The 57,671-nt window shown below is 72.0% G+C and carries 48 protein-coding genes (2 of these 48 cut by a window edge); 31 read left to right on the forward strand and 17 right to left on the reverse strand.

The window, feature by feature from the left end:
* On the reverse strand, positions 1–423 hold the 5' portion of the coding sequence (locus ACIBEJ_RS28350) for an ABC transporter ATP-binding protein (RefSeq protein WP_397185867.1). The gene continues 378 nt to the left of window position 1, outside the view; only the first 423 of its 801 coding nucleotides appear in the window; its start codon is at positions 421–423; its stop codon lies off the left edge, out of view.
* Between the two features lie 24 nt (positions 424–447).
* Here ACIBEJ_RS28350 and ACIBEJ_RS28355 point away from each other — a divergent pair, with 24 nt between their 5' ends.
* Positions 448–1,710 carry a phosphotransferase gene (locus ACIBEJ_RS28355; protein WP_397185868.1) on the forward strand — a complete coding sequence of 421 codons (1,263 nt, stop codon included), beginning with the start codon at positions 448–450 and terminating at the stop codon, positions 1,708–1,710.
* Positions 1,711–1,712: 2 nt separating this feature from the next.
* Positions 1,713–2,573: an adenosylcobinamide-GDP ribazoletransferase gene (locus ACIBEJ_RS28360; protein WP_397185869.1), complete on the forward strand. Its 861-nt coding sequence runs from the start codon at positions 1,713–1,715 to the stop codon at positions 2,571–2,573.
* Here ACIBEJ_RS28360 and ACIBEJ_RS28365 read toward each other — a convergent pair.
* The 3 genes from ACIBEJ_RS28365 to ACIBEJ_RS28375 are packed head-to-tail and all read right to left on the reverse strand — an operon-like array spanning position 2,570 to position 4,757.
* A complete protein-coding gene (locus ACIBEJ_RS28365) occupies positions 2,570–3,451 on the reverse strand; it encodes a CPBP family intramembrane glutamic endopeptidase (RefSeq protein ID WP_397186104.1) in 882 nt (293 codons plus the stop codon). The two genes, ACIBEJ_RS28360 and ACIBEJ_RS28365, sit on opposite strands and share 4 nt — an antisense overlap.
* On the reverse strand, positions 3,451–4,413 hold the full coding sequence (locus ACIBEJ_RS28370; protein ID WP_397185870.1) for a hypothetical protein: 963 nt from the start codon (positions 4,411–4,413) through the stop codon (positions 3,451–3,453). Before ACIBEJ_RS28370 ends, ACIBEJ_RS28365 begins: the two co-directional genes overlap by 1 nt.
* Positions 4,410–4,757, reverse strand: a complete 348-nt coding sequence (locus ACIBEJ_RS28375) for a GntR family transcriptional regulator (RefSeq protein WP_397185871.1) — start codon at positions 4,755–4,757, stop codon at positions 4,410–4,412. Before ACIBEJ_RS28375 ends, ACIBEJ_RS28370 begins: the two co-directional genes overlap by 4 nt.
* Positions 4,758–4,862: 105 nt before the next feature.
* Between ACIBEJ_RS28375 and ACIBEJ_RS28380 the strand changes: the two genes are divergently transcribed.
* The 11 genes from ACIBEJ_RS28380 to ACIBEJ_RS28430 all read left to right on the forward strand — a co-directional run bounded on the left by ACIBEJ_RS28380 (position 4,863) and on the right by ACIBEJ_RS28430 (position 18,346).
* Positions 4,863–6,314, forward strand: coding sequence for a leucyl aminopeptidase (locus ACIBEJ_RS28380; protein ID WP_397185872.1), 1,452 nt, complete (start codon positions 4,863–4,865; stop codon positions 6,312–6,314).
* Between the two features lie 48 nt (positions 6,315–6,362).
* On the forward strand, positions 6,363–7,727 hold the full coding sequence (gene lpdA / locus ACIBEJ_RS28385) for a dihydrolipoyl dehydrogenase (RefSeq protein WP_397185873.1): 1,365 nt from the start codon (positions 6,363–6,365) through the stop codon (positions 7,725–7,727).
* 21 nt (positions 7,728–7,748) lie between these two features.
* Positions 7,749–9,248 (forward strand): 2-oxo acid dehydrogenase subunit E2, encoded by a 1,500-nt coding sequence (locus ACIBEJ_RS28390; RefSeq protein ID WP_397185874.1) that lies wholly within the window; start codon positions 7,749–7,751, stop codon positions 9,246–9,248.
* Between the two features lie 302 nt (positions 9,249–9,550).
* On the forward strand, positions 9,551–10,435 hold the full coding sequence (locus tag ACIBEJ_RS28395; protein WP_397185875.1) for a TIGR01777 family oxidoreductase: 885 nt from the start codon (positions 9,551–9,553) through the stop codon (positions 10,433–10,435).
* A gap of 31 nt (positions 10,436–10,466) precedes the next feature.
* The gene (locus tag ACIBEJ_RS28400; RefSeq protein WP_397185876.1) at positions 10,467–11,204 is read left to right on the forward strand and encodes a Type 1 glutamine amidotransferase-like domain-containing protein; all 738 of its coding nucleotides are present in this window, start codon (positions 10,467–10,469) and stop codon (positions 11,202–11,204) included.
* A gap of 38 nt (positions 11,205–11,242) precedes the next feature.
* Complete coding sequence (gene lipB, locus ACIBEJ_RS28405; RefSeq protein ID WP_397185877.1) at positions 11,243–11,917, forward strand: lipoyl(octanoyl) transferase LipB; 675 nt, start codon at positions 11,243–11,245, stop codon at positions 11,915–11,917.
* Positions 11,918–12,365: 448 nt separating this feature from the next.
* Entirely contained in the window at positions 12,366–13,349 is a 984-nt protein-coding gene (locus ACIBEJ_RS28410; RefSeq protein ID WP_397185878.1) for a hypothetical protein, read from the forward strand.
* 48 nt (positions 13,350–13,397) lie between these two features.
* Positions 13,398–14,327: a lipoyl synthase gene (gene lipA, locus ACIBEJ_RS28415; RefSeq protein WP_397185879.1), complete on the forward strand. Its 930-nt coding sequence runs from the start codon at positions 13,398–13,400 to the stop codon at positions 14,325–14,327.
* 113 nt (positions 14,328–14,440) lie between these two features.
* Positions 14,441–16,816, forward strand: coding sequence for a beta-glucosidase (locus ACIBEJ_RS28420; RefSeq protein ID WP_397185880.1), 2,376 nt, complete (start codon positions 14,441–14,443; stop codon positions 16,814–16,816).
* 94 nt (positions 16,817–16,910) lie between these two features.
* Complete coding sequence (locus tag ACIBEJ_RS28425; protein WP_397185881.1) at positions 16,911–17,585, forward strand: DUF4191 domain-containing protein; 675 nt, start codon at positions 16,911–16,913, stop codon at positions 17,583–17,585.
* On the forward strand, positions 17,585–18,346 hold the full coding sequence (locus ACIBEJ_RS28430) for a class I SAM-dependent methyltransferase (protein ID WP_397185882.1): 762 nt from the start codon (positions 17,585–17,587) through the stop codon (positions 18,344–18,346). Before ACIBEJ_RS28425 ends, ACIBEJ_RS28430 begins: the two co-directional genes overlap by 1 nt.
* Here the strand turns inward: ACIBEJ_RS28430 and ACIBEJ_RS28435 are convergent.
* Together ACIBEJ_RS28435 and ACIBEJ_RS28440 are read right to left on the reverse strand one after the other, a co-directional pair.
* Positions 18,330–19,250 carry a hypothetical protein gene (locus ACIBEJ_RS28435; RefSeq protein WP_397185883.1) on the reverse strand — a complete coding sequence of 307 codons (921 nt, stop codon included), beginning with the start codon at positions 19,248–19,250 and terminating at the stop codon, positions 18,330–18,332. The two genes, ACIBEJ_RS28430 and ACIBEJ_RS28435, sit on opposite strands and share 17 nt — an antisense overlap.
* Entirely contained in the window at positions 19,247–19,858 is a 612-nt protein-coding gene (locus tag ACIBEJ_RS28440; RefSeq protein WP_397185884.1) for a TetR family transcriptional regulator, read from the reverse strand. Before ACIBEJ_RS28440 ends, ACIBEJ_RS28435 begins: the two co-directional genes overlap by 4 nt.
* A gap of 161 nt (positions 19,859–20,019) precedes the next feature.
* On the opposite strand from ACIBEJ_RS28440, the gene ACIBEJ_RS28445 reads away from it, so the two are divergent.
* Complete coding sequence (locus tag ACIBEJ_RS28445; RefSeq protein WP_397185885.1) at positions 20,020–24,303, forward strand: GH92 family glycosyl hydrolase; 4,284 nt, start codon at positions 20,020–20,022, stop codon at positions 24,301–24,303.
* A gap of 153 nt (positions 24,304–24,456) precedes the next feature.
* Here the strand turns inward: ACIBEJ_RS28445 and ACIBEJ_RS28450 are convergent, their stop codons facing one another.
* Genes ACIBEJ_RS28450 through ACIBEJ_RS28465 form a run of 4 tightly spaced genes read right to left on the reverse strand, consistent with a single transcriptional unit; the run spans position 24,457 to position 28,571 of the window.
* Positions 24,457–25,221 carry an SDR family NAD(P)-dependent oxidoreductase gene (locus ACIBEJ_RS28450; RefSeq protein ID WP_397185886.1) on the reverse strand — a complete coding sequence of 255 codons (765 nt, stop codon included), beginning with the start codon at positions 25,219–25,221 and terminating at the stop codon, positions 24,457–24,459.
* Positions 25,218–26,060 carry an amidohydrolase family protein gene (locus ACIBEJ_RS28455; protein ID WP_397185887.1) on the reverse strand — a complete coding sequence of 281 codons (843 nt, stop codon included), beginning with the start codon at positions 26,058–26,060 and terminating at the stop codon, positions 25,218–25,220. The genes ACIBEJ_RS28450 and ACIBEJ_RS28455 overlap by 4 nt, the downstream gene beginning before the upstream one ends.
* On the reverse strand, positions 26,050–27,231 hold the full coding sequence (locus ACIBEJ_RS28460) for a mandelate racemase/muconate lactonizing enzyme family protein (protein WP_397185888.1): 1,182 nt from the start codon (positions 27,229–27,231) through the stop codon (positions 26,050–26,052). Before ACIBEJ_RS28460 ends, ACIBEJ_RS28455 begins: the two co-directional genes overlap by 11 nt.
* A complete protein-coding gene (locus ACIBEJ_RS28465; protein WP_397185889.1) occupies positions 27,231–28,571 on the reverse strand; it encodes an aspartate aminotransferase family protein in 1,341 nt (446 codons plus the stop codon). The genes ACIBEJ_RS28460 and ACIBEJ_RS28465 overlap by 1 nt, the downstream gene beginning before the upstream one ends.
* A 218-nt stretch (positions 28,572–28,789) precedes the next feature.
* Between ACIBEJ_RS28465 and ACIBEJ_RS28470 the strand changes: the two genes are divergently transcribed.
* From ACIBEJ_RS28470 to ACIBEJ_RS28505, 8 genes are all read left to right on the forward strand, one after another.
* Positions 28,790–29,530, forward strand: coding sequence for an IclR family transcriptional regulator (locus ACIBEJ_RS28470; RefSeq protein ID WP_397185890.1), 741 nt, complete (start codon positions 28,790–28,792; stop codon positions 29,528–29,530).
* Positions 29,531–29,702: 172 nt separating this feature from the next.
* A complete protein-coding gene (locus tag ACIBEJ_RS28475) occupies positions 29,703–31,652 on the forward strand; it encodes a hypothetical protein (RefSeq protein ID WP_397185891.1) in 1,950 nt (649 codons plus the stop codon).
* Between the two features lie 34 nt (positions 31,653–31,686).
* The gene (locus ACIBEJ_RS28480; protein ID WP_397185892.1) at positions 31,687–33,759 is read left to right on the forward strand and encodes a hypothetical protein; all 2,073 of its coding nucleotides are present in this window, start codon (positions 31,687–31,689) and stop codon (positions 33,757–33,759) included.
* Positions 33,760–34,986, forward strand: a complete 1,227-nt coding sequence (locus ACIBEJ_RS28485) for a Gfo/Idh/MocA family protein (protein ID WP_397185893.1) — start codon at positions 33,760–33,762, stop codon at positions 34,984–34,986.
* A gap of 14 nt (positions 34,987–35,000) precedes the next feature.
* Positions 35,001–36,221 (forward strand): ABC transporter substrate-binding protein, encoded by a 1,221-nt coding sequence (locus tag ACIBEJ_RS28490; RefSeq protein WP_397185894.1) that lies wholly within the window; start codon positions 35,001–35,003, stop codon positions 36,219–36,221.
* Positions 36,218–37,066 (forward strand): carbohydrate ABC transporter permease, encoded by an 849-nt coding sequence (locus ACIBEJ_RS28495; protein WP_397185895.1) that lies wholly within the window; start codon positions 36,218–36,220, stop codon positions 37,064–37,066. The genes ACIBEJ_RS28490 and ACIBEJ_RS28495 overlap by 4 nt, the downstream gene beginning before the upstream one ends.
* Positions 37,063–37,947: a carbohydrate ABC transporter permease gene (locus ACIBEJ_RS28500; RefSeq protein ID WP_397185896.1), complete on the forward strand. Its 885-nt coding sequence runs from the start codon at positions 37,063–37,065 to the stop codon at positions 37,945–37,947. The genes ACIBEJ_RS28495 and ACIBEJ_RS28500 overlap by 4 nt, the downstream gene beginning before the upstream one ends.
* Positions 37,947–38,789 (forward strand): GNAT family N-acetyltransferase, encoded by an 843-nt coding sequence (locus ACIBEJ_RS28505; RefSeq protein ID WP_397185897.1) that lies wholly within the window; start codon positions 37,947–37,949, stop codon positions 38,787–38,789. Before ACIBEJ_RS28500 ends, ACIBEJ_RS28505 begins: the two co-directional genes overlap by 1 nt.
* A gap of 1 nt (position 38,790) precedes the next feature.
* On the opposite strand, the gene ACIBEJ_RS28510 is transcribed toward ACIBEJ_RS28505, so the two are convergent.
* Positions 38,791–39,252 (reverse strand): RDD family protein, encoded by a 462-nt coding sequence (locus ACIBEJ_RS28510; RefSeq protein WP_397185898.1) that lies wholly within the window; start codon positions 39,250–39,252, stop codon positions 38,791–38,793.
* Positions 39,253–39,341: 89 nt separating this feature from the next.
* Here ACIBEJ_RS28510 and ACIBEJ_RS28515 point away from each other — a divergent pair, with 89 nt between their 5' ends.
* Both ACIBEJ_RS28515 and glnA read left to right on the forward strand, forming a co-directional pair.
* A complete protein-coding gene (locus tag ACIBEJ_RS28515) occupies positions 39,342–39,611 on the forward strand; it encodes a hypothetical protein (RefSeq protein WP_397185899.1) in 270 nt (89 codons plus the stop codon).
* An 83-nt stretch (positions 39,612–39,694) separates the two neighbouring features.
* Entirely contained in the window at positions 39,695–41,119 is a 1,425-nt protein-coding gene (gene glnA, locus ACIBEJ_RS28520) for a type I glutamate--ammonia ligase (protein ID WP_397185900.1), read from the forward strand.
* A gap of 8 nt (positions 41,120–41,127) precedes the next feature.
* Here the strand turns inward: glnA and ACIBEJ_RS28525 are convergent, their stop codons facing one another.
* Positions 41,128–43,155 (reverse strand): tetratricopeptide repeat protein, encoded by a 2,028-nt coding sequence (locus ACIBEJ_RS28525; RefSeq protein ID WP_397185901.1) that lies wholly within the window; start codon positions 43,153–43,155, stop codon positions 41,128–41,130.
* Between the two features lie 100 nt (positions 43,156–43,255).
* Here ACIBEJ_RS28525 and ACIBEJ_RS28530 point away from each other — a divergent pair, with 100 nt between their 5' ends.
* From ACIBEJ_RS28530 to ACIBEJ_RS28540, 3 genes are read left to right on the forward strand one after another with little or no spacing between them, the layout of a single operon-like run.
* Positions 43,256–44,287, forward strand: coding sequence for a hypothetical protein (locus tag ACIBEJ_RS28530; RefSeq protein WP_397185902.1), 1,032 nt, complete (start codon positions 43,256–43,258; stop codon positions 44,285–44,287).
* 34 nt (positions 44,288–44,321) lie between these two features.
* Positions 44,322–45,074, forward strand: coding sequence for a phosphotransferase (locus ACIBEJ_RS28535; RefSeq protein ID WP_397185903.1), 753 nt, complete (start codon positions 44,322–44,324; stop codon positions 45,072–45,074).
* A gap of 4 nt (positions 45,075–45,078) precedes the next feature.
* Entirely contained in the window at positions 45,079–45,606 is a 528-nt protein-coding gene (locus ACIBEJ_RS28540; RefSeq protein ID WP_397185904.1) for a GNAT family N-acetyltransferase, read from the forward strand.
* A 59-nt stretch (positions 45,607–45,665) separates the two neighbouring features.
* On the opposite strand, the gene ACIBEJ_RS28545 is transcribed toward ACIBEJ_RS28540, so the two are convergent.
* Positions 45,666–46,319: a GPP34 family phosphoprotein gene (locus ACIBEJ_RS28545; protein ID WP_397185905.1), complete on the reverse strand. Its 654-nt coding sequence runs from the start codon at positions 46,317–46,319 to the stop codon at positions 45,666–45,668.
* A 69-nt stretch (positions 46,320–46,388) separates the two neighbouring features.
* Positions 46,389–49,343 (reverse strand): bifunctional [glutamine synthetase] adenylyltransferase/[glutamine synthetase]-adenylyl-L-tyrosine phosphorylase, encoded by a 2,955-nt coding sequence (locus ACIBEJ_RS28550; RefSeq protein WP_397185906.1) that lies wholly within the window; start codon positions 49,341–49,343, stop codon positions 46,389–46,391.
* Positions 49,344–49,419: 76 nt separating this feature from the next.
* Between ACIBEJ_RS28550 and ACIBEJ_RS28555 the strand changes: the two genes are divergently transcribed.
* A complete protein-coding gene (locus ACIBEJ_RS28555; protein WP_397185907.1) occupies positions 49,420–49,941 on the forward strand; it encodes an HXXEE domain-containing protein in 522 nt (173 codons plus the stop codon).
* On the opposite strand, the gene ACIBEJ_RS28560 is transcribed toward ACIBEJ_RS28555, so the two are convergent.
* Positions 49,898–50,599 (reverse strand): type 1 glutamine amidotransferase, encoded by a 702-nt coding sequence (locus tag ACIBEJ_RS28560; protein WP_397185908.1) that lies wholly within the window; start codon positions 50,597–50,599, stop codon positions 49,898–49,900. The genes ACIBEJ_RS28555 and ACIBEJ_RS28560 overlap by 44 nt on opposite strands.
* Before the next feature lie 51 nt (positions 50,600–50,650).
* On the opposite strand from ACIBEJ_RS28560, the gene ACIBEJ_RS28565 reads away from it, so the two are divergent.
* Together ACIBEJ_RS28565 and ACIBEJ_RS28570 are read left to right on the forward strand one after the other, a co-directional pair.
* Entirely contained in the window at positions 50,651–54,082 is a 3,432-nt protein-coding gene (locus ACIBEJ_RS28565; RefSeq protein ID WP_397185909.1) for a WD40 repeat domain-containing serine/threonine protein kinase, read from the forward strand.
* A 9-nt stretch (positions 54,083–54,091) separates the two neighbouring features.
* Complete coding sequence (locus ACIBEJ_RS28570) at positions 54,092–54,961, forward strand: alpha/beta fold hydrolase (protein ID WP_397185910.1); 870 nt, start codon at positions 54,092–54,094, stop codon at positions 54,959–54,961.
* A gap of 19 nt (positions 54,962–54,980) precedes the next feature.
* On the opposite strand, the gene ACIBEJ_RS28575 is transcribed toward ACIBEJ_RS28570, so the two are convergent.
* Positions 54,981–55,694: a PaaI family thioesterase gene (locus ACIBEJ_RS28575; RefSeq protein ID WP_397185911.1), complete on the reverse strand. Its 714-nt coding sequence runs from the start codon at positions 55,692–55,694 to the stop codon at positions 54,981–54,983.
* 242 nt (positions 55,695–55,936) lie between these two features.
* Between ACIBEJ_RS28575 and ACIBEJ_RS28580 the strand changes: the two genes are divergently transcribed.
* A complete protein-coding gene (locus ACIBEJ_RS28580) occupies positions 55,937–57,181 on the forward strand; it encodes a serine hydrolase domain-containing protein (RefSeq protein ID WP_397185912.1) in 1,245 nt (414 codons plus the stop codon).
* Here ACIBEJ_RS28580 and ACIBEJ_RS28585 read toward each other — a convergent pair.
* A protein-coding gene (locus tag ACIBEJ_RS28585; protein ID WP_397185913.1) for a M9 family metallopeptidase crosses the window boundary here: on the reverse strand, positions 57,178–57,671 show its 3' end. Its footprint extends 1,732 nt past the window's final position; only the last 494 of its 2,226 coding nucleotides appear in the window; the start codon falls outside the window, past its right edge — the gene reads right to left on this strand; it ends in the stop codon at positions 57,178–57,180. The genes ACIBEJ_RS28580 and ACIBEJ_RS28585 overlap by 4 nt on opposite strands.

Raw genomic sequence — 57,671 nt, forward strand, 5'->3', positions numbered from 1 at the left:
GGCCAGGTCCTTGCAGCCGAGGTCGGCCAGCAGGCGCAGGCCGCGTTCGCGCTCGGGCTCCCCCAGCTTGTCCCACAGCGGGACGCTCGTCCCGGTGTGACCGGTGAGGACCACGGTGAGCGCGGTGGCGTCCTCGTCCTCCATCAGGGTCTCGTCCACGAGCCGCTGGCTGGCGGCGACCAGGCCGATGTGGCGGCGCAGCTCGCGCAGGTCCACCCGGCCCAGACGGTGGCCGAGCACGTTAACCGTCCCCTCGGTCGGGTGGCGTACGGCGGAGGCCAGCGAGAGCAGCGTGGTCTTCCCTGCGCCGTTGGGGCCGAGCACCACCCAATGCTCGCCGAAGTCGACCCGCCAGTCGATCGCGGACAGCAGGGTCTTGCCGACGACACGGACACCGACACCTTCGAGTTCCAGCACGTGCATCCGGCCACGATAACGTCCTAAATCATGCTGAGTGACAAGGTCCGCCAACTGATCACCCACGACGCGCATGGGCGGGCGGTCGTTGCGGACCGCCCGAAACTCCGCGACCTGGTGGAGCGGGGGGCGCCCGACGAGCACGGTTCGCAGCGGGCGCTGGGGGTGGGGCTGGCGCTGCTGGGTGAGTACGAGCGGGCCGCCGGGCACCTGCGGCGCGCTGTGGAGCTGGCCGGCACGCCGGAGGAGGTCGTCGCCGCCCGGGTGGACCCGGCCGACGCCTACCGGTACGGCGGCGACTTGGCGACCGCGGAGCTGATCTGCCGGATGGCGCTGGAACTGGCCAGGGAACAGGCCCCGGAGGCGGCCCGGCTGCCGCTGCTCCACCTGGCCTGGACGCTGGCCGAGCAGGGGCGTCCGGAGGCGGCGCGAGAGGTGTGGCAAAGCCCGGACAAGAGCCGGGAGCCCTGGGAGCGCGAGCTCGGGGGGCGCGAGCTCGGGGAAAATTCGGGCGAGCACCTGGGATGGTCTGGCGGGATGCCGTTGGGCGGGGTGCGGGGCTTTGAGGGGCTTGCCGTGCCGTTGCCGCCCTCGGTGGCCGCGCTCCTGGGGGACGAACCCGGCTGGGATCACGACCACGACGGGGCGAGCGGGTCGCTGGCCCGTGCGGGCTCGTACTTCGTGCGCCGCGGGCCGGAGGCGGTGGCCGAGCACGCGCGGCTGGAGTGGCTGCGCGGGCGGGCGGGGGTGCCGCGGGTGGCGGCCTTCGAGCGGGACGTGCTGGTCACCGCCGACACCGGTGTGGAGACGCTGGCCGCCGCGGAGAGCAAGGACGATCCCGAGGTGGGCGCGGCCATGGGCAGGGTGTTGCGGGCGCTGCACGCCGTGCCCGTGGCCGAGTGCCCCTTCGACGGGCGGCTCGACACGCTGCTCGCCCAGGCACGGCGCAACGTCGTCGAGGGGCGGGTGGACGCGGGCGACTTCGACGACGACAACCTCGGCCGCACGCCGATGGAGGTCTACGAGCGGCTGCTGACCGAGCGGCCGGAACCGGAGGATCTGGTGGTCGCGCACGGCGACTTCACCCCGTCCAACGTGATGGCCGACGGCGTGCTCATCGACCTGGCGCGGCTGGGGGTGGCCGACCGTTACCGGGACCTGGCCATCGCGCTGCGGGACCTGAGCGGCGACTTCGGCCCCTCGGCCGTGGCCGCATTCCTGTCCGCCTACGGCCTGGACGTGCCCGACGAGGCCAAGCTGGCGTACTACCGGCTGATCGACGAGCTGTTCTGACCGTGGACGGGCTGAGGTTCGCGATCGGCACGCTGTCGGTGTTCCCCGTGCGGGTTTCGCGGGTGGACCGGGAGGTGGCCGGGCGGGCGATGGCGCTGGCCCCTCTGGTCGGCCTGGTGCTGGGCGTGGTGGCGGCGTTGCCGCTGCTGCTGCCCGGCCCGCCGCTGCTGGGCGCCGCGCTGTCGCTGGGGCTGCTCGCGCTGCTGACCCGCGGCCTGCACCTGGACGGCCTCGCCGACCTCGCCGACGGCCTGGGCAGCGGCAGACCCGCCCCCCAGGCACTCGACATCATGAAAAAGTCGGACATCGGGCCCTTTGGGGTGGTGACCCTGATCGTCACCCTCCTCGTCCAGGCCGCCGCCCTGTCGGGCCTGCCGCCGTGGGCCGGGATGGCGGCCCTGGTCACGGCCTGCGCGACGGGACGGCTGGCGCTCACGTGGGCCTGCCGGGTGGGCGTCCCCGCCGCCCGCCCCGACGGCCTGGGCGCGATGGTCGCCGCCACGGTACGGCCCGCCGCCCGCTGGACCACCACCCTCGCCACCCTGACCCTCGCCACCATCCTCCACACCTGGCCCGACGCCACACCAGACGCCCAGGCGCCGGGCGCCCAGATGCCGGGCGTCCAGGCGGTGGGCACCCAAGTGGTGGGCGTCCAGGCGGTGGGGCCGGGTGATGGCGGTTTGGGGGCTGTTGTGCCGGTTGAGGTGGTGTTGCCGTTGGCCGTGGTGGTGGGACTGGGGGTGGCCATGGCGTTGCTCGGGCACGCGCGGCGGCGGCTGGGCGGGATCACCGGTGACGTGCTCGGCGCCCTCGTCGAGACGGCGACCACCGCCGCCCTGGTGACCTGTGCGTTGCTGATCTAGGCGGTGGTGACGGGTTCGGCGGGCCGTACCGGATGGAACTTGAGGAGGGCGGCGCCCAGCAGGGCGAGGACGGCCCAGCCCACGAGGCCGGTGATCCCGATCACGGCCGGGTTGGGCGGCGCGGCCGCGTCGCCCAGCAGGAGGGTCGTGCCCGTGACGCCGTTGATCGCGCCGTGGGCCACCACGGCCGGCCACACGCTGCCGGTGCGCAGCCGCAGCCAGCCCATCGTGATCCCGAGCAGGACGCAGGTGACGACGAAGTACGGCCCCGCCCACGGACCCAGCGCCGGATAGTTGTAGCCGAGCAGGGTGAGCGGAAAGTGCCACAGTCCCCAGATCACCCCGGACAGCACCAGCCCGCCCAGCACCCCGCGCGCGGCCACCAGGCGCGGCAGCAGCCAGCCGCGCCAGCCCAGTTCCTCGCCGAGGACGGGCAGGGCGTTGAGCAGCGGCGTGGCCACCACGGCGAACACGATCTGCGCGATCATCAGCCCGCTCGCGTCGGCGGGCACGGGCGCGCCGGCCGCCTCCATCCCCTGCTTGAACAAGCTCAGCCCGTCCAGGTCCAGCGAGACCAGCCCCAGCGCCGCGCTCAGCGCCAGGCTGAGCGCCACCACCAGCGGCGTGCCGATCCAGGCGGCGGCCACGAGCAGGAGCGTGCGGCGGCGGTCGGGGCCGAAGGTGAGGCCGTTCTCGCGGGCCCACTGGCGGAACGGCGTGCGGGTCCTGGCCCACACCGCCAGGACGCCGAGCGCGGGCGTGAACATGAGCGCCGTCGCGCTGACCATGAACAGGGGCGAGCCCAGCCCGCCGCCGAACCAGAGCGGAAGGCAGAACGCCCATCCCAGCCCGAACGCCACCACCAGGAAGAGCGCCATCACGCCACCCTCTCCTCGATCAGGGCGTTGATCAGCGAGGCGCCGCGCCTGGCGTCGTCGACGCTGATGAGCAACTGGCCGCCGGAGCGGTAGCGCAGGACGAGGCAGTCGCCGCCGCGCAGCATGATCGCCGCCATGCCGGGCACCCCGCGGATGCCCCAGCCGCCGACCTGGCTCGGGTAGCGGATCTCCGACCACGCCTTCTCGATCTTCGACAGCCGGATCCGCCGCACCGGCCAGCCGAACGGGCCGAAGCCGACCGCCAGCCCGTCATCGGTGACCCGCACGGTGGCGGCGCTGGTGAACAGCCCCGACAGGAGCACCACCACGCTGGCGAACAGCAGCGGGCCCCAGACCACGTTCGGGGTGGCGCCGACCAGGGCCACGCCGGCGGCGGCGACGAACACGGCCCCGCCGGCCACGGTCAGGGCCAGCAGCCAGGGGTTGCTGACCCTGCTGACCCACACCGAGCGCTGCCCGGGGCGCAGGCGCAGCTTGGGCGGCGCCTCGCCGGCGGGCGGCGACTGGTCGGGCTCGCCCCTGCCGAGGAAGCCCGCGGCCAGCCCGCCGCCGACGGCCGCCAGCATGACGGCCAGCACGATCCAGCCCGCCAGCTCGGCCTCGGTCCAGACGGGCCGATCGAGGTTGGCGTGGACGGTGGACAGCGTCATGCCCATGACGAACAGGCCGAGGCCCACGAGGAAACCCCACCAGTAGCCGCGGCTCAGGCGGCGGCGCAACATCGTGCCGCGTACGGCGAGGCCCACCATGACCACCCACGTCACCACCCAGGGGACGGTGGCCATCAGCACGAACCCGGTGAAGGACGAGGACCCGTCGGCCCGGTCCGACCAGTGGGTGGCCAGCGGTTCCGGCAGGCGATCCTGGAAGGAGAGCGGCACCGTGACGAGCACGGCGGTGATGATCAGTCCCCATACCGTGCCGAAGATCCGGGTGGTCATGGAAGTTCCTCCAAAATCGCGATGAGGTCGTCACGGCGGTAGCCGTACCGTCTGGCCTCTTCCAGCAGCTCGCGGGCACGCTGCACGAGTAGTGCCCGCCCGTCCGCCTGGCCGGCCACGCTGATCCCCCGTCCTCTCCTGAACTCCAGCAACCCCTCGTCGCGCAGCTCGCGCATGGCGCGCAGCACGGTGTTGGCGTTGATGCCCAGGGCGTCGGCCAGGTCGCGGGCCGACGGCAGCCGGTCGCCGGGGGCGTAGGAGCCGTCGCCGATGGCGCGCCTGATCGCGCCGGCCACCTGCTCGTGCAGGGGACGGGCGTCGTTGAGATCGAGAGTGAGCAACATGGTGCTAATGACACTAGCACCATTCACTTGATGATGCCTACCTGCGATTCGTGGGATGAACCCCTGATTGTGGGTAGACAGAAAGCGCGGATAGCATCGGTTTACGTGACCACTGTGCGGCTGAACTCAGCAGATCCCGTCTCGTTCGACACCGACGCGTTGATCGTCGGTTTCCACCCCGGCGCTGAGGGTCCGCGCCCCGTCGCCGAAGGGCTCGACGCCGCGTTCGGCGGGAAGCTGGCCGGCTCGCTCGCCGCCGTGGGCTTCACCGGCAAGGCCGGGGAACTGGCCAAGATCCCGGCGTTCGGCGCCATCACCGCGCCGCTGCTGGTCGCCGTCGGGCTCGGCGAGGACCCGGGCGCGGAGGGGCTGCGGCGGGCGGCGGGCGCCGCCGTACGGTCGCTGGCCGGAACCACGCGCGCCGCGCTCGCGCTCGGCGGCGAGCCCGAGGCGGTCGCGCTCGGCGGGCTGCTGGGCGCCTACTCCTTCGCCCGCTACCGCACCGGCGCGGACCAGAAGGACCCGGTCGGCGAGCTCACCGTGCTGGCCGAGCAGAGCGCGGGCGCCGCCGAGCGCGCGGGCGTCCTGGCCGAGTCGGTCGCGCTGGTCCGCGACCTGGTCAACACCCCGCCCTCCGACCTGTTCCCGGCCCGCTTCGCCGAGATCGCCGAGGAGGAGGGCGGCAAGGCGGGACTGACCGTCGAGGTGCTCGACGAGGTCCAGCTCAAGAACGGCGGCTTCGGCGGCCTCGTCGCCGTCGGCCAGGGCTCGGTCAACCCGCCTCGGCTGGTACGCCTGTCCTACAGCCACGCCGACGCCGCCAAGACGCTCGCCTTCGTGGGCAAGGGCATCACGTTCGACACCGGCGGGCTCAACCTGAAGCCCTCCGCCTCCATGGACTGGATGAAGTCCGACATGGGCGGCGCGGGCGCGGTCCTCGGCGCCCTGCTCGGCATCGCCAGGCTCGGGCTCAAGGTCAACGCGGTCGGCTACCTCTGCCTCGCCGAGAACATGCCCAGCGGCACCGCCCAGCGCCCCTCCGACATCATCCACAGCTACAGCGGCAAGACCGTCGAGGTGCTCGACACCGACGCCGAGGGCCGCCTGGTCCTCATGGACGGCATCGCCCGCGCCGCCGAGGACGGGCCCGACCTCATCGTCGACGTGGCCACGCTGACCGGCGCCCAGATCGTCGCGCTCGGCTGGCGCACCGCGGGCGTCATGTCCAACGACGACGACCTGCGCGAACTCGTCGTCGAGGTCGCCGGATCCGTCGGCGAGGGCGCCTGGGGCATGCCGCTGCCCGAGGAGTTGCGCAAGGGACTCGACTCCCCGATCGCCGACATCGCCAACCTCCAGCCGGAGCGCTGGGGCAGCATGCTCGCCGCCGGGATCTTCCTCAAGGAGTTCGTGCCCGACGGCGTCAAGTGGGCCCACATCGACATGGCGGGACCCGCCTTCAACAAGGGCGAGCCCCACGGCTACACCCCCAAGGGCGGCACCGGCGCCATCACGCGGACCCTCATCGGACTCGCGGAGCGGCACGCGAGCGCCTGAAACAAGTGAAAAGATGACGGCATCACGATCCCGACAAGGAGCCTTCCTGTGGCCTACGACATCGTCGTCCTAGGTGGCGGCAGCGGCGGTTACGCCTGCGCGCTCCGGGCGGCCGAGTTGGGCAAGTCCGTCGCCCTGATCGAGCGAGACAAGATCGGCGGCACCTGCCTGCACCGCGGTTGCATCCCCACCAAGGCCCTCCTGCACTCCGCGGAGGTCGCCGACGAGACCCGCGAGAGCGAGTCCTTCGGCGTGAAGGCGCGCTTCGAGGGCATCGACGTGCCCGGCGTCCACGCCTTCAAGGACAAGATCGTCACGCGTGCCTGGAAGGGCGTGCAGGGCCTGCTGAAGTCGGCCGGTGTGACGATCGTCGAGGGCGAGGGCCGCCTGACCGGCCCCAACCGCGTCCAGGTCGGCTCCGAGGTCTACGAGGGCCGCGCCGTCGTGCTGGCCACGGGGTCCGCGCCCAAGTCGCTGCCCGGCCTGCAGATCGACGGCGAGCGCGTGATCACCAGCGAGCACACGCTGACGATGGAGCGCGTGCCCGGCTCGATCATCGTGCTCGGCGGCGGCGTCATCGGCGTCGAGCTGGCGAGCGTCTACCGCTCGTTCGGCGCCGAGGTGACCATCGTCGAGGCGCTGCCGCACCTGCTGCCGACCGAGGAGGAGTCCAGCTCCAAGCTGCTGGAGCGCGCCTTCCGCCGCCGCGGCATCAAGTACGAGCTCGGCGTCTTCTTCGACGGCGTCAAGACGACCGACACCGGCGTGGTGGTGACGCTCGCCAACGGCAAGACCCTCGACGCCGAGCAACTGCTCGTGGCCGTCGGCCGCGGCGCCGTCTCGGCCGGCATGGGCTTCGAGGAGCAGGGCGTCCAGATCGAGCGCGGCACCGTCGTGGTCGACCAGCACTGCCAGACCTCCGTCCCCGGCGTCTACGCCATCGGCGACCTGATCAACACCCCGCAGCTCGCCCACGCGGGCTTCGCCGAGGGCATCCTGGTGGCCGAGCACATCGCCGGGCTCAACCCGCCGTCCATCGACTACGCGGGCGTGCCGCGGATCACCTACTCCGATCCCGAGGTCGCCTCCGTCGGCATCACCTCCAAGCAGGCCGCCGAGCGGGGCATCGAGATCGTCGAGCAGGTCTACGACCTCGCGGGCAACCCCAAGAGCCAGATCCTCGGCACCTCGGGGGCGGTGAAGGTGATCGCCCAGAAGGACGGCCCGGTCGTCGGCGTCCACATGGTCGGCCGCCGGATCGGCGAGCTGGTCACCGAGGGTCAGCTCATCTACAACTGGGAGGCGCTGCCAGCAGAGGTCGCCCAGCTCATCCACGCGCATCCCACCCAGTCAGAAGCCATGGGCGAGGCGATGCTGGCACTGGCCGGCAAGCCCCTGCACGTCCACAACTAAGAACTCGAGGAAGACATACCCATGCCGGTCTCCGTACAGATGCCCCAGCTCGGCGAGAGCGTCACCGAGGGCACGGTAACCCGTTGGCTGAAGAAGGAGGGCGAGCGCGTCGAGGCCGACGAGCCGCTCCTCGAGGTGTCGACCGACAAGGTCGACACCGAGATCCCGTCGCCGTCCGCGGGCGTCATCACCAAGATCGTTGTGGCTGAGGACGAGACCGTCGAGGTCGGCGCCGAGCTGGCGATCATCGACGAGAACGGTCAGGAGGGCGCCACCGCGGCCCCGGCCCAGGAGGCTCCCCAGGAGGAGGCCCCCGCGCCGCAGCCTGAGCCGGCCTCTTCGATCCCCCAGCCCGAGCCCGCTCCTGCGCCCGAGCCCGCCCCGGCGCCCCAGCCCGCCGCCCAGGCTCCCGCCGCCCAGGCTCCGGCCGCCCAGGCCCCGGCTCCGGCCGCGCAGGCTCCCGCTCCCGAGGCTCCCGCTCCTCAGGCTGAGGCGCCGCTGCCCGCGTCGGGTGAGAGCCCGTACGTGACGCCGCTGGTGCGCAAGCTGGCCAACGAGCACGGCGTCGACCTTGAGTCGATCTCGGGCACCGGTGTGGGCGGGCGCATCCGCAAGCAGGACGTGCTGGAGGCGGCCAAGTCGCAGCGCGAGGCCGCCGCCCCCGCTCCCGCCCAGGCCGCGCCTGCCGCGCAGGCTCCCGCGGCTCAGGCGCCCGCCGCCCAGGCCCCGGCTCCGGCCGCTCAGGCTCCGGCCGCGCCGGTCGCCGCCTCGCCCGAGCCGGTCGAGGTGGACACGACGCTGCGGGGCCGTACCGAGAAGATGACGCGGCTGCGGCAGACGATCGCCAAGCGGATGGTGGAGTCGCTGCAGACGGCGGCGCAGCTCACCTCGGTCGTCGAGGTGGACGTCACGAAGATCGCCCGCCTGCGGGCCAAGGCGAAGGACGACTTCCTGCGCCGCGAGGGCGTGAAGCTGACCTTCACCCCGTTCTTCGCGATGGCCACGGTCGAGGCGCTCAAGCAGCACCCCAAGCTCAACGCCACGATCAACAACGAGACCAACGAGGTGACCTACTTCGACGTCGAGAACCTCGGCGTCGCGGTGGACACCGAGCGCGGCCTGCTGGCCGCCGTCGTCAAGAACGCCGGCGACCTCAACCTGGCCGGGCTGGCCCGCAAGGTCACCGACCTGGCCGAGCGCACCCGCAACAACCAGGTGACGCCCGACGAGATCACCGGCGGCACCTTCACGCTCACGAACACCGGCAGCCGCGGCGCCCTGTTCGACACGCCGATCCTCAACCAGCCGCAGGTCGGCATGCTGGGGACGGGCGCGGTCGTCAAGCGTCCCGTGGTGGTGGACACGCCTGAGGGCGAGGTCATCGCGGTGCGTTCGATGGTGTACCTGGCGCTCACCTACGACCACCGCCTGGTCGACGGCGCCGACGCGGCCCGCTTCCTGACGACGATCAAGCGTCGCCTCGAGGAAGGCCGCTTCGAGGCGCAGCTCGGCCTCGCGTAGCGGTTTTCCGAGGGCCGTCCCGCGACACCCGTCGCGGGACGGCCCTCTTCCGTTCTGGCGTGCTGTCCGTTCGCGTCCTTCTCGCGGCCCTTCCGTTACGGCAGGCCCAGTGGGCCGCCGACCGCCGCCGTGGGCCGGCGGCCTCGCCGAGCGGCCGGCAGCCGGACGTGGCGCCCGCCGTAACAAGGCGCCGGCGGCCGGATGCCGTGGTGCCGGCCGTCACCAGGCTCGGTCGGCCGGGTGCCTCGCCGGCCCCTCTCGTATCCGGAGGCGTGGGGTGGCGGGAGCGTAGGGTGGGTGGCATGGTGATCACCTTGACCGGGGCTTCCGGGTTGCTGGGGCCGGCGCTGATGACGGCGTTGCGGGAGCGTGGGCACGAGGTGCGCCAGCTTGTGCGGCGGCCGGTGCGGGCGGAGCACGAGTCCTTCTGGGATCCGGATGACGGGGTCGTGGATCTCGGGGTGCTGGAGGGGTGTACGGCTGTGGTGCACCTTGCGGGGGCTCCCATCGCGGGTAAGCGGTGGAGCCCGGCGTACAAGAAGGTGCTGGTCCGGAGTCGGGTGGACAGCACCGCCACGCTGGTCGAGGCCATCGGGAGGCTTTCCGCGCCGCCTGAGGTGCTGGTCTCCGCCTCCGGGGTGGATTTCTACGGGGACACCGGGGATCGGGTAATCGATGAGGGTGCGCCGCGTGGGGAGGGGTTTCTGGCGAAGCTCTGCGAGGTGTGGGAGGGGGCGGCCCGGGAGGCGCCCGTCAGGAACGTGCAGCTTCGGACCGGGCTGGTGCTGAGCGGGAAGGGCGGGGCGCTTGGGCCCATGTTGCCGATCTTCCGGATCGGGCTCGGGGCGCCGCTGGGGTCGGGGCGGCAGTTCTGGTCGTGGATCGCCGTGGACGATTGGGTGGGTTCCGTGCTCCATATCCTGGAAAATCGGGAAATCTCGGGACCGGTGAACCTTGTGGGGCCTGCTCCCCTTACCAACGCTGAGTTCACCAAAGCGCTCGGGCGGGTGCTGCGGCGGCCGACGATGCCGATCGGGGTGCCGGGGTTCGCGCTGGAGCTGGGGCTGGGCGAGTTCGCGAAGGAAGCGCTGCTGCCGAGCCACCGCATCCTGCCAAAGAAGCTGGTGGACAGCGGGTATGGCTTCACCCATACGCATCTCGATCAGGCACTGGCCGCCGTAATCTAGTCTGTCCGACTCGATGTGGGGGAGCACAACCATGACCAGAACCGGCCAGTCACACATCCTTGCCATCGGTGGTGGATCGTTCCGGCCGTCGCGGCGTCACGGCTTCGTCGAGGCCAGTCCGCTGCTGCGCTACGGGCTCGACCTCACCGGGCAGGACCGTCCCAAGCTGGGGCTCCTCGCGACGGCGATGGGCGACGACGCCGACTGGTTGCTGAAGATGCACGGCGCCTTCTCCCGGTGGGACGTCGAGGTGAGCCATCTGACGGTGTTCCCCATGCCCAACCGGGAGGATCCGCGGGCCTGGATGCTCGACCAGGACATGATCTACGTCAGCGGCGGCAGCGTCGCCAACCTCATGGCGCTGTGGCGGCTCCACGGCTACGACGAGATGCTGGAGGAGGCCTGGCACGCCGGTGTGGTGCTGGCCGGGCAGAGCGCGGGCGCGCTGTGCTGGCACGTGGGCGGCAACACCGACTCCTTCGGCCCCGATCTGCACGTGTGGGCGGAGGGCATGGCCCTGCTCCCCTACTCCTGCGGCGTGCACTACAACTCCGAGCCGCAGCGCCGCGAGCTGCTGCAGGCGTCGGTGGCGGCCGGGGAGCTGCCCGGCGGGTACGCCGCCGACGAGGGCGTCGCCCTGCACTACGTGGGCACCGAGTTCATCCAGGCCGTCGCCGCCAGCCCCAGCGGGTACGCCTACCGGCTGGAGCACGAGGGCGAGGAGGGCGTGAAGGAGTTCAGGATCGAGCCCCGGCTGCTGACGTCCTGAATTACCCTTCATAGGTGAGGGAACGGCACAATGGACACATGCGCCACGCCTTGGCCATTGTGCGGCTCGGTGTCGATGTCCCCTACGAGCAGGCCTGGAACCTCCAGCGCTGGGTGCACGAGAGGCATCTCGCCGGAGAGCTGGGCGACACCGCCCTGCTCCTGGAGCACGCGCCCGTCTACACCGCGGGCAAGCGCACCGCCCCGCACCAGCGCCCCGCCGACGGCACCCCGGTCATCGACGTCGACCGGGGCGGCCGGATCACCTGGCACGGGCCCGGTCAGCTCGTCGGGTACCCGATCGTGGCGGTGTCCGACGTCAACGACTACGTGCGGCGGCTCGAAGAGGCCATGGTGCTGGTCTGCGCCGACTTCGGGGTGAGCGCCCGGCGCATGCCGAGCAGGGGCGGGGTGTGGGCGGTGGGCGACGCCGCCCTCGGCCTGCCGGACCGCATGCTGGGCGCCGTCGGCATCCGGGTGACGCGGGGGGTGGCGATGCACGGCTTCGCCCTCAACTGCGCCAACGACCCGCGCTGGTTCAACCGCATCGACCCGTGCGGCATCCCCGGCGCCGGGGTCTCGACACTGTCGGCCGAGACCGGGCGCCGGATCGTGGTCGAGGAGGTCATGCCGATCATGGAGAAGCGACTGGCGGACGCGCTCGGCCTGGAGTCCTACGACGTCCACGAAGAAGACCTCCTCCGCCACCGCTAACCCGCCCCGCCACCCGAACCCGGGGATCCGAGCCAGCCCAAGACCCAACCCCGGGGAACCCGACACCCCGCCGCCCGACCCGGAGATCCCACAGCGCCGGGACAACCCATGGCTCACGCCCGGGAACCCAACACCCCCGCCCCAACCCGGAGATCCCACAGCACCGGGACAACCCATGGCTCAAGCCCGGGGAGCCCAACATCCCGCCGGCCAAGCCCAACCCCAAGGCCCGGCTCCGGAGCTCACAAGGCCGCCCACAACCAGGGCTCAAGGCCGGAGGGGTGTCGCACAGGCGGGGTGAGCGCGGGCCGGACGAGCGGGTGAGCCGGGTCGGCACGTCCCTCGGGTGGGGACATGGGGGACTCGGGTGGGGGAAATGTCGGGGTGGTAATCGAATCGGCATCTAAATGCGGTCATTTCCGCATGTGCCGTTTCTACGATCGGGCCTGTGAAGCGCCTCCTGGCCGTCGTGCTGTCGCTGATCGTCCACGCGCTGACCCTCGCCTTCATCGTGGCAGGCGGCGCGCTCATCGTCCTCAACCACACCGAACTGCCCGCCTGGCTGGCCGGTGGCCTGCTGCTGGCGGTCGGCGTGATGCTGCGGCCGAAGCTGGGCCGGCTGCCCGCCGACGCCGAGGTGCTGTCGCGGTCGGCGGCTCCCGAGCTCTACCGCGCCGCCACCCGCGTCGCCGAGTCCCTGGCCGTCAAACCGCCCGCCGTCGTGGCCATCATGGACCTGGGCGTCGATGCCACCTACACCCGCATCGGCCTGCGGCGTACCCCGGTGCTCGTGATCGGGCTGCCGCTCTGGCTGGCGCTCACCCCGAGGCAGCGGGTCACGCTCCTGGCCAGAGCCTGCGCCGGTGGCGTCATCGGCGAGGGGCTGGTCGTGGGCGAGGCGCTGTCCACGCTGGCCGATTGGCGGATGGGCCTGGTCGGGGCGGGGCCGCTCAAGCCGCGGGAGGAGGCCAGGGTGGTCATGGACCGCGCCTCCCTGGGCGTGATGCACACGCCCGGCGCCTCCTACGAGGCGGCGGGACTGCTCGGGCGGATCTTCGGCCGGGTGCTCGGCGGCCCGGTGCTGCTGGCCGAGTACGCGCTGACCCGCCTGGTGCGCGCGGGCGACAGCCGTACCCGGGAACGAAGGCGGGCGATGACCGCCAGGGGGACGTCGGCGGAGGAACTGGACGAACTGGAGTCCCTGATGGCCAGCGGGCGCTATCTCGCGCCCATCCAGGCGGCGGCGCTGCGCGGGGAGAGCGTCCCGGCGATCAGGCAGGACGCGCTGACCAGGGCGAGGATCTCCGACGACGGCGTGCTGACGTCGGCGCCGGGTTCGGAGCTGATGGGGGCGCGGGAGTCCGAGCTGATCGACGCGGAGTTGCTGAAGCACTACACGCGGGCCATCCGCGGGTTCGGGCTGATTTCCTGAGGACAGGTCCGGTCATGGGATGTTCTCGCGGGGACGTAAGCTGGGTCCGTGACCGTTGCCCCTGAAGGCCGAAAGCTCCTCCGCTTGGAGGTGCGCAACGCCGAGACCCCCATCGAGCGCAAGCCCCCGTGGATCAAGACCAAGCTGAAGACGGGCCCCGAGTACACCGAGCTCAAATCGCTCGTGCGCCGGGAGGGCCTGCACACGGTCTGTGAAGAGGCGGGCTGTCCCAATATCTACGAGTGCTGGGAAGACCGCGAGGCGACCTTCCTCATCGGCGGCGACCAGTGCACCCGCCGGTGCGACTTCTGCCAGATCGACACGGGCAAGCCCAAGGAGTACGACAAGGACGAGCCGCGCAGGGTCGCCGAGTCGGTCCAGCAGATGGGCCTGCGGTACGCGACCGTGACCGGCGTCGCCCGTGACGACCTGCCCGACGGCGGCGCCTGGCTCTACGCCGAGACCGCCCGCCAGATCCACACGCTGCTGCCCGGCTGCGGCGTCGAGCTGCTGGTGCCCGACTTCAACGGCGACCGCGACCAGTTGGAGGAGGTCTTCTCCAGCAAGCCGGAGGTGTTCGCGCACAACGTCGAGACCGTGCCGCGCATCTTCAAGCGGATCAGGCCCGCCTTCCGGTACGAGCGTTCGCTCGGCGTGATCACGATGGCCCGCGAGGCGGGGCTCGTGACCAAGTCCAACCTGATCCTGGGCATGGGCGAGGAGCGCGAGGAGATCGTGCAGGCGATGCGCGACCTCCACGAGGCCGGCACCGACCTGCTCACGATCACCCAGTACCTGCGGCCCACGCCGCGCCACCACCCGGTGGAGCGCTGGGTGAAGCCGGAGGAGTTCGTGGAGCTGCAGGCCGAGGCCGAGGCGATCGGCTTCGCCGGCGTGCTGTCCGGTCCGCTGGTCCGCTCGTCCTACCGCGCGGGCAAGCTCTACAAGCAGGCGATCGAGGCACGGCAGAGCGCCTGACATCCCAGGAGAACCGCATCCCGCACGAGGGGGTGCGGTTTTTTCCTGCCCTCAAGGTAACGCTAAGGTCACAAACCTAGCTATCGCTCGGTTTTCTGGTGAACACTGGCCGCGTGGACTTCGACGAACTCATCAACAAGCTGGACCTCAGCACCAAGATCCGCCTGCTCACCGGCGCCGACATGTGGTCGCTGCCCGCGATCCCCGAGATCGGGCTCGACCGGCTCGTGATGAGCGACGGCCCGATCGGCGTGCGCGGCGAGCAGTGGAGCGCCGTGGACCCGTCGATCGCCCTGCCGAGCCCGACCGCGCTGGCCGCCACGTGGGACGCCGGCCTGGTCAGGCGGGTCGGCCGGCTGCTTGCCCAGGAGGCCAGGCGCAAGGGCGTCCACGTGCTGCTCGCCCCAACCATCAACCTGCACCGCACGCCGCTCGGCGGACGCCACTTCGAGTGCTTCTCCGAGGACCCGTTCCTCACCGGGGAGATCTGCGCGGCCTACGTCGAGGGCGTCCAGGACGGCGGGGTCGCCACCACGCCCAAGCACTTCGTGGCCAACGACTTCGAGACCGACCGCTTCACCGTCAACGTCAAGGTGAGCGACAAGGTGCTGCGGGAGATGTACCTGGCGCCGTTCGAGCGGGTCGTGCGGGCGGGCGCGTGGGGTCTCATGAGCGCCTACAACTCGGTCAACGGCACGACCATGACCGAGCACTCCGACCTGGTCAACGGGGTGCTCAAGGACGAGTGGGGCTTCGACGGCTACGTGGTGTCCGACTGGACGGCGGTGCGCTCCACCGAGGCGGCCGCGCACGGCGGCACCGACGTGGCCATGCCCGGTCCGAACGGTCCATGGGGCGAGAAGCTGGAGGCCGCGGTCCGCGAGGGGCGGGTGCCGGAGTCGGTCGTGGACGACCGGGTCCGCCGCATCCTGCGGCTGGCCAGGCGCACCGGCGCGCTCGGCGGGGGCGCGGGCCGTACCGCCGTGGAGATGGAGGAGATCGACGGCGTGGCGCTCGCCCGCGAGGTGGCGGCGCGCTCGTTCACGCTGCTCAGGAACGAGGGCGGGGTGCTGCCGTTCGCGGGCGTGCGCACGCTCGCGCTCATCGGGTCGGCGGCCGGCGAGGCGCGGATCATGGGCGGCGGCAGCGCCCAGGTCTTCCCCGACCGGATCGTCTCGCCGCTGGAGGGGCTGCGCGAGCGCGCGGGCGTCGAGGTGCGCTACGCGCTCGGCACCGACCCCCGGCTGCGCTTCTCCCCGCTCAACGCGCACGCCACCGCGATCTTCCTGGACGGCGAGGGCCAGGTCATGGCCGAGGAGGCGGTGCCGATCGCCGAGGCGCGCTGGGTGGGCCAGCCGCCCGCGGGCGTGGATTTCGACCGGCTGGCCGCGGTCGAGCTGCGCACCACGTACACGGCCGACGTCGCCGGTGAGCACCAGTTCTCGGTGGCCGGCGTCGGCCGCTACACCTTCACGGTCGACGGCACGACCGTCTTCGACGACGCCATCGTCTTCGAGGGCGACGACCCGGCGGCCGGGCTGCTGCACGCGCCCGAGCGGCGGTTCACGCACACGCTGGAGGCCGGGCAGACGGTGGAGCTGTCGCTGCGCCAGCACGAGGTGGCCAGCTTCAACGGGATGACGCTGATCCTGTTCACGATCGGGCACGCCGACCCGGCGGCCGGCGAGGACGAGCTCCTGGCCGAGGCGGCACGGCTGGCCGCCGCCAGCGACGTCGCGGTGGTCGTCGCCTCGACCACGCTGGAGGTGGAGAGCGAGGGCTTCGACCGCAAGGACCTCAAGCTGCCCGGCCGCCAGGACGAGCTGATCGCCGCCGTGGCCGCGGCCAACCCGCGCACGGTGGTCGTGGTCAACGCGGGCTCGCCCGTCGAGATGCCGTGGGCGGATGACGTGGCCGCGATCCTGCTGACCTGGTTCCCCGGGCAGGAGGCCGGGACGGCGCTGGCCGACGTGCTGTTCGGCGACGCCGAGCCGGGCGGGCGGCTGCCGACGACCTGGCCGGTCTCGCTGGCCGACAGCCCGGTGGTGGACGTCACGCCCAAGGACGGGGCGGTGCCGTACGACGAGGGGCTCTTCATCGGCTACCGGGGCTGGGAGAAGGCGGGCCGCACGCCGGCGTTCTGGTTCGGGCACGGCCTCGGGTACACGTCGTGGTCCTACAACGCCGTGGACGCCAATGCCGAATCGGTCACGGTCTCCGTCACGAACACCGGTGAGCGGCGCGGGCGCGAGGTCGTGCAGGTGTACGTGGCTCCGGCCGAGCCGGGCGAGCGGCCGGCCCGCCGGCTGGCCGGGTTCACGGTGGTCGAGGCGGAGCCCGGCGAGACGGTCGTGAGCACGGTGTTCCTGCCCGCGCGCACGTTCCAGGAGTGGGGCGAGGACGGCTGGGCCACCGTGCCCGGCGCCTACGCCGTCGAGGTGGGCGCCGGTCTGGCCGACCTCCGGCTGAGGGCGGACATCGGCCTCTGAGCCGGCTTCGAGGGGGCGTGCCCGGTGCGGGCGCGCCCCCTTTCGCGTGGTCACGTTTTCATTTCGGGGGGCTGGGGTTTGTATCCTTCAAAGCATGGCAACCGCAGAAGAGAAGCCGGGGCGTATCAAGCAGCTCCGCATGATCGCGCAGATCATCAAGCAGGCCAACCCCAAGGGGCTGCCGATCGTCTTCCTCTCGGCGGTCGCCACGCTGGCCGTGGCCGTCGTCATCGGCATCGTCATCGACCAGCTCATCTATTCGATCATCCTCGGCATCATGCTGGCCTTCACCGTCGGCCTGGTGGTCTTCGGCCAGCTCGCCCAGCGGGCGCAGTACTCGATCCTGCACGGGCAGACCGGCGCCGCCGCCGCGGTCCTCCAGGGCATGCGCGGCAACTGGCAGGTCACCCCCGCCATCGCGGTCAACCGCGACCAGGACCTGATCCACATGGTCGTCGGCTTCCCCGGCGTGGTGCTCGTCTCCGAGGGCCCCGGCAACCGGGTGGCCAGGATGCTCACCGCCGAGAAGAAGCGCATCTCCCGGGTGGCGCTCGGCATCGAGATCTACGACATCCAGTGCGGTGACGGCGAGGGCCAGATCCCGCTGGCCAAGCTGCAGCGCCACATCATGAAGCTGCCGCGCAACCTGAAGAAGCCCGCGGTCAACGAGGTCAAGGACCGGCTGCGCTCGCTGCCCAAGAACATGCCGCTGCCCAAGGGCCCGATGCCCAAGGGCGCGCGGGTCCCGCGCGGCCCCAAGATGCGCTAGTGCTGTCGCGGTCGTCGCGGGCCAACCGCTGGTGGTGGGACGGCAACGCCGACGACTACCAGGTGGAGCACGGCCTGTTCCTCGGTGACGCCCGGTTCGTGTGGTGCCCGGAGGGCCTCGACGAGGCCGACGCCCGGCTGCTGGGCGAGGTGCGCGGGCGCGAGATCCTGGAGATCGGGTGCGGCGCCGCGCAGTGCGCGCGGTGGCTGGCCGGGCAGGGCGCCCGGGTGGCCGCCTTCGACATCTCCCACCGGCAGCTACGCCATGCCCAGCGTCTCGACCTGGAGACCGGGGTGGCGGTCCCGGCCGTCCAGGCGGACGCCGAGGCGCTGCCGTTCCTCGACGCCCGCTTCGACCTGGCCTGCTCGGCGTTCGGGGCCCTGCCGTTCGTGGCCGATCCGCTGGCCGTCCTCCGTGAGGTGCGCCGGGTGCTGCGGCCCGGCGGGCGATTCGTCTTCTCGGTGAGCCATCCGATCCGGTGGGCCTTCCCCGACGATCCGGGGCCGCGGGGGCTGACCTCCGACCGGTCCTACTTCGACCGCACGCCGTACACCGAGACCGGGGAGCGCGGCGAGGTCACCTACGTCGAGCACCATCGCACGCTGGGCGACTGGATCGGGCTCATGGCCGCGGCGGGGCTGCGGATCGACGGCCTGGTCGAGCCCGAGTGGCCGGCCGGGCACGAGCGGGTGTGGGGCGGGTGGAGCCCGCTGCGCGGGCGCAACCTGCCCGGCACCGCGATCTTCAGCTGTAGCGCCTAGCCATGGCGTGGAAGGCGGCCTTGGGCTCCCAGCGGGTGTCGTCGAGCATCCTGACCACGCCGTAGGAGCCGAGGTCGTCCTCGCCCTGGCGCGAGTATCCGGCGAAGGTGAACCACAGCGCGGTGTCCACGCCCTCGCGCTCGAACACGTCCATGAGGTCCTCCAGGTAGCGGACCTGCTCCTGCTCATCGGGTACGGCGTCCGCGGGCGGCTGCCAGGCCATCCCGCCGAGCAGACCGGCGCCCTGGTAGGCGCAGGTGCCGAACTCGGTCACCACGACCGGCTTGCCGTGGCGGGCGTGGGCGCGGATCTCCTCGGGGAAGGTCTCCCTGTTGTACGCCGCGCGGTAGGCGTCCACGCCCACCAGGTCGAACGGCGTCCAGTCGACCGGCTCCCACGGGGCGCTGGCATAGGTGACCGGGCCGTCGAAGTGCTTGCGCACTGTCTGGACGGCTTCGGCCAGGAAAGCGTCGAGGCGCCGGATGATCGGGCCGAGGTTCTCCCACCAGGCGGTGTCGGCGTCGGCCATCACCTCCAGCCGTTCGGAGTAGGTGGCGCCCGGCATGAATCCCTGGCCGAAGGCGCTGGTCTCGCAGCCCGTCACCAGGATCGTCCGGCCGTCGAGCGCCTGGGCGCGGCGGGCGCACTCGGCGTACAGGTCGAGCATCTCGGAGGTGGACAGGTCCACGGGGAACGGGGCGAAGTACACCTCCAGCCCGGCCGCCGCGGCCTCCTCCGCCGCGACGGTGAGCCGAACGGGGTCCCCGCCCGACACGCGTACGGCGGCGCAGTGCAGGTCACCGGCGATGGCCCGCATGTCGTGCCTGACGGTCTCCCGGTCGAACACCGCCCGGGTGCCGGGCGCCGGCAGGAAGCCGGTGTCGTAGTTGATGCCCTTCTTCATGTCCCATGTCCTCTTTCCAGTAGGTCGAAGGCCCGATCCACGTCGGGCCGCAGCGACTCCCCCGCCTCGCGCAGGCTCATGCCGCCGGCCAGGCGGTCGAAGAACGCCTCCTGCAGCAGCAGGATCGTCGCGGTGATCTGGGCCGCCATCAGGTCGGCGGTGAGGTCGTCGGCGGGCAGGTGCCAGGTGTCCCGGCCGCTGAGCGCCATGGCCAGGGCGGCGCGCTGGCCGTACTGGATCTCCTGCATGGCGGCGGTCAGCGTGGGGCTGGCGATGATCACCTTCATCCTGGTCATGAGCTCGGGGATGTCCACCTCCGCCTCCAGGTGCTCGGCGAAGCGCAGGTAGTGCTCGCGCAGGGCACGCAGGGGGGTCTGGCCCCGGCCTCGGCAGTTGACGACGCCGGCGACGTCCTCCTCCACGCCGTCGAGGACCAGGGCCTCCTTGCTGGGGAAGTAGTTGAACAACGTCACCTTGGCCACGCCCGCGGCCTCGGCGACCTCGTTGACCGTGACGGACTCGAAGCCCCGCTCGGCGAACAGGCGCAGGGCGGTGTCGCCGATGTGCTTACGCCGCTGCGCCTTCTTTTCCTTGCTCACCCCTACCATGGCTTGACGATAATGCTTACCGGGTTCAAAAGTAAACCCGGTACGCTTCTTTTCAACCCCGCCTTTAGGGCCCGGCGTGGTGGCGGGAGTGGGATGGAGAGGCATTGACAACGTTGTCTTTTCGGTTTCTTCTGGTGACAACGTTGTCAGGAGGGCTCCAAATGCGTAGGACCAAGCTGGCGGTCGTCGCGGCCGTCGCCGTGACGGTGTTCGCGGGTTTATCCGGGGTGGCGGCGGCCGATCCACCGCCGTCACCGCTGCCGTCGGACGCCCCGTCCGCGGCCCCCACCCATCCGGTTCCGATCGAGGAGCAGCCGGCGGCACGACAGCCCGCGGCCCGGAGCCGAACCGGCGCGGCGCCGCCGGGAGCGCTGTTCCACTCCTCCTTTGAGACGGGACAACCCCAGCCCGACTGGGTCAACACGCCCGAGGAGGGCAGGCCGAACGAGGGCGTGACGGGAAGCACCACAGGCGGGATTCCGGGCAACATCACCGATGAGATCGTCGAGGTGGCGGCCAGCGGCGAGTACGCCCAGGCGGGCGAGGTCAAGGAGAACCTGCTCGACGGGGACGTCAACACCAAGTGGCTCGTGTTCACCTCCACCGGCTGGGTCTCGGTCAGGCTGGCCAGGCCGATCAAGGTCGTCCGGTACGCGCTGGCCAGCGCCAACGACGCGGCCGAGCGGGATCCGCGCGACTGGGCGCTGGAGGGCTCCCACGACGGGCGGACCTGGACGGCCGTCGACACCCGGACGGGCGAGGTGTTCGCCGACCGGCTGACGACGCGGGAGTTCGACGTGGCGAACGCCGCGCCGTACGAGCACTATCGGTTGAACGTGACCCGCAACGGGTCCGGCGGGATCGTGCAACTCGCCGAGCTGCAATTGTCCGACGGGGACACGACGCCGAAGCCGCCCTCGCCGATGCGCAGCGTGGTCGGGCCGGGGCCGGGCAGCGGGTTCGCGGCGAAGCTGCGCGTCGGGTACACGGGCGTGGCGGCCTTCCGCTACTCGGGCAGCACCACGCGCGAGCAGGGCGGCCGGGCCACGAACAAGGTGTTCGAGACCGACGTCGGGGTGGCCGCCGACACCGAGCTGTCCTACAAGATCTTCCCCGAGTTCACGGGGGCGTCGATGGCCTATCCGAGCACCTACGGGGCCGTGGACCTGGCCTTCGACGACGGGACCTATCTCAGCGACCTCAAGGCGGCCGACCATCACGGCGCCGGATTCGGCCCGCGGGCCCAGGGGGCCTCCAAGACCCTGTACGCCGACCAGTGGAACCACAAGAAGGTCCGCGTCGGGGACGTGGCCAAGGGCAAGCGGATCAAGCGCATCCTCGTGGGCTTCGACGCGCCGGTGGGGCCGCTGTCGTTCCGCGGCTGGCTGGACGACGTGACGATCGCCCCGGCCGACGGCAACAGGCCGGACAGCGTGGCCGACTACGCGCTGACCACGCGCGGCACCCACTCGACCGGCGGCTTCTCGCGAGGCAACAACTTCCCGGCGACGGCGGTGCCGCACGGGTTCAACTTCTGGACGCCGATGACGGGGGCGGGGTCGAACTCGTGGCTGTATGAGTACCACCGCAACGGCAACGCCGACAACGTGCCGACCATCCAGGCGTTCGCCGCCTCGCACCAGCCGAGCCCGTGGATGGGCGACCGGCAGTCGTTCCAGGTGATGCCGTCGCTGCTGCCCAGGCCGAACGCGGACCGGGTGGCCAGGGCGACGCCGTTCTCGCACGAGAAGGAGACGGCGCGGCCGTACTACTACGGGGTGGATCTCCTGAACGGGATCCGCACGGAGATCGCGCCCGCCGACCACGCGGCGGTCTTCCGCTTCACCTTCCCCGGCGACGGCGGCAGCCTCATCTTCGACAACTACAACAACGACGGCGGGCTCACCGTCGGCGCCGACGGCGTGGTCACCGGCTTCACGGACGCGCGCAGCGGTCTGTCGGCGGGGGCGACGCGGATGTTCGTGTACGCCACGTTCGACCAGCCCGTCACCGCCGGAGGCAAGCTGACCGGCGCGGGGCGCGACAACGTCACCGGCTACACCGCCTTCGGCGCCAAGCAGGTGACCATGCGCATCGCCACCTCGTTCATCGGCGTCGAGCAGGCGCGGCTGAACCTGGCCGAGGTCGCCGACGGGTTCGAGCCGGTGAAGGCGCGGGCCAAGCGGGCGTGGGAGGAGAAGCTGCGCGTGATCGAGGTGGAGGGCGCCTCGCAGGACCAGCTCACGACGCTGTACTCCAACCTGTACCGGCTCTTCCTTTATCCGAACTCGGGCTTCGAGAACACGCCGCAGGGACCCCGGTACGCCAGCCCGGTCTCGCCCCCGGCCGGGCAGAACACGCCCACGCAGACCGGGGCGAAGGTCGTGGACGGCAAGATCTACGTCAACAACGGGTTCTGGGACACCTACCGCACCACCTGGCCCGCGTACGCGCTGCTGTCCCCGCAGGCGGGCGAACTGGTGGACGGCTTCGTCCAGCAGTACCGCGACGGCGGCTGGATCGCGCGCTGGTCCTCGCCCGGCTACGCCGACCTGATGGTGGGCACCAGCTCCGACGTGGCCTTCGCCGACGCCTACACCAAGGGCGTGCGCGGGTTCGACGTCAAGGCGGCCTACGCGGCGGCGCTGCGCAACGCGACCACGGTGCCGCCGAACGCCGCGGTGGGCCGTAAGGGCATGGCGACCTCGGTCTTCCGTGGCTACACGGCACTGAACGAGGTCGGCGAGGGCCTGTCGTGGGCGGTGGACGGCTACATCAACGACTTCGGCATCGCCGAGATGGCGAAGGAACTGGCCAAGTCCACCACCGGCCCTGAAAAGACGAAATATCTGGAAGAAGCGGAGTACTTCGGCAACAGGGCGCTCAACTACCTGAACATGTGGGACCCCGCCACCGGCTTCTTCCAGGGCCGCGACTCCACCGGCAAGTGGCGCCACACCAAGGACACCTACGACCCCCGCGTCTGGGGCTTCGACTACACCGAGACCAACGGCTGGAACATGGCCTTCCACGCCCCGCAGGACGGCGTCGGGCTCGCCGGCCTGTACGGCGGCCGCCCGGCCCTGGCCAAGAAGCTCGACGACTTCTTCGCCACCCCGGAGACCGCCACCTTCCCCGGCTCCTACAACGGCGTCATCCACGAGATGCGCGAGGCCAGGGACGTGCGCATGGGCCAGTACGGCCACAGCAACCAGCCCAGCCACCACATCCCCTACATGTACAACTACGCCGGGCAGCCGTGGAAGACGCAGGCGAAGGTCCGCGAGGCCCTGTCCCGCCTGTACCTCGGCAGCGAGATCGGCCAGGGCTACGCCGGTGACGAGGACAACGGCGAGATGTCGGCGTGGTACCTGTTCAGCGCGCTCGGCTTCTACCCGCTCCAGATCGGCAGCCCGCACTACACGGTCGGCTCGCCGCTGTTCACCAAGGCCACGGTCCACCTGCCCTCGGGCGAGGACCTGGTGATCAACGCACCGGCCAACAGCGCGAAGAACGTCTACGTCCAGGGGCTCAAGGTCAACGGCAGGGCGTGGACCTCGACCTCGCTGCCGCACGACGTGCTGGCCCGCGGCGCCGTACTGGACTTCGCGATGGGACCGGAGCCTTCCACGTGGGGAGAGCCGCTGAAGTCGATCACCCCGGACGGCGAGAAGCCGCGGCCGCTGCGCGACATCCCCGTCAGCGGCGGGCCCGCCGCGCTGTCCGACGACACCTCGGCCACGACCGCGCAGGTGCCGGAGCCGGTCACGCTGCGTGCCGGGACGCGGGAGAAGGTCACCTTCTACACGCTCACCTCGGCGCAGACCGGGCCGTCGTCCTGGACGCTGGAGGGCTCCCTGGACGGCGCCACCTGGACGGTCGCCGACCGGCGCGAGAACGAGGCGTTCACCTGGTCCCGCCAGACCCGCCCGTTCAAGATCGCCAACCCGGGCCGATACGCCCACTACCGCCTGACCACCACGGGAACCCTGGCCGAGCTGGAACTCCTGGCCCGGCCTGATCCCGCCTGCACCCAGACCGTCACCGGCACCAGGTCCGGCCCGCTCACCGTGAGCTCCGGGGTCACGTGCCTGGCCGCGGGGGCGAAGGTGACGGGGCCGGTGGTGGTCCGCAAGGGCGCGAGTCTGTACGCGCTGGACTCGGCCACGATCGGCGGCCCGCTCACCGCGGCGCACGCCGAGACCGTGGCGCTGCTCGGCACGTCGATCGGCGGCCCGCTCACCGCCACCGGGGTCGCGGCGCTGTCCCTGGAGGGGGTGAGCGTCGGCGGGCCCGCCACGCTGACCGGCAACGCGGGGCCGCTGATCGCCGCCTCGGCGGTACGCGGCCCGCTGACCTGCACGGGCAACCGGCCACCGCCGACCACCAACGGCCTGCCCAGCACCGTGGGCGGGCCGGTCACGGGCCAGTGCAGGACGCCCTGACGCCTTCAGGCCAGAAGGCTTCAGGCCAGAAGGCTTCAGGCCAGAAGGCTCCACGGCAGAAGGCTTCACGGCGGACGGCTTCAAGGCGGACGGCGCGGTCCGGCATCGGCGGTTGAAGCCCGGTGCGGGCGGGACGTCCCCGCCCGCACCACCTCACAGGGAGTTGCGGTAAGGCGGCATGAAGCGCAGCCGGGGCATCTGGTCGGCCAGCACGCCGCCGTCCACCACGAGCGTGGCCCCGGTGACGTATCGGGCCTGCTCGGAGACCAGGTAGCGGACCGCCCCTGCCACGTCCTGCGGCGTGCCGTACCCGCCGTGCAGGGGGATGCGTTCCTCCCAGGCGCGCTCGAAGGCGGCGCGGTCGAGGGGGAAGTCCTCGTCGATCGGGGTGGCGATCATGCCGGGGGCCACCGCGTTGACCGTGATGCCGTGCGGGCCCAGCTCGGCCGCGAGCGACTTGGTGATCAGCTCCAGGGCGCCCTTGGAGGCGTTGTAGTGGGCCAGCCCGGCCTCGGCGGTCAGGCCGTTCTTGGAGGAGACGTTGACGATCCGGCCGCGCACGCCGTCGGCGATCATGTGCTCGGCCACGCGCTGCGCCAGGAAGAAGGGCGCCTCGCTGTTGACCCGCATGACCCGGCGCCACTCCCCCACGGTGATCTCGTTGAAGTGGCGCAGGGCGGCGATGCCCGCGTTGTTGACCAGCACCCCGATCGGGCCGTGCGCGCGTCTGATCCGGTCCACGAGGCCCGGGATCGCCTCGGTCTCGGCCAGGTCGAAGGCGTGGAAGTGCTCGGTCGCGGGCTCGGTGCCCGGCAGGTCGACGGCCACCACGCGGTGGCCCGCATCGCTCAGCTCGGCGGCGATCGCCCGGCCCAGCCCGCGGGCGGCGCCGGTGACCACGGCCAGCCCGGCCGTCACGACAGGCCCAGCAGGTCGAGCGACGGGCGGTGGATGAGCCTCTCGATCTCCTCGCGGTCCAGCGGCGGCAGGCCGGGGATGCCGGGCACCGCGCCCACCGCGCGCAGGCCGTCAACGGAGGCGTTCACGGTGGTGAAGGGGTAGTCGCTGCCGAACAGCAGCTTGTCCCACACGCCGTAGTCCTGGACCAGCCGCAGGCTGTGCCAGAGCTGGAAGGGCCGGTAGTGCAGGGCGGAGACGTCGGCGTAGACGTGGCGGTGCTTGCGGATGACCGCGATGCACTCCCCCTCGTACGGGTGGCCGAGGTGGGCCAGGACCATCCGCAGCTCCGGATGGCGGATCGCGACCTCGTCCAGGTGGACGGGCAGCGCGTACCTCAGCGGTGCGGCCGAGACGAACGTGGTGCCGGTGTGCACGAGCAGCGGAAGTCCGTGGGTCTCCGCGTACGCGTAGAGGTCGTCAAGCTCGGGATCGGCGGGGTCGAACCCGGCGTACATCGGCATGAGCTTGATCCCGCGCAGCCCCAGGTCCTGGTGGCCGTGGACGAGCTCCTCGCGCCAGCCGGGCTGGGTGGGGTCGAGCGCGAGGTAGCCGATGAGGCGGCCGGGGTGGGCCGCGGCGTAGGCGGCCACCTCGGCGTCGTCCACCCACAGGCCGGAGCGGCGCGCCTTGCCGCCGACGACGATGGTCGTCGTGTCCTCGGGCGCGGCGGCGGTGTAGTCGGCCCAGCGCACGGTCAGGTCGACCGCTCCCCCGTGCGCCCTGGCGGACTCGGCGGCGAAGGGGTCGCCCAGGTCACCGGGGCAGGAGAACAGGTGCGAGTGGACGTCAACGATCACGCTTTTCCCAGCCCTCGGCGAACATGTTCCAGAAGCGGTGGGACGGCGGGTGCTCGGCGAAGACCTCGTCGACCAGCTCGATCCCGAGCCCCGGCCCCTCAGGAATGCCGATATATCCGGACTCGACGGGCAGGGCGCCGCGCACCGCGTCGAAGACGTGCGGGTCCACCATGCCGTCGAACGTCTCCAGGATCAGGAAGTTCGGCATCCCGAGCACCGCGTGCACGCTGGCCGTGGTGCAGACCGGCGAGTTGGAGTTGTGCGGCGCGACCAGCATCGCGTGCACGTCGGCCTGCGCCGCCAGCTTCCTGACCTCGGTGAACCCGCCGGCCATCGACAGGTCCGGCTGGATGACGTCCACCGCGCCGGTGGCGAACAGCCGGGCGTACTCGTAGCGGTTGTGGAAGTGCTCCCCGCCCGAGATCGGCATCGTGGCCCGCTGCCGCAGCTCGGCGTACCGCTCGATGTGGGTCCAGGGCAGGGGCTCCTCGAACCAGCCGAGGTCGAACGGCTCCAGCTCCCGCACCAATTGCTGCGCGGTGGGCATGGCGAAGCGCGCGTGCCCCTCCACGAACAGGTCCGCGTCCGGTACGGCCGCGCGCACGGCCGCCACGATCTCCACCGACAGCCGCAGCTCCTGCCTGGACAGGGTGCCCAGCCCGGCCCCGAACGGGTCGAACTTGAGCGCGGTGTAGCCGCGGGCGGCGACCTCGCGCGCCTTGGCGGCGAAGGTCTCGGGGTCGCGCTCGCCGGTGTACCAGCCGTTGGCGTAGACCCGGACGCGCTCGCGGCAGGCGCCGCCGGTCAGCCGGTAGGCGGGCACGCCGAGCGCCTTGCCCATGATGTCGTAGAGAGCCTGGTCGACGCCGGAGACCACGATCCCGCCCACGTCGCCGCCGCGCAGGAAGTCGCCCTGGTACATGCGCAGCCAGATCTCCTCCACGTCGAAGGGATCGGCGCCGATCAGGTGGCGTTCGGCCATCGACTCGGCCAGCGAGCAGGTCTCGCGGCCCCGGTAGGGGTGGGTGATCTCGCCGACGCCGGTCAGCCCCTCGTCGGTGTGGACGCGGACGTAGGAGAAGTCGCGCCACGCCGTGCCGAGGGAGAGGGTCTCCACGCGGCTGATGCGCCCGGCCGGCCCGGTGGGACGGTTCTTGTCGACGGTGAGCATCAGCGGGCCCCGCCCATCGTGCTGGCGCCGCTGAGGTCGAGGGCGGCGCCGGCGGCGAGCTGCGCACTGGCGGCCAGGGCCGCGGCCTCCAGCAGGTGGTCGACGTCGGCGTCGGTGTGGGCGTAGGAGACGTGGCTGCGCTTGAGGTTCAGCGGCAGCTCGAAGATGCCGTGCTCGAGCAGCCTGCGCCGGTAGCCGATGAACATGCTGGCATCATTGCGCAGCAGGTCGTCGTAGGTGCGGGCGGGTCCGTCCATGAAGTACGCGACGAAGACCGAGCCGTATCCGGTCACCAGGGCGTCGACGCCCAGCGCGGAGAAGACCTCCGACAGGCCGGTGCGGATGCGCTCGCCGAGCCGGAAGACGTGCTCGTGCACCGGCTCGGTGCGCAGCTTGCGCAGGGTCGCCAGCGCGGCGGCGACTACGGCCGGGTGCCCGTTGTAGGTGCCGGCGAAGAAGGCGGGCCCGCCCGGCCGGGAGCTGAACAGGTCCATGAGGTCGGCGCGGCCGCCGAGCGCGCCCACCGGGTAGCCGTTGGCGATGGCCTTGCCCATGGTGGTCAGGTCGGGCGTGATCCCGCTGATCGCCTGCCAGCCGCCGAGGTGGTGGCGGAAGCCGGTGATCACCTCGTCGAAGACCAGCACGCTGCCCGCGCGGGTGCACTCCTCGCGCAGCGTGCTCAGGAACTCCTGCTCGGGCAGCAGGCAGCCGACGTTGTGCGGCACCGGCTCGACGATGACCGCGGCGATGTCGGGGCCGTGCTCGGCGAAAGCCCGCCGTACCGCCTCGGGGGAGTTGAAGGGCAGCACGAGCGTCGCGTCGAGGACCTCGGGCAGGATGCCGGTGGAGATGGGGTCCTTGCCGCCCACGCGGTCGGGGGCGGAGATCACGTTGAGGCTGACCGCGTCGTGCCAGCCGTGGTAACAGCCCTGGAACTTGACCACGAGCCGCCGGCCGGTGGCCGCTCTGGCCACGCGCAGCGCGTGGAAGGTGGCCTCGCTGCCGGTGCTGGTCAGCAGTACTTGCTCGACGCTCGGGACGAGCTCGGTGAGCGCCTCGGCGAGCTCGACCTCGTCCTCGGTGACGCCGACCCCGCACAGGTCCACGGTACGGCCGGCCTCGGCGACCGCCGCCGAGACGTCGGGGTCGTTGTGGCCGAGCAGGGGCGGGCCGAAGGCCGCGTGGTAGTCGACGTACTCCCGGCCGTCCCGGTCGCGGAAGCGGGCGCCACTGGCCTTGGCGATGACGAGGTCGCCGAGTCCGGGGACGTTGCGCTGCCCGCTGTTGACGCCGCCGGGGATGACCCGGCGGGCGCGCTCGGAAAGGACACGCTGATTCAAGATCTCTCCTCGAAGCGCGCGCGTCGCGGCCCAGCCCGGCCGCGGCGAGCACTGACGATCCACCGCTGATGTGCATTTGCCGAACACTGTTTGGCATAACCGAACAGCTTGGAAGGACGATAAACAGGCCAAGCCCTGGGTGTCAATGACAAAATCCGCTAAGCTGTTCGGCCGTGACGAACACTCCTGCTGAGGATTCGCGATATTGGGTGCGGAGCGTGGCCCGTGCCGCCGAGGTTCTGGAGGCTCTGGGCAAGAGCGACGGCGGCGTGAGCGTGACCGATCTGGCCGCCGCCTGCGGGCTGAGCAAGAGCGCCGCCTTCGCGACCCTCTACACGCTGCGCCAGTACGGCCTGGTGGCCGACGACGGCGAGGGCATGAACCGGCGTTACCGGCTCGGCATGGCGCTGGCCAGGCTCGGCTCGCGCGCCCAGGACCAGCTCAGCCTGCGGGACGTGGCCAGGCCCGCGCTGGTCGAGCTGACCCGGCAGACCGGGATGAACTCCCGCCTCGCGGTGCCCGACGAGGGCCAGGCGGTCGTCGTCGACCAGGTCAGCAACGGCGAGCGCATCCAGGTCGACCTGCGCATGGGCACCCGCGAGCTGCCCCACTGCACCGGGCTGGGCAAGGCGCTGCTGGCCGAGATGGACGACGAGCAGGTGGCGGCGCTGGTAAGGCGGGTCGGCCTGCCGTACCGGACGAATCACACGATCACCGAGCTGCCGGTGCTGCTCGCGCACCTCAAGACGGTCAGGGAGCTCGGCTACGCGGTCGACGACGAGGAGGACGCCGACGGGATCTTCTGCATCGGCAGCGCGCTGCGCGACCACACCGGCGCCTGCGTCGGCGCGATCAGCATCACCTCGCTCAAGCGCGACCTGCCCGCCTGGCGTTATCAGGAGCTCGGCCGCCAGGTCAGGGCCACCGCCGAGCAGATCTCACGGGAGCTCGGCGCTTGACAGAACCCACGGACGCTGTCTAGCGTCCACGGCTAATCGTTTCGGGCGCATCACTGGCTCCCGCCGCCGCAGCCCCGGCGCCGGGATGTACGGCCAGCAGCACCGCCGCCTGCACGCCTCATTGCGTGTCGCCCGGCCTTCCACCCCCTTTGAGGCCAGAACCATGAAACAGGTGGCCAGCGTCGCGCGCCTTCTCACGCTCGACGCTTCCAAACTCGCCGACGGCACGGTGCTCCGTGTCGCCGGCCACCGCGCCGCGGGCGACGGCGGCGGCATGCTCGTCCGCTGGGACGCGCGCTCGACCGCCGAGGTGAACGGCGGCACCGTACTGGGCCGCGCCCGCAGGGGCCGCTGGCTGCAGATCCACGACGGATGCCTAGATTTCCGGAAATTTGGCATCTTCGACGCCAAAACCCCCGCAGACGCCGCCCTCGACGCCATGGTCAACGACCCCAGCGTCACCCGCATCGAAGCCCACACCGACCTGAACTTCACCAAACGCCACACCCTCCGCCGCTCGGACCTCGTGCTCGACTTCGGCGGCCACCTGATGACCACCGAGGGCATCGAGAAGAACTCCCACGACAACCCCTTCGGCGCCGTCCTGTTCTTCCAGGGCGAGCGGACGAAGACCACCCACGTCCACAAGCTCACCCAGGTCATGCCCGACCTGTCCGACGTCTTCGAGGTCGGCGACTCCGCCGGGTTCGCGGTCGGCCAGTGGTGGGCGGTCGAGGTGGACGCCCTCGCCGGGACGTACGAGCGCGAGCTCCAGCGCCTGGTGCAGGTCACGCAGGTCGTGGACAGCACCCACGTCCGCGTGAACTACAAGAACGGCTGGGAGCTGGCTCCCGGCCGGACGCTCACCTGGACGCGCGTAATACCGGTCGAACGCGTCCAGGTGAGCGGCCTCCGCTTCACCGGCGTCCCGGGCGGCGACCAGTACACCGGTTCCCACCCGCTCGCCTTCGAGTACGCCGTCCACTGCGACGTCGCCGACGTCCACGCCGAGGGCTCCTTCTGGCCGGTGATCATGCGCCGCTGGTGCACGTTCTTCCGTACCGAGCGCTGCAGCCTCAAGAACCCGCCCACCGTCATGTACGGCGGCGCCGGCTACCTCACCCAGCAGATCTACTGCCTCTACGGCCACGTGGCCGACTGCACCACCTCCAACGTCCGCCACCTCAACGACTTCACCGCCAGCGCGTACTGCACGGTCGAGAACTGCCACGGCGACGGCGACGACGAGGGCGGCAACCCGTTCACCACCCACGGCCAGTACGAGCACGACCTGGTCTTCACCGGCAACTCCGGCCTCATGGACCTGGCCAACAGCGGCGCCCTGTGGGGCACGAGCGCCAAGCGGATCACGGTCAGGAAGCATCTGTGCTCGTGGTTCGTGGCCGGAACCAAGATCACGGACCTGACGCTGGAGGACGTCAGGGTCATCCCGCGCTCCACCTTCGACCCGGCGGGAACGCTCCAGGTGAACGCCGACGGCCTGCGGATGAGCGGCTGCTCGGCCAGGACGTTCGCGATCGGCCAGCGCTCCAGCCGCTCCACCCGGCCCAACGTGATCGAGGGCTGCTCGTTCGAGCTGCCCAAGGGCCAGGTGGTCGTGCAGACCCCGGTCACGAACGCGGTGCACTTCAAGGACTGCGTCTTCACCGGCGTCGACGGCGCGACCCTGCGCGGCCCCGGCCCGCTCACGTTCACCGGCTGCGTCCTGGACGGCGCCGGCCCCGTCCACCTGGGCTCGGCGAGCGTCACGGTCAGGGGCGGGCGGGTGCGCGGCACCCCGATCCAGCTCACCGCGCTGCGCGACCAGGTGCTCACGCTGGAGGGCGTCGAGCTGGAGAACTCCCCGCTGACCAGGGCGGACGGGCCCGGCGCCGTCACCTGGGTGCTGTCCGGCGTGCGCAGCCGCGCCGAGCGGGCCCACCTGGAGCTGACCGGCGGCCGGAACCGCTACCTGGCCACCGGCTCCGCCTTCACCGGCGGCACACTCAGCCTGACCGGAGCCGCGGAGGTCCTGCACACCGGCTGCGCCGAGGACGGCGTCGAGCGCCGCCTACCTCCGCCGGGCCCGCGCGTGCTGGTCAGCCACACCATCACGCTCTGAGCCGATCACCCCCACTCCTAGCAAGGAACCACCCATGGAACGTCGTGACATCCTGCGCGCCTCCGGCCTGGCCGCCGCGGGCACCCTCCTGCTCGCCCAGCCCGCGCACGCCGACCCCGGCAAGAAGCCCAAGGAGGAGGTACGCGCTGCCGCCACCGTCGCCGAACTGCTCGCCTTCGAGGCGTCCAAGCCGGCCGACGGGACGCTGGCCCAGGTCGCCGGCTACCGCTCCCCCGGCGACGGCGGCGGCATGCTCGTCCGCTGGGACGCGAACTCCACCGCCGCCGCCAACGGCGGCACCGTCCTCGGCACCGCGGCGAAGGGCCGCTGGCTGCAGATCCACGACGGATGCCTAGATTTCCGGAAATTTGGCATCTTCGACGCCAAAACCCCCGCAGACGCCGCCCTCGACGCCATGGTCACCGACCCCAGCGTCACCCGCATCGAAGCCCACACCGACCTGAACTTCACCAAACGCCACACCTTCTCCCGCTCCGGCCTCGTGCTCGACTTCGGCGGCCACCTCATGACCACCGAAGGCATCGAGAAGGCGGGCGCCGACGACCCGTTCGCGGCCGTGCTCCTGTTCCGCGGCAAGGTCACCGAGACCAAGGTCACGCACAGGCTCACCCAGGTCATGCCCGACCTGTCCGACGTCTTCGAGATCGGCGACTCCGGCAGGTTCAAGGTCGGCCAGTGGTGGGCGGCCGAGGTCGACCAGGGCGCCGGCCGCTGGGAGAAGGAGCTGCAGAAGCTCGTCGAGGTCACGCAGATCGTCAGCCCGACGCAGATCCGGGTCAACTACAAGAACGGCTGGGAGCTGAAGGCCGGCCGGAGCGTCACCTGGACGCTGGTCGAGCCCGTCGCCCGGGTCCACGTCCGCAACCTGCGCTTCCGCGGCGTCACGCCCGGCGACCAGTACACCGGCTCGCACCCGCTCGCCTACGAGTACGCCGTCCACTGCGACGTGGAGTCCATCCACGCCGAGGGCAGCTTCTGGCCGGTGATCATGCGCCGCTGGGCCACGCACTTCCGCACCGACCGCTGCACGCTGAAGAACCCGGCCAGCGTGACGTGGGGCGGCGCCGGCTACCTCACCCAGCAGATCTACTGCCTGTACGGGCACGTCTCCGACTGCCACGTGGCCAACTCCCGCCACCTCAACGACTTCACCGCCAGCGCGTACTGCCTGGTCGAGAACTGCCACGGCGACGGCGACGACCAGGGCCCCTTCGTCACCCACGGCCAGTACGAGCACGACCTCACCTACACCGGCAACTCCGGCCTGATGACCTTCGCCAACTCCGGCGCCGCCTGGGGCTCGGCGGCCAAGCGCATCACCGTGCGCAAGCACGTGTGCTCGTGGTTCGTGGCCCGGGTGAAGATCACCGACCTGACGCTGGAGGACGTCCAGGTCATCGGCAAGCCCACGCTCAACGGCTCGGGCATGATCTGGGTCAACGCCGACGGCGTGCAGATGCGCGGCTGCTCGGCCAGCCACACGCTGATCGTCTCGCAGCAGTCGAAGCTGTCGGCCCGCCCCAACCTCATCGAGGGCTGCACGTTCACGCTGCCCGCCAAGAGTGAGATCACGCAGGCCGGCGTCACCAGCCCGGTGCACATCAGCCGATCGGTCCTGAACGGCCTGGACGGCAACACCTTCAACGGCGCGCAGACGGTCTTCACCCACGTCGTCTTCAACGCCGCCCAGAACGCCGCGCCGCTGACCTTCGCCGGCTCGGCCACGCTCACCGGCTGCACGCTCAGCGGCCTCGGCGTGCGCGCCGCGGGCAAGGCCGACCAGCGCCTCCGGCTCGACGGCGGCACCGATCTGTCCGGGGAGGGCGCGCTGCTGTCGCGCGCGGAGCCGGCCGGCCTCGTGTCCTGGGAGCTGTACGGCATGCGCAGCCGTACCACCGGAGCCCACGTCCACCTGGAGGCGGGGCGCAACCGCTACACCGCGACCGGCTGCCAGTTCAGCGGCGGCCGGCTCACGATCAAGCAGTTCGAGCTGGTCCAGCACACGGGCAACGTCGAGGAGGCGGTGACCAGGGAGCTGCCTGCGGACGGCCCGAAGGTCCTCACTTCCGGAAATTTGGTGATCTAGGTGCGGAAAGTCACACTGGCCGTCGCGGGCGCCGGCAACCGGGGGCAGACCTACGCCGCCTGGGTCGCGGCGCACCCCGGCCGTGCCGAACTCGTCGCGGTCGCCGACCCCGACCCGGCCAGGCGCCGCGCGATCGGCGCGGGCCACCCCGGCGTCAGGGAGTTCGGCGACTGGCGGGACCTGCTCACGGAGCGGGTGGCCGACGCGGTCATCCTGTCCACCCAGGACCGCATGCACGTCGAGCCGGCCATCGCGCTCGCGGACGCCGGCTACGCGCTGCTCATGGAGAAGCCGCTGGCCCCGACCGAGGAGGAGTGCCGGCGCATCGTGCGCGCGGTGTCGGCGTCGGGGGTGCTGTTCGCGGTCTGCCACGTGCTGCGCTACACGCCCTACACCGAGTTGGTGAAGCGGATCGCCGGCAGCGGCGTGCTGGGCGAGATCATGAGCGTCGAGCACCTGGAGCCGGTCGGCTGGTGGCACCACGCCCACTCCTACGTGCGCGGCCCCTGGCGCAGCGAACGGCTGGCCAGCCCGATGCTGCTCGCCAAGTCCACGCACGACCTCGACTGGCTCACCTACGTCACCGGCCGCAGGATCGAGCGGGTCTCCAGCTTCGGCTCGCTCGGCCACTTCCGCCCCGACCGGCGCCCGGCCGGGGCGGCCGACCGGTGCCTCGACTGCCCGATCGAGCCGGCCTGCCCGTACTCGGCGCCCAAGCTCTACCTGGACCGCGGCTACGACTGGCCGACCAGCGTGCTCGGCGGCACCGAGGCAGAGGTCATGGCCGCGCTGCGCTCCGGCCCGTACGGCAGGTGCGTCTACGCCTGCGACAACGACGTGGTCGACCACCAGGTGCTGGCCATGGAGCTGGAGGGCGGGGCCACCGCCACGTTCACGATGACCGCCTTCACCGAGCAGACCCACCGGCAGACGAAGATCTTCGGCACCCACGGACGGCTCGTCGGCGACGGCGAGTCGGTCCAGGTGCTCGACTTCCGCGACGGCCGTAACACCGGGTGGGAGAGCGCGAGCACCGGGTCGAACGCCGGCGACGGCCACGGCGGCGGCGACGCCGGCGTCATGGACGCCTTCGTGCGCGCGCTGGCCACCGGCGAGCGCTCGTACGTGCGCTCGGACCACACCGAGTCGCTCCACAGCCATCTCGCGGTCTTCGCCGCCGAGCGGGCCCGTCACACCGGCACGGTCGTCACCGTGCCCCGTTCATAGAAGAGGAAACGATCATGCGACCTCGCGCACTGGCAGCCGCGCTGCTCGCCGTCGGAACGCTCGCCGCCTGCGGCGGGTCCGGCGGTGACGGCAAGCAGACCGTGACCATGTGGATCTACCCCATCATCGCCGACCAGGCCAAGCACCAGGCGTTCTGGGACGGCCAGGTCAAGGCGTTCGAGTCGGCCAACCCGAACGTGGACGTCAAGGTCGAGATCTACCCGTGGGCCAAGCGGGACGAGGCGCTGTCCACGGCGATCGCCGGCAACAAGGCGCCCGACGTGGTCTACCTCATCCCCGACCAGCTCCCCAAGTACGTCAAGACGCTGGAGCCCGTCGACCCCTACCTCGCCGACAAGGCCGGCTACCGGCCCAACGCCCTGACGGCGGTCACCGTCGGCGGCAAGGCCATGGGCGCGCCCATCCTCATGTCGGCCAACCCGCTGGTGTGCAACCAGAAGGCGTTCGACGCCGCCGGGGTGAAGGACGTGCCCAAGACGTGGGAGGACGTGCTGCGCCTGGCCCCGCGGTTCAAGGCCAAGGGCGTGGACGTCACCAACTACTGGGCCGACCCGGCCGCGACGCTCAACCAGTCGTTCTACCCGCTGCTGTGGCAGGCGGGCGGCGACGTCTTCACCGCCGACGGCAAGGCCAGCGCGTTCGGCGGCCCCGAGGGCGTCAGGGCCCTGACCTTCCTCAAGCAGCTCGCCGACGGCGGCTTCGTGGAGAAGGACCTGCTGACCGGCCTGCCCAAGTTCGAGCAGACGCGCACCGCCCAGAACAAGGTGGCCTGCACCTGGCAGCAGTTGCCCGCCGACGTCGAGTCGTTCTGGGGCAAGGAGAACATCAGGGTGGCGCCCCCGCTGACCGGCGCCAAGCAGGTCGCCTACGGCACGGTCGGCTCGCTCAGCATGCTCAGGGCGAGCGAGAATAAGGAGGCGGCGGGCAAGTGGATCGCCTTCGCCACCGGCGCCGAGCCGAGCAAGGCGTTCAACCTGGCCTCCGGCTTCTTCTCCCCGCGCACCACCACCGGCGCCCTGTACGCCGCCGACCCGGTCCAGTCCGGGGTGGAGAAGACGCTCGACCTGACCACGGCCGGGCCGCTGCACGAGAAGGCCCGTGACGTCATGGGCGTGCTCGCGCCGGAGATCCAGGCCGCGCTCATCGGCAAGAAGACGCCCGAGCAGGCGCTGGCCGACGCGACCAAGGCCGCCGACGCCCTGCTGGGCCGATGAGGTTCGCACTGCGCTGGGAGGCGCGGACCGGACTGCTGTTCGTCCTGCCGTGCCTCCTGCTCTTCCTGGCCTTCCGCTTCGGCCCGTCGATCGCGGGCGTGCTGCTCGGCTTCTTCGAGTTCGGCATCGGCGAGAGCCCCGCGTTCACCGGCCTCGACAACTTCCGCCGCATGGCCGGCGACCCGGTCTTCTGGGACTCGCTGCGGGTCACGCTGATCTACACCGTGCTCTACGTGCCCGTCTCCATGGCCGCCTCGGTCGGCATGGCGTTGCTCGTGCGCCGCTCCTTCCGCGGCGCGCGCTTCTTCCGCTCGGTCTTCTTCCTGCCGGTCGTCACCAGCCTCGTGCTCGCCGGAACCGTCTTCACCTGGCTGTTCTCCTCCGAAGGGCCGATCACCAAGCTGACGGGCCTGTCCTGGCTGGCCTCGCCGACGCTGGTCCTGCCCGCGCTGGTGATCGTCTCGGCGTGGTCCAGATTCGGGTACGGCATGCTCATCGTCCTGGCCCGCCTGCAGGATCTCCCCCGCGAGTTGGAGGAGGCGGCGCTGTCCGACGGCGCCTCGACCTGGCAGCGCTTCCGCCACATCGTCCTGCCCCAGCTACGCCCCGCGCTGTTCTTCGTGGCCGTCATCGAGACGACGAACTCCTTCCAGGTCTTCGACCTCGTCTACGTGATGACCGGCGGCGGGCCCGCGCACGGCAGCTTCACCCTCGTCATGGCGCTGTACGAGCAGGGGTTCAAGAACTTCGAGTTCGGCTACGCCAGCGCGATCGGCGTCGCCCTGTTCGTCATGACCCTCGTGGTGGCGCTGATCCAGCGCCTGATCATCGGGAGGAGCAAGTGACAGCGACCATGCCGGCCACGCGGCCGCCCGCCGTACGCCCGAAGCATCCGTCCTACAAGGCCCTGGAGCCCACGCGCGGCGGGAAGATCGCCAGGATCGTCCTGCTGGCGATCGCGACGCCGGTGACGCTCTTCCCCTTCTACGCGATGGTCGTGCTGTCGCTGAAGCCCGGGGCGGCCGTCACCTTCCCGCAGAGCATGCTGCCCTGGCCGGTCGACTTCAGCGCCTACGGCGAGGTGCTCGGCGGGCGTGACCTGCTGAAGTGGACGTTCAACACGCTGGTCTACTCCGTGGTGAGCGTGGTGGCCGTGCTGCTGCTGGCCTCGCTGGCCGGCTACGCCTTCGCCAAGAAGCGCTTCCCGGGGCGCGAGCCGATGTTCTGGTCGTTCCTGGCCATGGTCATGGTGCCCTACCACGTCACGCTGATCCCGACGTTCGTCCTGATCGCCCAGCTCGGCGGCGTGGACACCTACTGGGGGCTGATCCTGCCCACGCTCGCCAACGCGCAGGCGGTGTTCCTGATGCGGCAGTTCATCATGGGGCTGCCGGACGAGCTGTTCGAGGCGGCCCGGCTCGACGGCGCCTCCGAGTGGCGGATCTTCACCAGGATCGTGCTGCCGCTGTGCAAGCCGATCCTGGCCACGCTCGGGGTCTTCGTCTTCCTGTGGCACTGGAACGACCTGCTGTGGCCGCTGATCGTGGGAGGCAGCGCGGACATGCGCACGCTGACCGTCGGCATCGCCTCGCTGCACCAGGAGAACGTGCCGCTCAGCGTGGTGCTCGCCGGCGCCACCGTGGCGTTCGTGCCCATCTTCGCCGCGTACCTGGTCGGGCAGCGCTACTTCACGGAGGGCGTGACGATGTCCGGGATCAAGGGCTGATGATCAGGACCGCGGTCCCCGGCGACCGCGCGGCCCTCCACGCGCTGTGGGCCGCGTGCTTCGACGCGCCGCACCTCGTGCCGCTGTACGAGAGCGACCCCGGCCGTTACGGGCGCACCTTCGTCGTGCCCGGCCAGGACGGGCTGCTGGCCTGCGTGTACTACCTGCCGCGGCGCGTGCGCGACGGCCGCGGCGGGGTGCTGCGCGTTGGCGGCCTGGCCAACGTCGCAACCCGCCCCGACGCCCGCGGCCAGGGCCACGTCAGGCGGCTGCTGGCGGCCGCGGTGGCGGCGATGACCGCTGACGGCTGCGCCTGGTCGCTGCTGTTCACCGGCACCCCCGCGGTCTACTCCGGCTGGCGGGCGTTCGAGCTGCCGCTGGTCAGCGGGCCCCTGGCCGTGCCGCGCGGGCGGTGCGCGCCGTTGCGGGCCGCCGTCCCGGAGGAACTGGCCCCGCTGCACGAGGCGCACAACCGCCGCCGCCCGCTGACCACCGTCCGCGACGCCGCGCACTGGCGGGTCAGGGTGCCCCTCTGGTACGGCGAGCTCCTGCGCACCGACCACGCCTACGCCGCCGTGCGCTGGCACGCGGACGAACTGGAGATCCTCGAGGTCGCCGGTGACCTGGAGACCCTGCTGCCCGCCCTGGCCGGGGAGGCGCTGCGGCGCGGGGTCGGCACCGCCAGGGCCCGGCTCGGGTGGGCCGATCCGGCGGTGCCGTACCTGCTGGAGAGGGTGCGGCGGGGCGTGGACGGGACGGGCATGGCCCGCGCGCTGCTGGCCGACCCGGACCCCGTGGTGCGCGCGCCGAACGCGGCGCACTGGCCCGCGGACTACTTCTGAGCTACATGTTGACGGTGATCGTGTTGGACGCGCGGTCGTGCATGCCGCGGTTGTCGCGGTCGTAGATCACCGCGGGCACGGCCATGCACAGCAGCACGGTCCGCACGAACACCGGCAGCAGCCGCGGGATGCCGCCGTCCATGGCGACGACCTTGATCTTCATCAGCCGGTGCCCGAAGGTCTGGCCGAGGAAGCTCACGAGCAGCAGGTACTGCAGGGCGAAGATGAGCACCGGCGCCCACGGCGACCCGGTGGGGCTGATGCCCAGGATGAGCTGCGCGACGGCCCACGTGCAGATCATCCAGTCGATGACCAGCGCCGCGATCCGGCGTCCCCACCCGGCCACGGACCCGCTGCCGCGCTCGGGCAGCCCCAGCCGCTGACCCGGGTACCCGAGGTCGACCCCGGCGGCGCGCACGCCACCGAGCCAGGTCTGCGTCCAGCGCGGCTGCTTCTCACTCATGCCACCACGGTATCCGGCGGGGGCGCCGGTCGCGATTGTGACCCAATCGCGCTTCTGCCTGGGCGTTCCCGGCCGCATGATGTCTCCTCATGGACGACCTCGACGCACGCTTCCAGGAGCTGGTGTCCCAGATCGGGAAGGACGAGCAGCGCAGGATGCGCGAGTCCGCCACCCGGGACGCCCGCCAGGCGGCGCCGCGAGGGTCCCGGCGGCCGTCCCGTTCCCGGCGCTGGGCGCTGGCCCTCGTCCTGGTCCTGGCCGTGCTGGTCGCCGCGGGCAGCGTGCTGGTCTTCCGTCCCGAACTGCTGACGCCCGAGCCCGCGGAACAGCGGATCCAGCCCGCGCGGCAGGCCCCTTAACACTCGCGAAACAAACGAGACACGGCCTGGAAATCGCCTCCCCCTACCGTCGGGCTGATACCCGTCCCCAGGGAGGTTCGAGAGTGTTCAGCTCCGCCGACGACGTCCTGAAGTTCATCAGGGACGAAGGGGTGCAGTTCGTCGATGTCAGGTTCACCGACCTGCCGGGGACGACGCACCATTTCACCTTCCCGGTCGAGAACTTCGACGCGAACGTCTTCACCGACGGCCTCATGTTCGACGGCTCGTCGATCCGCGGGTTCCAGGCCATCCACGAGTCGGACATGCTGCTCCTGCCCGACCCGACGAGCGCGGTCGTGGACCCGTTCCGCCAGCACAAGACGCTCAACATCAACTTCTTCGTGCACGACCCGCTGACCGGCGAGGCCTACAGCCGCGACCCGCGCAACGTGGCCCGCAAGGCGGAGGAGTACCTCAAGGGCACCGGCATCGCCGACACGGTCTACTTCGGCCCCGAGGCGGAGTTCTACATCTTCGACGACGTCCGCTTCGAGACGAGCGCGAACGCCGGCTACTACTACATCGACTCCATCGAGGGCGCCTGGAACACCGGCAAGGCCACCGAGGGCGGCAACCTGGGGTACAAGCCGCGCTACAAGGGCGGCTACTTCCCGGTCCCGCCGATGGACCACTTCACCGACCTGCGCTCGGAGATGGTCCGCAACCTCATCGAGTCCGGCATCGACGTCGAGATGCAGCACCACGAGGTCGGCACCGCGGGCCAGGCCGAGATCGACTTCAGGTTCGGCACCCTGCTCAAGACCGCCGACAACCTGATGCTCTACAAGTACATCATCAAGAGCACCGCCCTGGAGTACGGCCACACGGTCACCTTCATGCCCAAGCCGATCTTCGGTGACAACGGCTCCGGCATGCACTGCCACCAGTCGCTGTGGAAGGACGGCTCGCCCCTCTTCTACGACGAGGTGGGCTACGCGGGCCTGTCCGACACCGCCCGCTACTACATCGGCGGCCTGCTGAAGCACGCGCCCTCGCTGCTGGCCTTCACCAACCCGACGGTGAACTCCTACCACCGCCTGGTGCCCGGCTACGAGGCCCCGGTCAACCTGGTCTACAGCCAGCGCAACCGCTCGGCGTGCGTGCGCATCCCGATCACCGGCTCCAACCCGAAGGCCAAGCGCATCGAGTTCCGGGTGCCGGACCCGTCGTGCAACCCGTACTTCGCCTTCGCCGCCATGCTCATGGCCGGCATCGACGGCATCCGCAACAAGATCGAGCCGCCGGAGCCGGTCGACAAGGACCTCTACGAGCTCCCGCCGGAGGAGGCCCGCAACATCCCGCAGGTCCCCGGCTCGCTCACCGACGTCCTGAACGCTCTTGAGGCCGACCACGACTACCTCCTGGAGGGCGGCGTCTTCACGCCCGACCTGATCGAGACGTGGATCGCCTACAAGCGCGAGAACGAGGTCGACCCGATCCGCCTGCGCCCCCACCCGCACGAGTTCGAGCTTTATTACGATGTGTAAGTGATCGGTCACTCGGCGTCGGCCGCGGTGGTCAGGCGGGCTCGGGCCTGTTCGATCACCAGGTGGCCGGCGCCGAGGACCGTTTCCGCGGTCGTCAGGACCTCCGCGCACAGGGCGCGGGCGGCGGCGGGGTCGCCGGTCAATGATAGAAAGTCGGCGAAGGCCAGCTTGGTCTGCAGCGTGAAGACGTTGTCGGCGCCCAGGACGCGCTCGTAGGCCGTGACGCAGGATCGGTACAGATCCCTCGCCCGCTCGTCGTCTCTGGAGTTTCCGACCACCATCGCCAGTCCGCGCAGGACCATCAGCGTGTCGGGGTCGTCCTGGCCGAGTGCCCTCGCGCTGTCCGCGAGGACCGACTCCATGAGCGTGATCGCCCGCTCATACTGGCCGGCGTGGCCGGTCGTCAGGGCGAGCAGGGCGCGCCTGCCCAGCGTTGTCCGGTGCGCGGCGCCGAGGACGCGCGCGTGTTCGGCCACCGCGTGCTCGTGCAGGGGCAGGGCCTCGGCCGGGGCGTGGTTCAGGCTGTGGACGTCGGCCAGGCCCGCGTACGACCTGAGGGTGCCGGGGTGGTCGGGGCCCAGGACGCGCACGGAGTCGGCGATGGTCTGCTCGAACAGCTCCGCCGCCCGCTCGGCGCGGCCCAGGTGGCTGTAGGAGAAGGCCAGGTCGGCGCGGGCGTTCAGGGTGATCTCGTGGTCGGGGCCGAAGTCGCGTTCGAAGTCGGCGACGCACTGCTCGTAGAGGGCGACCGCGTCGGCGTTGCTGGAGTGGCGGGCCCGGTGGCTCACGCCCAGGTGCCGCAGCAGGGCCAGGATCGGCTTGCGCCGCTCGCCCACGTGGGCGTACACGGCCTCCGTCTGGGCGACGAACGACTCCCATCTTCCGCGGCTCACCCCGATGTCCCGTGGCCGGTACGCCTCCAGGAGGCCGGTGGCGCGGTCGAGGGCGCGGCCGGCGGCCTCCGGGTCGCGTTCCCTCAGGACGCGCTGCGTCACCCGGTGCACCACCACGGACCGGCGGTCCTGGCTCCAGGCCAGCAGCGACCTGCGGACCAGGGCGGCCAGGAGGTCCAGCGCGGCGTCGTCGGCCTCCGGGCAGAGCAGATCGCGCGCGACGCCGTCGGGCGAGAGCACGGACAGCGCGTCGAGCACGTCCCCGGCGCCGCCGATCTCGGCCTCGGCCGCCTCCACCGCCAGGATCACCGCCTGCACCGCGCTGTCAGGGTAGGCGTCGCCCGCGACGCCGCGCAGGCTCCTGGCCAGCGGCACGCGGCGCAACGTGGCCAGGTAGGCGGCGTAGGTGGAGCCGCGTTCGTCGATGAGGGCGGCCGCCTGCGCGAGGGCCAGGGCCAGGTGGCCCAGTTCGCGGGCCAGGACGGCGGCGCCCGCGGGATCGCCCAGCCCGGTCGCCCGCTCCAGGAAGGCGACCGCCTCGTCCTCGGTGAACACCTCCACCGGCACCCGCGTGCCCATCCGGTCGAACGCGCGGTCCCTGGTGGTGATCACCGTCCGCGTGGATCCGGTCGCGGGCACCCAGCGGCGCAGCTCGCGTACGCCGGTCGCGTTGTCGAAGACCACGAGGCAGGGCTCGCGGGCGGCGGCCAGCCAGTCGCGGGCCTTCTCCGCGGCCTCCTCCCAGGAGTCGCGGTCGGCGCGCAGGCCCAGCCGGTCGGCGAGGCGGCCGAGCCCGGCGACGATCTGGTCGTGGGTGTCGGCGTGGACCCAGGCGACGACGGCGAAGGCGGCGGCCTGGCACTCGCGGGCGTACGCGGCGGCCATGGTCGTCTTGCCGACGCCCGGCGCCCCGCTCATCGAGCGGACCACGCTCACCCGGTCCTCGCCACGCAGGCCGTCCATGATGGCGGGACGCTCCTGGAAGGCGGCGGGGGGCTGCGGGATGTCGCCCACGACGAGCGGCCCGGCGAGCGGCGCGGACGCCCCGAGGTGCACGGTGTTGTGGTCGCCGGTGATGACCACGGCGCGCTCGCCGACGGAGCCGGCGGCCACGGCCCGATCGCCCGCCGCGTCCTGGGTCATAGCCCAGTATGGACATTCTGCGGGTCTGTCGCAGGCCCGTTCCGCGCATCGCATTGCGGGCCCGGCGCGCTGGGTGTATCAAGGCGCGGGGTGATCCATTTTGCTGTCTCTTTACGTTGATCTCGCGATCGGGTTGATCCTGTCGTTCCTGCTGCTGTCGTTGCTGGTCAGCGGCATCAACGAGGGGATGGTGCGGCTGCTGGCGATCCGCAGCAAGTTCCTGTGGGCGTACCTGCGCGACACCTTGGACGGCTCGGCCGGCGGCAGGGCGTGGCTGCCCGCAAGGATCCGGGACGTCTTCACGGCGCTGCCGTTCCTGCGCGACCCGAGGCCCAAGCACAGCGACCAGCCCGCGCCGGTGGAGTCCACGATGCCGGCCCACGAGTCGGCGGGCGACGACGCGATCACGAAGGTCCTGTACGAGCGGGTGCGCGAGATCGACCACCCCAAGTCCGGCAAGACCAGCATCTCCAACATCCCGCCCGCCCGCTTCGCCATGGCGCTGATGGAGCTGGCCGCGACCGACCCCAACGGCGTCGAGGGCTGGCTGGCCAAGCTCAAGGCCATGAAGAGTCCGCTGTACGGTCACCTCATGGGCGTCTGGGAGGGCGCCCAGCGCGACCTCGACCGCTTCCGGCAGGGCGTCGAGACGTGGTTCGACGGCGAGATGCAGCGCCTGTCGATGCTGTACAAGCGCTACGTGAAGTGGGTCATGGCCGCGCTCGGGCTCGTGGTGACGCTGATGTTCAGCATGGACGGCCTGGAGTACGCCAAGACGCTGCTGCGCGACAACGCCCTGCGCGCGGGCGTGGCCGCGGTGGCGGCGGGCGACCCGGCCACCGTCAACGAGCTCAAGGCCAAGTGCACCGAGAACATCCGGCTCACCGACTGCCTCACCGAGACGCTCAGCTCGCCCGCGCTGGTCAAGATCTTCGACAACGCGATCATGAGCGTGAGCATCCCGGCCGAGGGCGATCCCAGCGTCCACTGGAACGGCGGCGTGTGGTGGGACCGCCTCACCACGCCGAGCCACTGGCCGGGGTTCCTGCTGACCTACGTGGCGCTGCTGTTCGGCGCGCCGTTCTGGTGGGACCTGTTCCGCCGCGTCACCGGGATCAAGGGCCGCCGATAGGATCGTCCTCGTTTCCGCCGTGAGGACTGCGCCCTTGATCGACGACTACGCCCGCACGATGGGCCGCCCGCCCGCCGCCCTGCGGCTGGTGCGCGGCGAGCACGCCGACGTGGTGCTCGACGACGAGGCCGGGCTGGCCTGGCGCTTCCCCCGCTACGGCGCCCCGGTGGAGCCGCTGGCCGAGCGGGTGCGCCTGGTGCGCGCGCACGGCCTGCCCGCCCCCGAGGTGGTGGAGGTGCGCGCCGACTGCCTGGTGACCCGCCTGCTGCCGGGCGTGCCCCTGTCCGAGCGGACGCCCGTGGACCCCGGCGCGCTGGCGGCACTTCTGCTGCGCCTCGCCGCCGTCCCGCACGACGGTGCCGCGACCTGGCGCGCGCAGTGGCCGGCCCTGGCCGACGAGGTACGGCGCCGCGTCGCCCCCCTCCTGTCCCCCGGGCCGCGCCGCAGAGCGCTGGCCGAGGTCGAGGCGGCCGTGGAGACGGCGGCGAGCGCGCCGGCCGGGTTCGTCCACGGCGACCTGGGCGGCGCCAACGTCCTGATCGACCAGGGACGGGTGAGCGGCGTCCTCGACTGGGACGAGGCCGGGGCAGGCGATCCGGCGGTCGACTTCGCGGCGCTGGCGGTCTCCTCGCCCGAGCCGGTCAGGCGGGCGCTGGCCATACGTTTCCCCGATCTCGCCGGGCGCGCGACGATCTACGCTGCGACCTTCGCCCTCCAGGAGGCCGTGCACGGCCTCCTGCACGAGGAGCCGGAGGCTGTGGAGGCGGGGCTTTCGTCCTATCGTTGAGAGGATGGACACTGAGCGACTGATCATGCGCCGGTGGCGTGCGGAGGACCGCGAGCCGTTCGCCGCCATGAACGCCGACCCGGAGGTCATGGAACACTTCCCGGCCGTGCTGACCCGGGCGCGCAGCGACATGATGATCGACCGTATGGAGCTGGGGTTCGAACGCGACGGGTACGGGCTGTGGGCGCTGGAGGTCCGGGAGACCGGGCGGTTCGTTGGATTCACCGGCCTGATCTACTGGGACTTCCCCGCCCATTTCACCCCCGCCGTCGAGATCGGCTGGCGGCTGACCCGGGACGCCTGGGGTCATGGCTACGCGACCGAGGCGGCCAGGGCCGCGCTGGCCTTCGGCTTCGGCACGCTGGGCCTGAAGGAGATCGTCTCGATGACCGCGGTGGCCAACGTGCGTTCGCGGGCGGTCATGGAACGCCTCGGCATGACCCGCGATCCCGCCGACGACTTCGACCATCCGAACGTGCCCGAGGGCAGCCCGGTCCGCCGTACCGTCCTCTACCGCCTGAGCCGCCCCTAGTCAGCCGGCCTCAGCGCACGGCCTGGCCATGCGCGCGGCCGGGCTCAGAGCGCGGGGGCTTAGGGCGCGCCGTCGCCGAACACGGTGTTGAAGGCCATCGTGGCCACGTCGCCTCTGGTGCCGCCCCGGTAGTAGCCGAGGAGCTCCTGGCCGACCCAGTCGCCGGCCACCAGTTCCCCGGCCCGGTCGGCGTCGGCCCCGGGGAAGAGCTGGGGCAGCAACCGGGCGGCGTGCACCAGCGCGAGGATCGCGGCGGTGCGCGGGGTGATCTCCGCGCCGTCGAGCCCGGCCTGGATCCGCGCCCGCACCTCCTGCTCGAAGGCGGGGTCGCCCTGCGGGTAGCGGGTGCTGGTGAACACGCCGAAGGTCCTGCGCCGGTCGGCCCGGAGCGCTCCCGCCTCGGCCAGCCCGGCCAGGATCGGTGCCGGGTCCTGCTCGGCGTGCAGCCTGGCGAACCACGTGCGCGGCAGGAGCGTGGTCTCGATCTCGCCGATCCTGGCCAGCACCGCGTCCAGCGCGGCGTCCCCGGTCGGCTCGCCGTCCAGCAGCAGGACGCCGCCGTCCTCGTCGAGCCCGATCCGCTGCCTGAGCGCGAGCTCCGACATCAGCGCGGCGACGAGGACGAGCTTGACCCGCTCCTCCTTGACCAGCGGCCGGCCGTCCTCGTCCCCGTGTGCGAGGAGCACGAACTCCTCGGCGATGCTCAACGTCATGCCCCGAGTGTGCACCCTGCCCCAGGGGCAGGTGCAGACGCGCCCGTCACCGGTCCCGGCTGACAAACGTCATGAGCCGTAGAAGACGCGTTCGACCACCTGGCGGGCGCGGCGGGTGACGCGGCGGTAGTCGTCGAGGAGGTCCTCGGAGCCGTCGGCCGGGTAGCCGAGGGTGCGGGCGATGAGGCGGCGTTCCGGCGCCCCGGCGGGCAGGCTGTCGCCGGGACGGCCCTTGGCCAGCATGATGGCGTCCCTGATGCGGGAGGCGGCCCGCCACGCCTCGGCCAGCACCGCCTCGTCGGCCGGATCGAGCAGCCCGGCCGCCACCGCCGCGCGCAGCGTCGCCAGCGTCCGGGTGGTACGCAGGCCCGGGTGCTCGTGGGCATGCTGGAGCTGCAGCAACTGGGCCACCCACTCCACGTCGGACAGCCCGCCTCGGCCCAGCTTCGTGTGCAGGGCCGGATCGGCGCCCCGGGGCAGCCGCTCGGCCTCCATCCTGGCCTTGAGCCGGCGGATCTCCCTGACCGCGTCCTCCCCCACGCCGCCCTCGGGATAGCGCAGCCCGTCGGCGATCGCGGTGAACTCCGCCCCCAGCTCCGCCTCCCCCGCCGAGAAGCGGGCACGCAGCAGAGCCTGCGACTCCCAGGGCGAGGACCATCGGGCGTAGTAGGCGGCGTAGGAGGCGAGCGTGCGCACCAGCGGGCCCTGCCTGCCCTCGGGCCGCAGGTCGGGGTCGATCAGCAGCGGCGGGTCGGGCGCGGGCAGGGACAGCAGCCTGCGCAGCTCGTTGGCCACCGCGAACGCGGCCTCCGACGCCTCCCGCTCGTCCGCGCCCGCGTGCGGCGAGTGGACGAACATGACGTCGGCGTCGCTGGCGTACGAGCACTCCATCCCGCCCAGCCGGCCCATCGCGATCACCGCGAAGCGGGTCGGCAGCGGGGCCCGGCGTTCCAGGGTGACCTTGGCCAGGGCCGCGTCGAGCGCCGCCTGGATGGTGACGTCGTTGAGCTCCGACAGGGCCACGCCCACCTGCTCGATGCCGACGAGGCCGGAGATGTCGGCGACAGCCGTACGGAAGAGCTCCTTGCGGCGCAGCGCGCGCACGGCGGCGACGGCGGCCTCGGCGTGGTCGTGCCGGGAGACAGCCGCGGCGGCCTCGGCGCGCAGCGCGGCGGCGGGGCGGGTGGCGAGCTCCTCGTCGGAGCCCAGCAGCGCGACGGCGTCGGGGGCGTTGGTGAGCAGGCCGGTGGCGTAGCGGCTGGTGCCCAGCACGCGGGCCATCCGCGCGGCCACGGCGGTCTCGTCGCGCAGCAGCCGCAGGTACCACGGCGTCGAGCCGAGCCGGTCGCTCACCTGGCGGAAGCCCAGCAGGCCCGCGTCGGGGTCGGGGGTGCCGGCGAACCAGCCCAGCATCACCGGCAGCAGCGTGCGCTGGATGGCGGCGCGGCGCGAGACGCCGCTGGTCAGCGCGGCGATGTGGCGCAGCGCGCCGGCGGGGTCGACGTATCCGAGCGCCTCCAGCCTGGCGACGGCGGCGGAGGTGGACAGACGCGCCTCGGTCTCGGGCAGCCGGGCGACGGCCTGCAGCAGTGGCCGGTAGAACAGCTTCTCGTGCAGGCGCCTGGCCTCCATGGCGTGGCGGCGCCAGCGCGTGGTGAACTCGCCCACCGGGTCCACCTGCGTGCCGAGCGCGCGGCCGAGCCGGCGCAGGTCCTCCTCGGCGCTCGGCAGGACGTGGGTACGGCGCAGCCGGTGCAGTTGCAGCAGGTGCTCGACCTGGCGCAGGAACGTGTACGCCTCGGCGAGCTGCCGGGCGTCCTCGCGGCCGACGTACCCGCCTCTGGACAGGGCCGCGAGGGCGGGCAGCGTGGCCCTGCGGCGCAGCAGCGGGTCGAGGCGGCCGTGCACGAGCTGCAGCAGTTGGACCGCGAACTCGATGTCGCGCAGCCCGCCGGGTCCCAGCTTGATCTGCCGCTCGCCCTCGGCCCGCACGTGCTCCTCGACGCGGCGGCGCATCGCCTGGACGTCCTCCACGAAGTTGTCGCGGGTGGCGGCCGACCAGACCAGGTCGTTCACGGCGGCGACGTAGGCGCCGCCCAGCTCCAGGTCGCCGGCCACCGGGCGGGCCTTGAGCAGCGCCTGGAACTCCCACGTCTTGGCCCAGCGCCGGTAGTAGGCCAGGTGGCTGGCGAGCGTGCGCACCAGCGGTCCCGACCGGCCCTCGGGGCGCAGTCCCGCGTCGACCTCCCACAGAGCGCCTTCCGAGGTGGCGGCCGAGCAGGCCCGCATCATCGCCTGGGCCAGGCGGGTGGCGGTGCGCAGCGCCTTGGTCTCGTCGGCGCCCTCGCGCGGCTCGGCCACGAAGACGACGTCGACGTCGCTGATGTAGTTGAGCTCGCGGGCGCCGCACTTGCCCATGCCGATGACGGCCAGCCGTACCGTGTCCAGGCCGTCGGGGGTATCGGCGCGGGCGATGGCGAGCCCCGCCTCCAGCGCCGCGCCCGCGAGGTCGGACAGCTCCGCGGTGACCTCGGCCGGTGCGGCCTGCCCGGTCAGGTCCCGCGCGGCCAGGTGGAGCAGCCGGGCGCGGTAGGCGACGCGCAGCGCCACCAGCGTGTCGCCCGCGGTGCTCGCGCGTGGCTCCCGCGCGTCGGGCTCTGCGCCGACCGCGCGCAGCAGCTCGGCGCGCGGTTCTCCCAGCTCGGGTACGGCCAGCAGCCCCACCTGCCCGGGATGGCGCACCAGGTGTTCCCCGAGCGCATCGCTCACGCCGAGGACGGCGAACAGGCGCTCGCGCAGCGGCCGGTCGGCGCGCAGGGCGGCCAGGACGGTGGCGTCGCGTTCGGCGAGCCGGGTGAGCGAGGTCAGCGCCAGATCGGGGTCGGCCACCCGGACCAGGTCCTCGATCAGCTCCTCCACGACGGCCGGAGCGGCGGGGAGCCCCTCCGCCAGGCGGGCGGCGCGGGCGCCGTCGGCGAAGCCGAGCTTGGCCAGGCGGGCTGCGGTGGACTCGATCCTGGGCACCCCTCCATCTTGACAGGTGGGCTCGGACAGCACCTAAAGTAAAACGCAACGTTGCGTTGTGTTTTAGGGAGGGCTCATGGTTCCGAAGACGGTGACGTGGGGATTGCTGGCCGCGTGGGCGGTGCACGACGCCGAGGAGCTGGTGACGATGGCCGGGTGGGTGCGCGACAACCGGGAGCGGCTGGAGGAGCGCTTCCCGCAGGTGCCCTGGGCGCGGCTGGAGGTCTCGCAGCGGCACGTGAACGTGGCGATCGGGCTCATGGCCGGGGTGATCGCCGGCGCCGCGGCGGACGGGGCGCGCACCGGCGGGCGCAGCCCGGTGTTCCAGACGGTGCTGGCCGGGTTCGGGCTGCACGGGCTGGTCCACCTGGCCCAGGCCGCGCTCACCCGCGGCTACACACCCGGGCTGGTGACCTCACCGCTGGTGGTGCTGCCGTTCGCCGCCTGGGCGTGGCGGCGGCTGAAGGCCGAGGGCGTGCCGGTGCGCGGGAGCGCGGCGGGGCTGCTGTGGTTCCCCGTGGTGCTGGGCGGGGTCCACGCGCTGGCCCACCTGATCACCCGGCCGCGGCGGCCTCGGGAGAACGACCGCTGGTTCTGACGACGGCGGCGAAGCCCTCGGCGAGGGGACGCCAGGTGGCGGCCATGGCCGCGTCGGCGGCGCGCACCTCGCCGGCCAGGACGGGGTCCTGCCCCGAGGCGGCGATCCACCGGTCGAAGATCTCCGGGGTCACCTCGGGGTGGAACTGCACCGCCCACGCGCTCTCGCCCAGCCGGTACGCCTGGTGGGGATAGCGCTCCCCGGTCATGAGGAGCGTCGCGCCCTCGGGCAGGACGGTCATGGCGTCGCGGTGGTACTGCGCGGCGCGGACCGTCCCCGCCAGGCCGGAGGCGGAGAAGAGGGGGTCGGCGACCGGCGCGAACGTCACCGGGCAGGCGCCGATCTCCAGCCCGGCGGCGCCGCGTTCGACGGTTCCGCCGCAGGCCAGCGTCATGAGCTGGGCGCCCAGGCAGATGCCGAGCACGGGCGTGCGCTCCTCGACCGACCTGCCGATCAGTGCGCGGGTGGCGGGCAGCCAGGGGTACGCCTCGTCCTCCCACGCGGCCATCTCGCCGCCGAGCACGATGAGGCCGTTCTCGGCGCGGTCGGGGATCGGGTCACCGAGGTAGGGGCGGACGACGTCGCAGGGCAGGCCGAGCCAGCCGGCGAAGTGGCCGAGGGGGGCGTCGGCCTCGTGTTCGATGACGGTGATCCGCATATCGCGTAATTTACCGGCAACTTTCCCCTGTTCAGCCGCATCCAAGACGCCATGGGGAAGTTGATCGACGGAGACCCTCGGCGGCTCGGCGCGTACTGGCTGGCGGGGCGGCTGGGCGCGGGCGGGCAGGGCGTCGTCTACGAGGGGTACGGCGAGGACGGCCGCCGGGTCGCGGTCAAGGTGCTGCACGGCGACCAGACCGCCCAGCTGGCCAGGGAGGTGCGGGCGGCCCGGCGGGTGGCCTCGTTCTGCATCGCCGAGGTGGTCGAGGCCGATCTGGAGGGGCCGCGGCCGTACATCGTGAGCGAGTACGTCGAGGGGCCGAGCCTGCGGGCGGCGGGGCGGCGCTTCGCGGGCGGCGAGCTGGTCCGGCTGGCCACGGCGGTCGCCACGGCGCTGACCGCGATCCACGACGCGGGGGTGGTGCACCGCGACCTCAAGCCGGACAACGTGCTGCTCGGGCCCGACGGGCCCCGGCTGATCGACTTCGGCATCGCCAGGACCGCCGAGATGTCGCTCACGACGACGGGGCTGGTGACCGGGACGCCCGCGTACATGGCGCCCGAGGTGTTCACGGGGCAGCGGGCGGGGGCGGCGGCCGACGTGTTCGCGTGGGCGGGCGTCCTGGTCTTCGCCGCCACCGGATCCGACCCGTACGAGGCCGGCAACCTGGGCGCGACCATGCACCGCGTGCTGTCGTCCACGCCCGACCTGAGCGTGCTGCCCGGCTCGCTGCGCCCACTGGCCGAGGCGGCGCTGGCCAAGGACCCCGCCGACCGTCCGAGCGCCCGTGAGCTGCTGCTCGCGCTCGTCAGCGGCGACACCCGGCTCGACGCCGCCCGGCTGAGCCGCGTCGGCGGCGACGACAGCGGCGATGGCGATGGCGACATCGGGCGGCTGCTGGCGGCGGGCGGGCGCGCGGCGGCGAGGATCGGCTCCGAGGCGCACGACCCGGCCCTGGGCGCGCTGGCCGAGGAGACCTACGCCCTGCTCGACCCGGCGGGCCGGGAGCTGGCCCCGGAGGTGTTCCTGCGGCTGGTCACGGTCGGCGCGCGCGGCGAGCTCACGGTACGGCAGGCCGCCCTGGCCGAGATCCTCGACGGCCGCCCCCCGCCCGAGGCCGCGGCGGCGCGACGCCTGCTGGAGGTCTTCGGCTACCTCCTGACCACCTCGGAGGGGGAGGTGTCGCTGGCCCGGCCGGCGCTCCCCCACGCCTGGCCCAGGTACCGGCGCTGGATCGAGGCAAACCGCGACGGCCTGGCCGTACACCGGGAGATCCAGGCCGCGGCGAGCCGGTGGGAGGCGGCGGGGCGCAGGGACGGCGACCTGTTCCAGGGCAGCAGCCTGGAGGGCGCGTTGCGATGGGCGGCCACCGCGCGCAGGAACATCACGCTGTCCACGGCCGAGCGCGACTTCCTCCAGGCGGCGGCGCGGCTGTCGCGCGAGCGGGCCAGACGCTCGCGGCTGGCCGCGCTGAGCCTGGCGGGGCTGCTGGTCATCGCGCTGGTGGCCGGCGGGCTGGCCGTCTACCAGGGACGGCTGGCCGACCGGCGGGCCGAGCAGATCGCCGGGCAGTTGCGCAGGTCGGAGGCCGACCGGCTGGCGACGCTGGCCGCCTCGACGCGGGGCACCGATCCCGTGCTGGCAGCGCTGTTCAGCGTGGCGGCGTGGAGGCTCGACCGGACGCCGCGCACCCGGGCGGAGCTGACGGTCTCCGCCAACCAGCGCGAGAGCGGCATGTTCCGCGACCCGGCTACCGGCCCGGACACGATGCGGGCCATCAGCGCGAACGGCCGCCTGCTGGTGAGCGTCGGCGACGGCGAGGCCCGCCTGTGGGACCTGCGGACGGGCCGGCGCGCGGGCGGGGTGCGCGCGCTGGGGCTCGGGGACGAGCCGGTGGGCGCGGTGGCGTTGTCGCCGTCCGGACGCACGCTCGTGGTCGCGACGGCCCGGCGCGCCCTCGCCTGGGCGGCGGACTCCGGCCGGCCGCTCGGGACACTGGAGTTCGCCAAGCCGTTCGACCTGGTCGACGAGTGGGTCGGGGTAGTCTTCCCGGCGGAGGACGCGCCCGTGGTCGTCGGGCCGGACCTGGGCGTCCGGTGGGACCTGCGCACGGGCGCGAGCGGGCCCTCCCGGGTGCGCGACGGCATGGTCTTCAGCCAGGACGGGCGCTGGCTGGCCGAGGAGGTCGGCTCCCCCGACCCGGAGCGGGTGCGCCTGACCGGGCGCGGGCGCGTGGAGGAGCTCGGCGACCTCGACGGCGCCGGCACGCAGGGCGTCTGGAACAAGGGCGCGCCCGTCTTCGCCGGCGACGGCCGGCTGGTGGCCACCATGGCGGAGGACTCGATCCAGTTCTGGCGGATGTCGGACACCCAGTTGCTCGCCTCGGTGCCGGTCAGGGGCCAGGCGGAGGACGCGACGCGGCCGGCGGGCGGCTTCGACGGCACCACCTTCCGCTACCTGCGGGCCGACCAGGTCTTCTCGCTCGACGTCGCCGACCTGCGCGGCGGGCGGGCCGGCCCGCTGGAGGTGGGCCAGCTCGCGCCCGGCGGCGTGCGGATGGCCACCGGCGGGCTCGACGACGGCGTGCGGATCCGGCGGGTCGCCGACGGCAGGCCGGAGGGCCCGGCGCTGGAGCTGGAGACGGCCCACTTCAGCCCGGACGGCCGCCTCATGGTCAGCACCGACGAGGACCGGCGCCTGGTGACGGTGGTGGAGGACGGCGCCGTCCACACGTTCACCCCGGACCAGAGGCTCGGGCCCGCGCGGGTCTCCGTCAGCCCGGACGGCGCCCTGCTCGCGCTGTCGCTGACCGGCCAGCGGGAGCACCGGGTCCAGGTCTGGGACTGGCGGGCACGCCGGATGCTGTGGCAGTCCAGCCACGACGATGGGCAGCTCACCGTCTTCTCCCCCGACGGCCGGCGGCTGGCCGTGGGCGGGCGGCAGGTGAGCGTGGTCGACGCCGCCACCGGCCGGCCGGCGGGCCCGGCGTTCGGCGGCAGCGGCACGGACGGCGCGGTCGCCGGCCTGCACTTCGACCGCGCGGGCGGCACCCTCTTCGTCATCGACACCCGCGAGCGCATGACCGGCTGGGACCTGACCGCCTTCCGGCGTACCGGCGCGGTCGCGGGCGGGGTCGGCGAGATCAGCGCGCGCTCGCCGCGCGAGGACGTGGTCGCCGCCTGGAACGCCGCCGACGGCAGGATCCGCCTGTACGAGCCGGTCAGCGGCACCACGCTCGCGACGCTGCGTGACACCGGCGGTTCCATGGACCCGCAGGTGCGCGAGGTGCTCTCGCTGGCCTTCAGCGCCGACGGCGCCACCTTGCTGGCACTGGGCCGCGACGGCCGCCTGAACAGGCATCCGGTGGCGCCCGCCGGCGTCGCCGCCGCCGTCTGCGCGCGGGCCGGCCGCTCGCTGAGCGAGGCGGAGTGGCGGGCCAACGTCAGTCCCGAGCTCCCCTACACGAAGATCTGCTCCTAGGATCGCGGCATGAGGTACGACGACCTGGACGGCATGCGGTTCGCGGTCTTCGGCACCGGGCCGAGGCTGATCGTCGCGGTGCACGGGATCACCGCCTCGCTGATGGCGTGGAACGCGGTGGCCGCCCATCTGCCGCCCGAGTGGTCGCTGGTGGCCATGGACCTGCGCGGGCGCGGCCACAGCGCCGACCTGCCCGGCCCCTACGGGCTGGCGCGGCACGCCGAGGACGTGCTGCGGGTAGCCGAGCACGTGGGCGCCGATCCCGGTGCGGTGCTGACCGGGCACTCGATGGGCGCGTACGTGGCGGTGCTGGCCGGGGCGCGGCGCGCGTTCGAGCGGGTGGTGCTGGTGGACGGCGGGCTGCCGTTCCCGCCCCTGCCGCCGGGGGCGGACGTGGACGCCGAGATCGAGGCCACGCTCGGCCCGGCGATCGCCCGGCTGGACATGACGTTCGCCGCGCCGGAGGAGTACGTGGCCTTCTTCCAGGCCCATCCGGCCTTCGCCGGCCGCTGGACTCCGGCGGCCGAGGAGTACGTGCGCTACGACCTGACCGGGCCGGACGGGGCGCTGCGCTCGCGCGTCGCCGGTACGGCGGTGCGCGAGGACGGCCGGTGGATGCGGCTCAGGAGCGCGGAGATCGGGACGGCGCTGGGCGCGATCGAGGCGCCGGTGACGTTGCTGCGGGCGCCGCGCGGGCTGCTCGACCAGGAGGTCGGGATGCTGCCCGACGCGCTGGCCGCGCACTGGACCGGGCGGGTGCCGGGACTGCGCGACGAGCTGGTGCCGGGCTGCAACCACTACACGATCATGTTCGACCCGAGGTGCGCGGCGCTGGTGGCAGACCACCTGTCAGGGGTACGGCCGGGCCGTACCCCATGAGGCCGTACCCCGTGAGGGGTCAGCGTGGAGCGATCCAGGTGGCGCGCGCGGCGGCGACCAGGGTGCCGTCGCCGTCGTAGATGGCGCTCTCGCCGAACAGCTTGCGGCCCTCGCGGCCGGTGGCGCGGCCGACGACCGAGTAGGTGCCGTCGGGGTAGACGCGGCGGTGGATCTGCACGGCCAGGCGGCCGAGCAGGGCCGACTCGCCGGGCGCGAAGTGCGCCCAGCCGGTGACGCAGTCGAGCGCGGCGCCGACGACGGCGTCGGGCACGCCGTCCGGGCCGGCGAGGTTGTACGGCACCCGCCACCCGGCCGCCACGAGATCGGCGCCCTCGACCCGGCCGGGGAAGATCCGCAGGCCGTCGCCGGGGGCGCGCAGGCCGCAGACGAAGCACTCGGGGAAGGCGTGGCCCTGCCAGCCGGTGAAGGCGGCCTCGGCGCGGGCGGCGTCGGCGAAGCGCACGTACTCGGGGGCCTTCAGGTCCTCGTGCACGGGGATGGCCTCGACCAGCAGCTTGTCGCCGTGGAAGAGCGAGGCGGTGTTGGCCACGTGCTCCAGGCGCAGCTCGGTCTCGACGGGTGTGGGGGCGTGGAGGGTGACCTCGACGGCGTTGCCTCGCCCTCCCAGAGCTTCGGCGACCGTACCGGCCAGCCAGCCTCCGTTGACGATCCCCTGGGGACCCTGGAAGCGCTCGGGAACGGTCAGCACAGTCTGCAGAGCAGCCGTCGTCATGCGTCATCCTCCTTCGTCGCGATATAACGCCCACGCCAGAAAGTTCATTTCAAACAGGCCTATTTTAGGGGGCCTTGCCTGGGCCGTTACGCCGACCCTGCACCCCAGGCGTGCGGAACATCCGGAAAGGTCCGTAATATACGGTCCTCATTGAGACGGATGTGACTCGGGGGTCACCCGTGACACTACCGGCCGCGGCCGGGTCACGGCTGACCCGTCGTACCCCTAGGAGATCCCACCCGATGACCGTCAGCCGCCGGAACCTGCTCAAGACCGGCGCGGGACTGCTGCCCGCCGCCGCGCTCGCCACCCGACCCGCGCAGGCCGCGCCCGTCCCCGTCGTCGAGGCGAACGGCGCGGTGCCGACGCAGCTCACCGGGTTCGACAACCTGATGAAGAAGTTCGTCAAGGACCGCAACATCTCGCAGTCCCAGTTGGCGATCATGAAGAACGGCAGGATCGTCCTGGCGCGGGCCTACCGCTACAACGACGGCTCCCGCGCGGTGCCCGCGATCACCCCGACGTCGCTGATGCGCGTGGCCAGCCTCAGCAAGAACATCACCGCCGCCGCCATCATGCGGCTGGTCCAGGACGGCAGGCTCAGCCTGAGCGCCAAGGTCGCGCCGCTGCTGGGCCTGTCCACCGCCACCGACCCGCGCCTGGCCCAGGTCACCGTGCTGCGGCTCATCCACCACCTGGGCGGCTGGGACCGCGACGTCTCCAAGGACCTGCTCTGGCTCGACCACACCATCGCCGCCGCGCTCGACGTGCCGCTCCCGATCGGGCACGCCGAGATCATGAAGTACGGCTCGCAGCGCCGCCTCGACCACGACCCCGGCACCAAGATGGTCTACAACAACTACGGCTACATGCTCCTGGGCCGGATCGTCGCCAAGGTCTCCGGCCAGTCCTACGAGTCGTACGTGCGCTCCAAGCTTCTCGCGCCGCTCGGCATCACCCGGATGCGGCTCGGACGCAGCCTGCGCGCCGAGGCGTTCCCCGGCGAGGCGATCTACGAGTCGAAGTACACCAACAAGAGCGTCGTGGACGGCTCCGGCAAGGTCCTGCCCTACCCCTACGGCGGGTTCAACATGCCCAACCAGGACGCCAACGGCGGCTGGCTGGCCTCCGCCGTCGACCTCGTGCGCTGGACGCTGGCCATGGACCGGCCCGGCAAGGTGCTCAGCTCGGCGTCGATCGCCAGGCTCATCGCCAAGCCGGAGACCGGCGTCAACGAGTACGGCTCCTGGTACGGCGGCGGCATCTGGGTCCGCCAGGTGACCGGGCACGTCAACACCTGGCACAACGGGTCGATGCCCGGCACCTACACCTACCTGTGCAGGCTGCAGAACGGCTTCAGCTACGCCGCCTGCTTCAACCGCCGCGAGGAGCAGGGCTCGCCCGACTTCGACGGGTTCTCCGAGCAGATGAACAAGGTCCCGGTGAGCTCGTGGCCCACCGGGGACCTCACCTCGCGCTACTTCTAGAAGCTCGTCGTCACCGCCGCTCCGGTGAAGGCGGCGGTGCCGTACAGGCTGACGTAGTGGTAGCCCGCGGGCGGGTTGGTGACGGTGAGCGTGTGCGCGTTGCCGGCGCCGGTCGCCCGCTGGGTGTAGGAACCGGTCGTGGCCCACGACGATGAGCTGTAGTAGAGGTCTGCGTCACCGGTGCCGCCCTCGCTCTTGATGGTCAGCTTCGCCGTACCGGCCGGGACGAGGATGTACAGGTAGGCGTAGTTGCCCTGGGTGGCCGACAGGCCGCTGCGGCGGCAGTTCTGGCCGAGCGCCCGGGTGTCGGAGCCCGCGCACTCCGGCGCCGGCGGCTCACCGGTGTCGCCGCCGCAGGCGCCGGCCGCGCAGGCGGTCAGCCAGGTGTCGAAGTCGGCGTTGTAGTTCAGGGACCTCAGGTGGGCGCGGGCGGCGTTCCAGTTGCCCGTGCGGTAGTGACCGAGGACGGTGTTGACGTCCGCGCGGCGCT

The sequence above is a fragment of the Nonomuraea sp. NPDC050790 genome (assembly GCF_044456745.1).
GTDB lineage: Bacteria > Actinomycetota > Actinomycetes > Streptosporangiales > Streptosporangiaceae > Nonomuraea.

Bases quoted from the DNA above. Each gene is read 5' to 3' on its own strand.
- ACIBEJ_RS28355 (WP_397185868.1), top strand. From the start codon at position 448: ATGCTGAGTGACAAGGTCCGCCAACTGATCACCCACGACGCGCATGGG.
- ACIBEJ_RS28365 (WP_397186104.1), bottom strand. From the start codon at position 3,451: ATGGCGCTCTTCCTGGTGGTGGCGTTCGGGCTGGGATGGGCGTTCTGC.
- ACIBEJ_RS28370 (WP_397185870.1), bottom strand. From the start codon at position 4,413: ATGACCACCCGGATCTTCGGCACGGTATGGGGACTGATCATCACCGCC.
- ACIBEJ_RS28375 (WP_397185871.1), bottom strand. From the start codon at position 4,757: ATGTTGCTCACTCTCGATCTCAACGACGCCCGTCCCCTGCACGAGCAG.
- ACIBEJ_RS28390 (WP_397185874.1), top strand. From the start codon at position 7,749: ATGCCGGTCTCCGTACAGATGCCCCAGCTCGGCGAGAGCGTCACCGAG.
- ACIBEJ_RS28395 (WP_397185875.1), top strand. From the start codon at position 9,551: ATGGTGATCACCTTGACCGGGGCTTCCGGGTTGCTGGGGCCGGCGCTG.
- ACIBEJ_RS28400 (WP_397185876.1), top strand. From the start codon at position 10,467: ATGACCAGAACCGGCCAGTCACACATCCTTGCCATCGGTGGTGGATCG.
- lipB (WP_397185877.1), top strand. From the start codon at position 11,243: ATGCGCCACGCCTTGGCCATTGTGCGGCTCGGTGTCGATGTCCCCTAC.
- ACIBEJ_RS28425 (WP_397185881.1), top strand. From the start codon at position 16,911: ATGGCAACCGCAGAAGAGAAGCCGGGGCGTATCAAGCAGCTCCGCATG.
- ACIBEJ_RS28435 (WP_397185883.1), bottom strand. From the start codon at position 19,250: ATGAAGAAGGGCATCAACTACGACACCGGCTTCCTGCCGGCGCCCGGC.
- ACIBEJ_RS28440 (WP_397185884.1), bottom strand. From the start codon at position 19,858: ATGGTAGGGGTGAGCAAGGAAAAGAAGGCGCAGCGGCGTAAGCACATC.
- ACIBEJ_RS28445 (WP_397185885.1), top strand. From the start codon at position 20,020: ATGCGTAGGACCAAGCTGGCGGTCGTCGCGGCCGTCGCCGTGACGGTG.
- ACIBEJ_RS28460 (WP_397185888.1), bottom strand. From the start codon at position 27,231: ATGCTCACCGTCGACAAGAACCGTCCCACCGGGCCGGCCGGGCGCATC.
- ACIBEJ_RS28480 (WP_397185892.1), top strand. From the start codon at position 31,687: ATGGAACGTCGTGACATCCTGCGCGCCTCCGGCCTGGCCGCCGCGGGC.
- ACIBEJ_RS28490 (WP_397185894.1), top strand. From the start codon at position 35,001: ATGCGACCTCGCGCACTGGCAGCCGCGCTGCTCGCCGTCGGAACGCTC.
- ACIBEJ_RS28495 (WP_397185895.1), top strand. From the start codon at position 36,218: ATGAGGTTCGCACTGCGCTGGGAGGCGCGGACCGGACTGCTGTTCGTC.
- ACIBEJ_RS28505 (WP_397185897.1), top strand. From the start codon at position 37,947: ATGATCAGGACCGCGGTCCCCGGCGACCGCGCGGCCCTCCACGCGCTG.
- ACIBEJ_RS28510 (WP_397185898.1), bottom strand. From the start codon at position 39,252: ATGAGTGAGAAGCAGCCGCGCTGGACGCAGACCTGGCTCGGTGGCGTG.
- ACIBEJ_RS28515 (WP_397185899.1), top strand. From the start codon at position 39,342: ATGGACGACCTCGACGCACGCTTCCAGGAGCTGGTGTCCCAGATCGGG.
- ACIBEJ_RS28525 (WP_397185901.1), bottom strand. From the start codon at position 43,155: ATGACCCAGGACGCGGCGGGCGATCGGGCCGTGGCCGCCGGCTCCGTC.
- ACIBEJ_RS28540 (WP_397185904.1), top strand. From the start codon at position 45,079: ATGGACACTGAGCGACTGATCATGCGCCGGTGGCGTGCGGAGGACCGC.
- ACIBEJ_RS28545 (WP_397185905.1), bottom strand. From the start codon at position 46,319: ATGACGTTGAGCATCGCCGAGGAGTTCGTGCTCCTCGCACACGGGGAC.
- ACIBEJ_RS28555 (WP_397185907.1), top strand. From the start codon at position 49,420: ATGGTTCCGAAGACGGTGACGTGGGGATTGCTGGCCGCGTGGGCGGTG.
- ACIBEJ_RS28560 (WP_397185908.1), bottom strand. From the start codon at position 50,599: ATGCGGATCACCGTCATCGAACACGAGGCCGACGCCCCCCTCGGCCAC.
- ACIBEJ_RS28565 (WP_397185909.1), top strand. From the start codon at position 50,651: ATGGGGAAGTTGATCGACGGAGACCCTCGGCGGCTCGGCGCGTACTGG.
- ACIBEJ_RS28570 (WP_397185910.1), top strand. From the start codon at position 54,092: ATGAGGTACGACGACCTGGACGGCATGCGGTTCGCGGTCTTCGGCACC.
- ACIBEJ_RS28575 (WP_397185911.1), bottom strand. From the start codon at position 55,694: ATGACGACGGCTGCTCTGCAGACTGTGCTGACCGTTCCCGAGCGCTTC.
- ACIBEJ_RS28580 (WP_397185912.1), top strand. From the start codon at position 55,937: ATGACCGTCAGCCGCCGGAACCTGCTCAAGACCGGCGCGGGACTGCTG.